This window comes from Ruegeria sp. BH8, assembly GCF_056538065.1.
In genome coordinates, this window is sequence record NZ_JBQFSP010000003.1 from 57,445 (window position 1) to 113,999 (window position 56,555).

At 59.1% G+C, this 56,555-nt stretch carries 55 protein-coding genes and 1 riboswitch (2 of these 56 only partly in view); of the genes, 33 read left to right on the forward strand and 22 right to left on the reverse strand.

Annotation, left to right across the window (positions count from 1 at the left end):
• Positions 1-347, forward strand: partial view of a ParB/RepB/Spo0J family partition protein gene (locus tag ACR0AD_RS08925; protein WP_480486918.1) — the end only. The gene continues 550 nt to the left of window position 1, outside the view; only the last 347 of its 897 coding nucleotides appear in the window; the start codon falls outside the window, past its left edge; the stop codon is at positions 345-347.
• On the opposite strand, the gene ACR0AD_RS08930 is transcribed toward ACR0AD_RS08925, so the two are convergent.
• From ACR0AD_RS08930 to rph, 4 genes are read right to left on the reverse strand one after another with little or no spacing between them, the layout of a single operon-like run.
• Positions 337-690 carry a YbaN family protein gene (locus ACR0AD_RS08930; protein ID WP_480482526.1) on the reverse strand — a complete coding sequence of 118 codons (354 nt, stop codon included), beginning with the start codon at positions 688-690 and terminating at the stop codon, positions 337-339. The genes ACR0AD_RS08925 and ACR0AD_RS08930 overlap by 11 nt on opposite strands.
• Positions 691-692: 2 nt before the next feature.
• The gene (hemW, locus tag ACR0AD_RS08935) at positions 693-1,847 is read right to left on the reverse strand and encodes a radical SAM family heme chaperone HemW (protein ID WP_480482524.1); all 1,155 of its coding nucleotides are present in this window, start codon (positions 1,845-1,847) and stop codon (positions 693-695) included.
• On the reverse strand, positions 1,837-2,451 hold the full coding sequence (rdgB, locus tag ACR0AD_RS08940; RefSeq protein ID WP_480482522.1) for an RdgB/HAM1 family non-canonical purine NTP pyrophosphatase: 615 nt from the start codon (positions 2,449-2,451) through the stop codon (positions 1,837-1,839). Before rdgB ends, hemW begins: the two co-directional genes overlap by 11 nt.
• On the reverse strand, positions 2,448-3,161 hold the full coding sequence (rph, locus tag ACR0AD_RS08945) for a ribonuclease PH (RefSeq protein WP_480486919.1): 714 nt from the start codon (positions 3,159-3,161) through the stop codon (positions 2,448-2,450). The genes rdgB and rph overlap by 4 nt, the downstream gene beginning before the upstream one ends.
• Positions 3,162-3,273: 112 nt before the next feature.
• On the opposite strand from rph, the gene hrcA reads away from it, so the two are divergent.
• Entirely contained in the window at positions 3,274-4,338 is a 1,065-nt protein-coding gene (gene hrcA, locus ACR0AD_RS08950; protein WP_480482520.1) for a heat-inducible transcriptional repressor HrcA, read from the forward strand.
• Positions 4,339-4,348: 10 nt separating this feature from the next.
• Entirely contained in the window at positions 4,349-4,912 is a 564-nt protein-coding gene (locus ACR0AD_RS08955) for a nucleotide exchange factor GrpE (protein WP_480482518.1), read from the forward strand.
• 56 nt (positions 4,913-4,968) lie between these two features.
• Here ACR0AD_RS08955 and mutS read toward each other — a convergent pair whose 3' ends face one another.
• Positions 4,969-7,584, reverse strand: a complete 2,616-nt coding sequence (gene mutS / locus ACR0AD_RS08960; protein WP_480487102.1) for a DNA mismatch repair protein MutS — start codon at positions 7,582-7,584, stop codon at positions 4,969-4,971.
• A 160-nt stretch (positions 7,585-7,744) separates the two neighbouring features.
• Here mutS and ACR0AD_RS08965 point away from each other — a divergent pair, with 160 nt between their 5' ends.
• Positions 7,745-10,000 carry an NADP-dependent malic enzyme gene (locus tag ACR0AD_RS08965; RefSeq protein WP_480486920.1) on the forward strand — a complete coding sequence of 752 codons (2,256 nt, stop codon included), beginning with the start codon at positions 7,745-7,747 and terminating at the stop codon, positions 9,998-10,000.
• Between the two features lie 3 nt (positions 10,001-10,003).
• A complete protein-coding gene (locus tag ACR0AD_RS08970) occupies positions 10,004-10,876 on the forward strand; it encodes a ribokinase (RefSeq protein WP_480486922.1) in 873 nt (290 codons plus the stop codon).
• Here ACR0AD_RS08970 and msrA read toward each other — a convergent pair.
• The 4 genes from msrA to ACR0AD_RS08990 all read right to left on the reverse strand — a co-directional run bounded on the left by msrA (position 10,873) and on the right by ACR0AD_RS08990 (position 13,824).
• Entirely contained in the window at positions 10,873-11,544 is a 672-nt protein-coding gene (gene msrA / locus ACR0AD_RS08975) for a peptide-methionine (S)-S-oxide reductase MsrA (RefSeq protein WP_480486924.1), read from the reverse strand. The two genes, ACR0AD_RS08970 and msrA, sit on opposite strands and share 4 nt — an antisense overlap.
• 255 nt (positions 11,545-11,799) lie before the next feature.
• Positions 11,800-12,081 (reverse strand): SCP2 sterol-binding domain-containing protein, encoded by a 282-nt coding sequence (locus tag ACR0AD_RS08980; protein ID WP_480482514.1) that lies wholly within the window; start codon positions 12,079-12,081, stop codon positions 11,800-11,802.
• Between the two features lie 79 nt (positions 12,082-12,160).
• The gene (locus ACR0AD_RS08985) at positions 12,161-12,565 is read right to left on the reverse strand and encodes a DUF1810 domain-containing protein (RefSeq protein WP_480487104.1); all 405 of its coding nucleotides are present in this window, start codon (positions 12,563-12,565) and stop codon (positions 12,161-12,163) included.
• 32 nt (positions 12,566-12,597) lie between these two features.
• Positions 12,598-13,824: an argininosuccinate synthase gene (locus ACR0AD_RS08990; RefSeq protein WP_480482512.1), complete on the reverse strand. Its 1,227-nt coding sequence runs from the start codon at positions 13,822-13,824 to the stop codon at positions 12,598-12,600.
• 139 nt (positions 13,825-13,963) lie between these two features.
• On the opposite strand from ACR0AD_RS08990, the gene ACR0AD_RS08995 reads away from it, so the two are divergent.
• Positions 13,964-14,731 carry a hypothetical protein gene (locus ACR0AD_RS08995; protein WP_480486926.1) on the forward strand — a complete coding sequence of 256 codons (768 nt, stop codon included), beginning with the start codon at positions 13,964-13,966 and terminating at the stop codon, positions 14,729-14,731.
• 58 nt (positions 14,732-14,789) lie between these two features.
• Positions 14,790-16,016, forward strand: a complete 1,227-nt coding sequence (gene ilvA, locus ACR0AD_RS09000) for a threonine ammonia-lyase IlvA (RefSeq protein ID WP_480486928.1) — start codon at positions 14,790-14,792, stop codon at positions 16,014-16,016.
• Here ilvA and ACR0AD_RS09005 read toward each other — a convergent pair.
• Complete coding sequence (locus ACR0AD_RS09005; protein ID WP_480486929.1) at positions 16,013-16,342, reverse strand: Hpt domain-containing protein; 330 nt, start codon at positions 16,340-16,342, stop codon at positions 16,013-16,015. The two genes, ilvA and ACR0AD_RS09005, sit on opposite strands and share 4 nt — an antisense overlap.
• A 162-nt stretch (positions 16,343-16,504) precedes the next feature.
• Between ACR0AD_RS09005 and ACR0AD_RS09010 the strand changes: the two genes are divergently transcribed.
• Complete coding sequence (locus ACR0AD_RS09010; RefSeq protein WP_480486931.1) at positions 16,505-17,779, forward strand: PP2C family protein-serine/threonine phosphatase; 1,275 nt, start codon at positions 16,505-16,507, stop codon at positions 17,777-17,779.
• Here the strand turns inward: ACR0AD_RS09010 and ACR0AD_RS09015 are convergent.
• Positions 17,776-18,219, reverse strand: coding sequence for an NUDIX hydrolase (locus ACR0AD_RS09015; protein WP_480486933.1), 444 nt, complete (start codon positions 18,217-18,219; stop codon positions 17,776-17,778). The genes ACR0AD_RS09010 and ACR0AD_RS09015 overlap by 4 nt on opposite strands.
• A 76-nt stretch (positions 18,220-18,295) precedes the next feature.
• On the opposite strand from ACR0AD_RS09015, the gene hslO reads away from it, so the two are divergent.
• The 8 genes from hslO to ACR0AD_RS09055 all read left to right on the forward strand — a co-directional run bounded on the left by hslO (position 18,296) and on the right by ACR0AD_RS09055 (position 27,536).
• Positions 18,296-19,282, forward strand: coding sequence for an Hsp33 family molecular chaperone HslO (hslO, locus tag ACR0AD_RS09020; protein WP_480486934.1), 987 nt, complete (start codon positions 18,296-18,298; stop codon positions 19,280-19,282).
• Positions 19,275-19,871 carry a CoA pyrophosphatase gene (locus tag ACR0AD_RS09025; protein ID WP_480486936.1) on the forward strand — a complete coding sequence of 199 codons (597 nt, stop codon included), beginning with the start codon at positions 19,275-19,277 and terminating at the stop codon, positions 19,869-19,871. Before hslO ends, ACR0AD_RS09025 begins: the two co-directional genes overlap by 8 nt.
• On the forward strand, positions 19,868-21,022 hold the full coding sequence (locus ACR0AD_RS09030; RefSeq protein ID WP_480486938.1) for a CCA tRNA nucleotidyltransferase: 1,155 nt from the start codon (positions 19,868-19,870) through the stop codon (positions 21,020-21,022). The genes ACR0AD_RS09025 and ACR0AD_RS09030 overlap by 4 nt, the downstream gene beginning before the upstream one ends.
• Positions 21,023-21,213: 191 nt before the next feature.
• Positions 21,214-23,052, forward strand: coding sequence for an ABC transporter ATP-binding protein (locus tag ACR0AD_RS09035; protein WP_480486940.1), 1,839 nt, complete (start codon positions 21,214-21,216; stop codon positions 23,050-23,052).
• Entirely contained in the window at positions 23,049-24,881 is a 1,833-nt protein-coding gene (locus ACR0AD_RS09040) for an ABC transporter ATP-binding protein (RefSeq protein ID WP_480486941.1), read from the forward strand. Before ACR0AD_RS09035 ends, ACR0AD_RS09040 begins: the two co-directional genes overlap by 4 nt.
• Positions 24,882-24,920: 39 nt before the next feature.
• Positions 24,921-26,150 (forward strand): class I SAM-dependent RNA methyltransferase, encoded by a 1,230-nt coding sequence (locus tag ACR0AD_RS09045; protein WP_480486943.1) that lies wholly within the window; start codon positions 24,921-24,923, stop codon positions 26,148-26,150.
• 21 nt (positions 26,151-26,171) lie between these two features.
• Complete coding sequence (locus ACR0AD_RS09050; protein ID WP_480486945.1) at positions 26,172-26,957, forward strand: ion transporter; 786 nt, start codon at positions 26,172-26,174, stop codon at positions 26,955-26,957.
• Positions 26,958-27,017: 60 nt separating this feature from the next.
• The gene (locus ACR0AD_RS09055) at positions 27,018-27,536 is read left to right on the forward strand and encodes a L,D-transpeptidase family protein (protein ID WP_480486947.1); all 519 of its coding nucleotides are present in this window, start codon (positions 27,018-27,020) and stop codon (positions 27,534-27,536) included.
• On the opposite strand, the gene ACR0AD_RS09060 is transcribed toward ACR0AD_RS09055, so the two are convergent.
• From ACR0AD_RS09060 to cysQ, 7 genes are all read right to left on the reverse strand, one after another.
• On the reverse strand, positions 27,520-28,971 hold the full coding sequence (locus ACR0AD_RS09060; protein WP_480486949.1) for a nodulation protein NodH: 1,452 nt from the start codon (positions 28,969-28,971) through the stop codon (positions 27,520-27,522). The genes ACR0AD_RS09055 and ACR0AD_RS09060 overlap by 17 nt on opposite strands.
• A 6-nt stretch (positions 28,972-28,977) precedes the next feature.
• Complete coding sequence (locus ACR0AD_RS09065) at positions 28,978-30,678, reverse strand: DUF5927 domain-containing protein (protein WP_480486951.1); 1,701 nt, start codon at positions 30,676-30,678, stop codon at positions 28,978-28,980.
• Positions 30,675-31,661, reverse strand: a complete 987-nt coding sequence (locus ACR0AD_RS09070) for a glycosyltransferase family 2 protein (RefSeq protein WP_480487106.1) — start codon at positions 31,659-31,661, stop codon at positions 30,675-30,677. The genes ACR0AD_RS09065 and ACR0AD_RS09070 overlap by 4 nt, the downstream gene beginning before the upstream one ends.
• Before the next feature lie 185 nt (positions 31,662-31,846).
• The gene (locus ACR0AD_RS09075) at positions 31,847-32,890 is read right to left on the reverse strand and encodes a glycosyltransferase family 2 protein (RefSeq protein WP_480486953.1); all 1,044 of its coding nucleotides are present in this window, start codon (positions 32,888-32,890) and stop codon (positions 31,847-31,849) included.
• Positions 32,891-32,897: 7 nt separating this feature from the next.
• Entirely contained in the window at positions 32,898-33,881 is a 984-nt protein-coding gene (gene galE, locus ACR0AD_RS09080; protein WP_480486955.1) for a UDP-glucose 4-epimerase GalE, read from the reverse strand.
• A gap of 72 nt (positions 33,882-33,953) precedes the next feature.
• Entirely contained in the window at positions 33,954-34,754 is an 801-nt protein-coding gene (locus ACR0AD_RS09085) for a 3-deoxy-manno-octulosonate cytidylyltransferase family protein (RefSeq protein WP_480486957.1), read from the reverse strand.
• The gene (gene cysQ, locus ACR0AD_RS09090; RefSeq protein ID WP_480486959.1) at positions 34,754-35,551 is read right to left on the reverse strand and encodes a 3'(2'),5'-bisphosphate nucleotidase CysQ; all 798 of its coding nucleotides are present in this window, start codon (positions 35,549-35,551) and stop codon (positions 34,754-34,756) included. Before cysQ ends, ACR0AD_RS09085 begins: the two co-directional genes overlap by 1 nt.
• Positions 35,552-35,673: 122 nt before the next feature.
• On the opposite strand from cysQ, the gene ACR0AD_RS09095 reads away from it, so the two are divergent.
• Positions 35,674-36,498 (forward strand): ABC transporter permease, encoded by an 825-nt coding sequence (locus ACR0AD_RS09095; protein WP_267364436.1) that lies wholly within the window; start codon positions 35,674-35,676, stop codon positions 36,496-36,498.
• On the opposite strand, the gene ACR0AD_RS09100 is transcribed toward ACR0AD_RS09095, so the two are convergent.
• Entirely contained in the window at positions 36,495-37,097 is a 603-nt protein-coding gene (locus ACR0AD_RS09100; RefSeq protein ID WP_480486961.1) for an alpha-ketoglutarate-dependent dioxygenase AlkB family protein, read from the reverse strand. The genes ACR0AD_RS09095 and ACR0AD_RS09100 overlap by 4 nt on opposite strands.
• Before the next feature lie 212 nt (positions 37,098-37,309).
• Here ACR0AD_RS09100 and dnaK point away from each other — a divergent pair, with 212 nt between their 5' ends.
• The 13 genes from dnaK to radC all read left to right on the forward strand — a co-directional run bounded on the left by dnaK (position 37,310) and on the right by radC (position 48,975).
• Complete coding sequence (gene dnaK, locus ACR0AD_RS09105) at positions 37,310-39,217, forward strand: molecular chaperone DnaK (protein WP_480482473.1); 1,908 nt, start codon at positions 37,310-37,312, stop codon at positions 39,215-39,217.
• 74 nt (positions 39,218-39,291) lie between these two features.
• On the forward strand, positions 39,292-40,437 hold the full coding sequence (gene dnaJ, locus ACR0AD_RS09110; RefSeq protein WP_480486963.1) for a molecular chaperone DnaJ: 1,146 nt from the start codon (positions 39,292-39,294) through the stop codon (positions 40,435-40,437).
• Positions 40,438-40,676: 239 nt separating this feature from the next.
• Positions 40,677-40,781: riboswitch (TPP riboswitch) on the forward strand.
• 44 nt (positions 40,782-40,825) lie between these two features.
• Positions 40,826-41,629, forward strand: coding sequence for a bifunctional hydroxymethylpyrimidine kinase/phosphomethylpyrimidine kinase (gene thiD, locus ACR0AD_RS09115; protein ID WP_480486965.1), 804 nt, complete (start codon positions 40,826-40,828; stop codon positions 41,627-41,629).
• The gene (gene thiO / locus ACR0AD_RS09120) at positions 41,626-42,603 is read left to right on the forward strand and encodes a glycine oxidase ThiO (protein WP_480486967.1); all 978 of its coding nucleotides are present in this window, start codon (positions 41,626-41,628) and stop codon (positions 42,601-42,603) included. The genes thiD and thiO overlap by 4 nt, the downstream gene beginning before the upstream one ends.
• Positions 42,587-42,781 (forward strand): sulfur carrier protein ThiS, encoded by a 195-nt coding sequence (gene thiS, locus ACR0AD_RS09125; RefSeq protein WP_209506920.1) that lies wholly within the window; start codon positions 42,587-42,589, stop codon positions 42,779-42,781. Before thiO ends, thiS begins: the two co-directional genes overlap by 17 nt.
• A gap of 2 nt (positions 42,782-42,783) precedes the next feature.
• A complete protein-coding gene (locus tag ACR0AD_RS09130) occupies positions 42,784-43,548 on the forward strand; it encodes a thiazole synthase (protein WP_480486968.1) in 765 nt (254 codons plus the stop codon).
• The gene (locus tag ACR0AD_RS09135; RefSeq protein WP_480486970.1) at positions 43,545-44,141 is read left to right on the forward strand and encodes a thiamine phosphate synthase; all 597 of its coding nucleotides are present in this window, start codon (positions 43,545-43,547) and stop codon (positions 44,139-44,141) included. Before ACR0AD_RS09130 ends, ACR0AD_RS09135 begins: the two co-directional genes overlap by 4 nt.
• Positions 44,138-45,103 (forward strand): HesA/MoeB/ThiF family protein, encoded by a 966-nt coding sequence (locus tag ACR0AD_RS09140; RefSeq protein WP_480486971.1) that lies wholly within the window; start codon positions 44,138-44,140, stop codon positions 45,101-45,103. The genes ACR0AD_RS09135 and ACR0AD_RS09140 overlap by 4 nt, the downstream gene beginning before the upstream one ends.
• An 18-nt stretch (positions 45,104-45,121) precedes the next feature.
• Entirely contained in the window at positions 45,122-46,057 is a 936-nt protein-coding gene (locus ACR0AD_RS09145) for an ABC transporter substrate-binding protein (RefSeq protein WP_480486973.1), read from the forward strand.
• Positions 46,054-46,728: a thiaminase II gene (gene tenA / locus ACR0AD_RS09150; protein ID WP_480486975.1), complete on the forward strand. Its 675-nt coding sequence runs from the start codon at positions 46,054-46,056 to the stop codon at positions 46,726-46,728. The genes ACR0AD_RS09145 and tenA overlap by 4 nt, the downstream gene beginning before the upstream one ends.
• Positions 46,725-47,453 (forward strand): ABC transporter ATP-binding protein, encoded by a 729-nt coding sequence (locus ACR0AD_RS09155; protein ID WP_480486977.1) that lies wholly within the window; start codon positions 46,725-46,727, stop codon positions 47,451-47,453. The genes tenA and ACR0AD_RS09155 overlap by 4 nt, the downstream gene beginning before the upstream one ends.
• Positions 47,450-48,184 (forward strand): ABC transporter permease, encoded by a 735-nt coding sequence (locus ACR0AD_RS09160; RefSeq protein ID WP_480486978.1) that lies wholly within the window; start codon positions 47,450-47,452, stop codon positions 48,182-48,184. The genes ACR0AD_RS09155 and ACR0AD_RS09160 overlap by 4 nt, the downstream gene beginning before the upstream one ends.
• A gap of 35 nt (positions 48,185-48,219) precedes the next feature.
• Positions 48,220-48,975: a RadC family protein gene (gene radC, locus ACR0AD_RS09165; protein ID WP_209506928.1), complete on the forward strand. Its 756-nt coding sequence runs from the start codon at positions 48,220-48,222 to the stop codon at positions 48,973-48,975.
• Positions 48,976-48,978: 3 nt separating this feature from the next.
• On the opposite strand, the gene ACR0AD_RS09170 is transcribed toward radC, so the two are convergent.
• The 3 genes from ACR0AD_RS09170 to secA all read right to left on the reverse strand — a co-directional run bounded on the left by ACR0AD_RS09170 (position 48,979) and on the right by secA (position 54,295).
• Positions 48,979-50,535: a phosphate ABC transporter substrate-binding/OmpA family protein gene (locus tag ACR0AD_RS09170; RefSeq protein WP_480486980.1), complete on the reverse strand. Its 1,557-nt coding sequence runs from the start codon at positions 50,533-50,535 to the stop codon at positions 48,979-48,981.
• A 24-nt stretch (positions 50,536-50,559) separates the two neighbouring features.
• The gene (locus ACR0AD_RS09175) at positions 50,560-51,477 is read right to left on the reverse strand and encodes a hypothetical protein (protein WP_480486982.1); all 918 of its coding nucleotides are present in this window, start codon (positions 51,475-51,477) and stop codon (positions 50,560-50,562) included.
• A 100-nt stretch (positions 51,478-51,577) separates the two neighbouring features.
• Positions 51,578-54,295, reverse strand: coding sequence for a preprotein translocase subunit SecA (gene secA, locus ACR0AD_RS09180; RefSeq protein WP_480486983.1), 2,718 nt, complete (start codon positions 54,293-54,295; stop codon positions 51,578-51,580).
• Positions 54,296-54,472: 177 nt separating this feature from the next.
• Here secA and ACR0AD_RS09185 point away from each other — a divergent pair, with 177 nt between their 5' ends.
• The 3 genes in view from ACR0AD_RS09185 to mutT are tightly spaced (at most 5 nt apart) and all read left to right on the forward strand, a layout consistent with a single transcriptional unit that may run on beyond the window.
• On the forward strand, positions 54,473-55,321 hold the full coding sequence (locus tag ACR0AD_RS09185) for a peptidylprolyl isomerase (RefSeq protein ID WP_480486985.1): 849 nt from the start codon (positions 54,473-54,475) through the stop codon (positions 55,319-55,321).
• 5 nt (positions 55,322-55,326) lie between these two features.
• Entirely contained in the window at positions 55,327-56,553 is a 1,227-nt protein-coding gene (gene argJ, locus ACR0AD_RS09190; protein WP_480486987.1) for a bifunctional glutamate N-acetyltransferase/amino-acid acetyltransferase ArgJ, read from the forward strand.
• Positions 56,550-56,555, forward strand: partial view of an 8-oxo-dGTP diphosphatase MutT gene (gene mutT / locus ACR0AD_RS09195; protein WP_267363933.1) — the 5' portion only. The gene runs 393 nt beyond the window's last position; only the first 6 of its 399 coding nucleotides appear in the window; the start codon lies at positions 56,550-56,552; its stop codon lies off the right edge, out of view. Before argJ ends, mutT begins: the two co-directional genes overlap by 4 nt.

Genomic DNA, 56,555 nt, shown 5'->3' on the forward strand with positions numbered 1-56,555 from the left:
TTGTAATTGAAGGGAAATTATCGGCTGGTCATGCGCGGGCGCTGATTACGGCGGAAAATCCCTCGGAATTGGCAAAACTGATCGTCAAGGATGGTTTGTCTGTGCGCGCGACCGAGGCGCTGGTCAAGAAACAGCAGCAGGGCGACACTGCACGACCTGCTCCCAGATCCAGGAATCTGGATGCCGGAAAAGATGCTGATACACGCGCGCTGGAAAAAGACCTGTCTGCGATTCTGGCAATGAAAGTATCAATCAACCACAAGGCGGGAACGGAATCCGGTCAGGTTGTTCTGACATATGAAAACCTGGATCAGCTTGACGATCTTTGTGCAAAGCTCAGCCGTTAGGGCGCGTCCAGATAAATATCAGGACGCCGCCCAGAACAATGACCTGAAGGATCAGCACGAAGGGCGGAACGGATAAGAGCAAAGACACTCCTAAAACAGCGGCGACCGACAGGGTTGCTGCCTTTTTTGCGGCCGGGCGTATTGCGCCCGAACTCTGCCAATCCAGTATCATTGGCCCGAAAATCCGGTGCGACAGAAGCCAGTTGTGCAACCGTGAAGAGGATCGCGCAAAGAAAAACGCTGCCAGCAACAAAAACGGGACCGTTGGAAGAAGAGGCAGAACAACCCCAATCGCGGCCATCGCAACGCAAAGCAATCCCAGCCCCGCCCAAAGATACTGCATATCTAGCCCATCAATTCGCGGATTACAGCATTCAGCACGGCGCGCCCCGCTGGTGTTGCTCTGAGTCTGTTGTTATCACGTTCAATCATATTAATGCCGACCAGATGGTCCACGGTTTCGTCTGGAAGTGGACGGCCCGACAGGGCCTCCCACCTATCTACATCTAGTCCTTCTGAAATCCTCATGCCCATCATAAGGTATTCGCTCGCCTGATCTTCAAGCGAAAGGACATAGCGTTTCTTTTCTCCGCAACCCTTCGTGGCGGCGTCAAGCCAACGTTGCGGGTTCAGATGGGTCTCGGTCGCGTGTTTTTGACCATCCACAGTAATCCGCCCATGAGCGCCGGGACCAATGCCGACATAATCCCCGTAACGCCAATAGACCAGATTGTGCTGCGACTCTGCACCGGGGCGGGCGTGGTTGGACACCTCATAGGCGGGCAGGCCGTGTTTCTCGCAAATCTCTTGTGTTGCAAGGTACATGTCGGCCGCACTGTCATCTTCGGGCAAGCCGCGCAGTTTTCCGACAGCATAACGATCGCCAAAAGCGGTGCCATCTTCGATTGTCAGTTGATACAGCGACAGGTGATCCACAGCCATGGACAGAGCTTCGTTCAACTCGGACCGCCAGGCATCCAGCGTTTGGTGCTGTCTGGCATAGATCAGGTCAAAGCTGACCCGTTCAAAACAATCACGGGCGATGTCAAAGGCAGCGCGGGCCTCGGCCACAGTGTGAATCCGCCCCAAGCGGCGCAGGTCTTCGTCGTTGAGCGCCTGCACGCCCATCGAGATCCGGTTGACGCCTGCGTCACGATAGGCCGCGAACCGACCGGCCTCGACCGATCCGGGATTAGCCTCCAGCGTGATTTCCATGGTGTTGGAAGGGCGCCAGAGCGCACGGGCCTCACCGATCACGGCGGCAACGGTTTCCGGGTCCATCAGCGACGGGGTTCCACCGCCGAAAAAGATCGTGTTCAGCACCCGATCCGGGGTTTCGACGGCCGAGCGCCGCAATTCGCTCAGATAGGAGTTAAGCCATTGTTTTTGATCGATAGTTTTGGAAACATGGCTGTTGAAGTCGCAATAGGGGCATTTGGCCTCGCAAAAGGGCCAATGCACGTACAGGCCAAAGCCCCCGTTGCGCCAATCATCCGCCAAAGCAGCCTTTCACGAACTTCTCAACCGCGCGTCCGCGATGGCTGATCTTGTTCTTTTCCCAGCGATCCATCTCGGCAAAGGTAATGTCGTATCCTTCGGGAACAAACATCGGGTCATAGCCGAATCCACCTTCGCCGCGGATGGGCCAGACCAAATGACCGGGGGCAATGCCTTCAAACACTTCATCATGCCCATCAGGCCAGGCCAGCACCAGCGTGCTGCGGAATTGCGCTGTGCGGGGATGGGGGGCGTTCTTTGCCTCTAGCTCAGTATGGGCGCGGGTCATCGCCATCAGGAAGTCGCGCCCATTGGCGGTTTCGGCCCAATCCGCGGTATAAACACCCGGCGCGCCGTCCAGCGCGTCGATGGTGATTCCGGAATCGTCTGACAGGGCAGGCAGTCCGGTGGCCTTTGCGGCGGCGTGGGCCTTGATCCGGGCGTTGCCGACAAAGGTGTCCTCGGTCTCTTCCGGTTCGGGCAGGTCCATGTCCGCCGCACCCACAACCGTCACGCCAAAAGGTTCGAGGAGATGCGCCATCTCCTCAAGCTTGCCTTTGTTGTGGGTCGCGACCAGAAGCCTGTCGCTGTCAAACTTACGGGTCATGCGGTGGCGGCTTTCTGGGCTGCGGCCAGCTCGGCAACGCCTTTTTCCGCCAGATCCACCAGCTGATCCATCTGGGCGCGGCTGAAAACAGAACCTTCGGCGCTCATCTGGACCTCGATCAGTTTGCCTGATCCGGTCATGATAAAGTTGCCGTCGACACCGGCCTCGCTGTCTTCCGGATAGTCAAGGTCCAGCACAGGCTGGCCCGCATAGATCCCGCAGGACACGGCGGTGACCGGATCAACCAGCGGATCTGAAATCACGTCACCTGCTTTCATCAGTTTGTTGACGGCCAGTCGCAGCGCAACCCAGCCGCCGGTGATCGAGGCACAGCGGGTGCCGCCATCGGCCTGGATCACATCGCAATCAACGGTGATCTGACGTTCGCCCAGTGCAACCCGGTCGACGCCGGCGCGCAGGGCGCGACCAATCAGGCGCTGGATTTCCACCGTACGCCCGCCTTGCTTGCCCGAGGCCGCTTCACGCCGCATCCGAGTATTGGTGGCGCGGGGCAGCATACCGTATTCGGCGGTGACCCAGCCTAGCCCCGAACCCTTGATGAAAGGGGGTACGCGATCTTCGATCGTAGCGGTACACAGAACATGTGTATCGCCCATTTTGATCAGGCAGGAACCTTCGGCATGTTTGGTGAACCCCGTTTCAATTGAAACGGCGCGCATTTCACTTAAGTCTCTTCCAGAGGGTCGCATGGGAAATCCTTTGTTTGCTGGGTTGGGGATACCGCCCCGCAGCGTTACGATGCAACCCCGATTGACCTTTCATTTGCCTGCTATTTAATGATGAACCAGCAGGGGAAAACGCATGAGTGAAGCGAGCAAAATTCTGGACGAGATGAACGACCGGTCGCGCGAGGTGTTCCGGCTGATCGTTGAAAGTTATCTGGAAAGCGGAGAGCCGGTTGGAAGCCGCACCCTGACGCGTACCCTGTCTGAAAAAGTCAGTGCCGCAACCGTGCGCAACGTGATGCAGGACCTTGAGTTTCTGGGTCTTCTGGACAGCCCGCATATCAGCGCGGGTCGGGTACCGACGCAGCAAGGACTGCGTATGTTCGTGGACGGTTTGCTTGAGGTTGGCGATCTGGGCGTCGACGACAAGCAAAAACTGGAAGAGACTTTAGGCTCTAACACGGGTGATGTTGGCGGAATGCTGGATCGGGTCGGGTCAGCTCTGTCACACGTAACACAAGGTGCGTCGCTGGTTCTGACGCCAAAGCATGAAGCCGAAATCAAACATATCGAGTTTGTCTCGTTAGGGCATGACAGGGCTTTGGTGGTGCTGGTTTTTTCTGACGGCCATGTTGAAAACCGCCTGTTCACACCGCCGCCCGGCCAGACGCCCAGTTCGATGCGCGAGGCTGCGAATTTTCTGAATGCGCTGATCGAGGGGCGCACGCTCAGTGAAGTGCGCCGTCAGATGCAGAAACAGATTCAGGCGCGCAAGCAGGAAATAGATGCGCTGGCGCGCGAGCTGGTGGAAAGTGGGCTGGCGGCCTGGGACGGAGACGGAGCCGACTCGGCCCGTTTGATCGTGCGGGGGCGGGCGAATCTGTTGAACGAACCCGGTCAGGCCGGAGAATTGGAGCGTATTCGCAGCCTGTTTGATGATTTGGAGCGCAAGCGCGACATCGCGGATTTCCTCGAATTGACGGAAGGCGGCGAGGGTGTGCGCATTTTTATTGGGTCTGAGAACAAACTTTTCTCACTTTCGGGTTCCTCTTTGGTGGTGTCTCCATATATGAACGCTGATCGAAAGATAATCGGTGCGGTCGGGGTCATCGGACCCACGCGTCTGAATTATGGACGGATCGTGCCGATCGTGGATTATACGGCGCAACTGGTCGGCAAGCTGATATCCGACCGGAGCTAGAGGGTAAGAGATGGCAGAGCCCAAGAACGAAGATTTTCTGGACGATATCATGGCGGCAGAAGCGGAAGAGCTGGCCGAGGAGTTTACTGAGATCAGTGACGAGGCGTTGGAGCTGGACGAGCTGCGCGCTGAGCGGGATGAGTATAAAGACAAATTCATGCGCGCGCTTGCCGACGCCGAGAACGCGCGCAAACGCGGTGACAAGGCGCGCCGCGATGCCGAGCAGTATGGCGGTTCCAAGCTGGCCCGCGATATGCTGCCTGTTTACGACAACATGAAGCGCGCGCTTGAGGCCGCGACCGACGAGCAGAAAGAGGTTGCCGCCGGACTGCTGGAAGGCGTCGAACTGACCATGCGTGCCCTGAAGGATGTGTTCCAGAAACACGGGATCGAAGTGATTACACCCCAGGTTGGTGACCGGTTTGATCCGAATGTGCACGAAGCAATGTTCGAGGCCCCGGTCCCGGGCACGCGGGCAGGGGACATCATCCAGGTGTCCGCCGAAGGTTTCATGCTGCACGACCGACTGTTGCGTCCGGCTCAGGTCGGGGTCTCTTCAACGCCAGCAAGCTGATTGGCTTTTCAAAGCCAAGCCTTCGGCGAGAGTATTTTTGAAAAGATGAAGGGCGGTCAGGATCTGGCCGCCTCTTTCAATTTGTAGATCAGATCCAGCGCCTCGCGCGGGGTCAGTTCGTCGGGCAGGACACCCTCCAGCATCTCGGTCACCGGCGAGGTTTTCGGTGCGGGCGGGGGTGGCGGCGCGGCTGCCGAGAACAGCGGCAGGTCGTCAATCAGCGCCTTTTGCTTGCCGCCTTCGCGTTCGGTTTTTTCAAGCTGGTCCAGAACCACCCGGGCACGTTCGACGACAGAAGCAGGTAAACCGGCCAGCTGCGCAACCTGCACCCCATAAGACCGATCAGCCGCGCCCTTGTGAACCTCGTGCAGGAAGATGACTTCGCCATCCCACTCTTTGACCGCTACGGTGGCGTTATCGACACCTTCGAGTTTACCGGCCAAAGCAGTAAGCTCATGATAATGCGTGGCAAACAATGCGCGACATTTGTTGGCCGCGTGCAGGTGTTCCAATGTGGCCCAAGCGATGGACAGGCCGTCATAGGTGGCGGTACCGCGACCGATTTCGTCCAGGATCACCAATGCACGGTCATCGGCCTGATTCAGAATGGCGGCGGTTTCGACCATCTCGACCATAAAGGTCGACCGCCCCCGCGCCAGATCGTCCGAGGCTCCGACGCGGCTGAACAGCTGACTGACGACGCCAATATGCGCCTCTTCGGCCGGAACATAGCTGCCCATTTGGGCAAGCAGTGCAATCAGGGCGTTCTGGCGCAGAAAGGTTGACTTACCGGCCATGTTCGGACCCGTCAGTAACCATATCGCCGCGCCGTTTTCGACGGTCAGATCGCAATCATTGGAAATGAATGCATCGCCGCTTTGCCGCCGGAGGGCGTGTTCCACAACCGGGTGTCGACCGCCCTGCACATTGAATGCGCGAGAGGCATCAACCCTTGGACGGCACCAGTTTTCACCCCGCGCAAGATCAGCCAAGGCGGTCGTCACGTCCAGTTCGGCAAGCCCGCGGGCGGCTTGATTCAATCGGGAAGCGAGGTCCAAGATAGCGCCAGAAAGCCTTTGATAGAGCCGCTTTTCAATCTCCAGCGCCAGATTTCCGGCGTTCAGGATACGCGTTTCGATCTCGGACAGTTCGACGGTTGTAAACCGCACCTGATTGGCTGTCGTCTGGCGATGGATATAGGTTTCGCTAAAGGGTGTGTTCAGCATCTTTTCGGCATGGGTGGCCGTGGTTTCGATGAAGTAGCCCAGCACGTTGTTGTGCTTGATTTTCAGCGAGGTGATGCCGGTGTGTTCGACGTAATTTCGTTGAAACCCGGCGATGACGGACCGGCCTTCGTCGCGCAAGGTGCGGGCCTCGTCCAGTTCAGCGTCAAAACCTGGCGCGATAAAGCCTCCGTCGCGGGTCAGAAGCGGGGGCTCGGCCACCAACGCCTCGTCCAGCAAGGTCAGCAAGTCATCGAAACCAACAAGGTTCTGAAGCGCGGTTGCCAGCAACACCGGTAAATCCTGACCGGTGCAGATTTCGGCAATCGTGACCGCCTGGGTCAGGCCATTGCGAATGGCTGTCAGGTCACGAGGCCCGCCACGTTCTAATGACAAACGCGACAGAGCGCGGTCCAGATCCGGGGTTTTGCGCAAGGCTTCGCGCAGATCAGACGCGATCAGGCTGTCACCAGCGGCGAAACTGACTGCGTCAAGCCGGGCATGGATCACATCCAGATTTCGAGAAGGGCTTGAAAGCCGCTGTTCCAGCAATCGCGCGCCACCGGGGGTAACGGTCCGGTCAACGACAGAAAGAAGCGATCCTGCGCGCCCGCCGGACAGCGAGCGGGTCAGTTCCAGATTGCGGCGCGTTGCAGCGTCGATCTGAACGACCCGATCCTCAGATTCTTTCAGCGGTGTTTGCAGCAGGGGCAGCTTGCCCTTTTGCGTAATCTCCAGATAGTCGATCAGCGCGCCCATCGCGGACACTTCGGCGCGGCCGAAATTGCCGAACGCGTCCAAGGCGCCCACGTGAAACAGCCCGCAGATGCGCTTTTCCGCCGCCGTGCTGTCGAAACTGGCGCGCCCGACCGGGGTCAGTGAAATCCCCAGATCAAGCAGCGTTTCGTTCAGCTTTTCCTGCGCCCCATCGGCCACGATCAGTTCAGAGGGCGCAAGCCGGGCAAGTTCGGGGCTGAGCCGGACCGAGGTCAGGGGCATCACGTGAAACGCGCCCGTTGAAATATCAGCCCAGGCAAGCGCGGCCTCGTCCCGGACCTCGGCATAGGCAGCCAGAAAGTTGTGCCGGCGCGCCTCAAGCAGCGCATCTTCGGTCAGTGTTCCGGGTGTGACCAGTCGCACGACATCACGTTTTACGACCGATTTAGAGCCTCTTTTCTTTGCTTCAGCCGGGCTTTCCATCTGTTCGCAGACCGCAACGCGAAAGCCCTTGCGGATCAGTGTCAGAAGGTATCCTTCGGCCGAATGCACCGGCACGCCACACATCGGGATGTCTTCGTCATTGTGCTTGCCACGCTTGGTCAACGCGATATCCAGCGCTTCGGCAGCGTTGACGGCATCCTCGAAAAACATCTCGTAGAAATCACCCATGCGATAAAACAGCAGGGCATCCGCGTGGGCTTGTTTGATTTCGAGGTATTGCGCCATCATTGGCGTGACTGTGGACAAATCGGCCCCCTTTTGGCGTATTCCGGGCGCGACCTTACAAATCCCGCATCTTCTGTAAAAGCCGAAAACTCATTCTCGTTGAGGCGGGCGTTCTCCTGCGCTATGAGGCGTCAGCCCTGAAGTCATGGAAACGACATTTAAGATGCCCAAAGCGAAGATCACCAAAGAAGAGGCATTGGCCTTTCACCTGGACCCCACCCCCGGCAAGTGGGAGGTGCAGGCCACCGTCCCCATGACAACGCAGCGTGACCTGTCGCTGGCCTACAGCCCGGGCGTGGCCGTTCCCTGCGAGGCCATCGCGGAAAACCCGGAAACGGCCTATGACTATACCAACAAGGGCAACCTGGTGGCCGTAATCTCGAACGGGACGGCGGTGCTGGGCCTTGGTAACCTTGGCGCGCTGGGCTCGAAACCGGTCATGGAAGGCAAATCGGTCCTGTTCAAACGGTTCGCCGACGTGAACTCGATCGATATCGAGCTGGACACCGAAGACCCGGATGAATTCTGCCGTGCGGTGCGCCTGATGGGGCCGACCTTTGGCGGCATCAATCTGGAAGACATCAAGGCGCCCGAGTGTTTCATCATCGAACAGCGCCTGAAAGAAGAGATGGACATCCCCGTCTTTCACGATGACCAGCACGGCACAGCCGTGATCTGTGCTGCGGGCCTGCTGAACGCGCTGCATATCTCGGGCAAGAAGATCGAGGACGTGAAAATCGTTCTGAATGGCGCAGGTGCGGCTGGGATTGCCTGTATCGAACTGCTCAAGGCAATGGGCGCGCGGCATGAAAACTGCATTGTCTGCGATACCAAGGGCGTGATCTATCAAGGCCGGACCGAGGGTATGAACCAGTGGAAATCGGCCCACGCGATCACAACCGACTTGCGCACATTGGAAGACGCGATGAAAGGGGCGGATGTGTTCCTGGGTGTGTCGGTGAAAGGCGCGGTCACGCAGGATATGGTCGCCAGCATGGCCGACAATCCTGTCATCTTTGCGATGGCCAACCCCGACCCCGAGATCACTCCGGAAGAAGCGCACGAGGTTCGCGTGGATGCGATCGTTGCCACCGGGCGCAGCGATTACCCAAACCAGGTGAATAACGTTCTGGGCTTCCCCTACCTGTTCCGCGGCGCGCTGGACATTCACGCACGCGCCATCAATGATGAGATGAAGATCGCCTGCGCCCACGCACTTGCAAATCTGGCGCGCGAGGATGTGCCGGATGAGGTCGCCATGGCCTATGGAAAGTCGCTGACCTTTGGGCGGGACTATATCATCCCCACCCCATTCGACCCGCGTTTGATCCATCGCATTCCACCGGCCGTTGCAAGGGCGGGGATGGACACCGGTGCCGCGCGCCGCCCGATCATCGATATGGACGCGTATGAGCTGAGCCTGAAATCCCGGATGGACCCGACCGCCAGTATCCTGCGCGGTCTGAACGCCCGTGCGCGTCAGGCGCAAAGCCGGATGATTTTCGCCGAAGGCGACGATCCCCGGGTATTGCGCGCTGCGGTCATGTATCAGCGGTCAGGTTTCGGTAAGGCGCTTGTGGTGGGTCGGCCAGACGATGTTAGGACCAAACTGGAAGCCACGGGCCTGGGCGACGCTGTGCGTGAAATCGAGGTCGTAAATGCGGCCAATACCACGCATCTCGAAACCTATTCGAGCTTCCTGTATCAGCGCCTGCAGCGTAAGGGGTTTGACCGCAAAGACATTCACCGTCTGGCTGCACGGGACCGCCATGTGTTTTCCTCGCTGATGCTGGCCCATGGGCATGGTGATGGTCTGGTCACTGGCGCCACCCGCAAGTCCGCGCATGTGCTCGACCGGATCAACCATGTGTTTGATGCCGATGCCGCCAACGGTGCCGCCGGTGTGACAGCTTTGCTGCATAAAGGCCGGATTGTCCTGATTGGCGACACTTTGGTACATGAATGGCCCGACGAAAACGATCTGGCGAATATTGCCGAGCGTTCGGCCGCAGTTGCCCGGCATATGGGGCTGGAGCCGCGCGTGGCTTTTGTCAGCTTCTCGACCTTTGGCTATCCAGTGTCAGAACGTGCTGAAAAGATGCACCGTGCCCCGGCTGTTCTGGATCGGCGCGGCGTCGACTTTGAATACGAGGGTGAAATGACGGTGGACGTCGCCCTGAACATCGAACAGCAAGCGGCCTATCCGTTCTCGCGCCTGACCGGTCCGGCGAATATCCTGATCGTTCCGGCCCGGCATTCGGCATCAATCTCGACCAAGCTGATGCAGGAAATGGGCGGAGCGACCGTGATCGGCCCGATCCTGTCAGGCATCGACAAGCCGATCCAGATCTGCTCGACCGTCTCGACTGCGAACGATATTCTGAACATGGCCATTCTGGCCTCTTGCGACATCGGATAAATCATGACGATCTGGAATCTCGGCTCGATCAACGCGGATATGGTCTATGACCTGCCGCATTTGCCTGCGCCGGGGGAAACTCTGGCCGCCCGCGGGCTGGATCGGTTCCTGGGCGGCAAGGGGGCCAACATGTCGGTGGCCGCTGCGCGTGCGGGATCACGCGTCAGCCACATTGGTGCCGTGGGGCCAGATGGGCGCTGGGCCAAGGATCGACTGACAGAATATGGTGTGGATACACGCCATATCTCTGAGGTGGATGTTCCCACAGGCCACGCCATCATTGCGGTGGATGCCGAGGGTGAGAACCTGATTATCCTGTATCCCGGGGCCAATCATGCATTGGAACCCGCCCATCTGGGGCAGGCGCTGGCCTCGGCAAACACCGGTGATCTGCTGATTTTGCAGAATGAAACCAATGCCCAGGTCGAAGCGGCGCAGCTGGGGCGCAAGCTTGGCCTGACCGTCTGTTATGCTGCAGCCCCGTTTCAGGCACAGGCTGTGCAGGGCGTTCTGCCCTATCTGGATTTCCTGATCCTGAATGAGGTGGAGGCCGAGCAACTGCGTCAGGAAACCGGTCTGAGCATCGCTGATCTGCCCGTTCGGCATGTCATCGTTACCCTCGGCTCAAAAGGCGCGAGGTACTTGCAGCAGGGCAACGATCCGGTCGAGTTTCCCGCGCATAAGGTGCGGGCGGTGGATACCACAGGGGCAGGCGACACCTTCACCGGCTACGTGCTGGCAGGCATGGATCGCGGAATGCCAATGGAGCAGACCATTTTGCAGGCAAACCGCGCCGCAGCCCTGATGGTGATGCGGCACGGAACGGCGGATGTCATTCCTGATCTGAAAGAAGTGCGTGACGCATCCTTTGACTAGGACCCTGCAAATGGCGCATCACCGCCCCAAAGCTGCTTGACGCGCGCGTCACGACCACAGGCTTTGCGATAGGCTTTGTAGGCGTTGTGCTGGCGCTTTGGTCCAAAGCGGGTAAGAACCAGTTTGTTGCCTTTGTAATAATCCTGATGATACGCCTCGGCGGGGTAAAAGGGTCCTGCGCTCAGAACCGGCGTGACAATGGTCTGGCCCAGCGCTTGCTGCGCGTCTGCTATGGCTTGTTCTGCCAGCGCCTTTTCGTCCTTGTTAGAGACGAATATCGCAGTTCGATAGCTGTCCCCCCGGTCGCAGAACTGGCCACCTGCGTCTGTCGGGTCAACCGAGCGGAAAAACATGTTCAGAAGTGACGCGCGAGAGACGCGCGCCGGATCGAACGTGATCTGAACCGCCTCGTAGTGTCCGGTTTCCCCTTTTGAAACCTGATCATATGTCGGGTCCGCAGTTGTACCGCCGGTGTACCCTGACACCGCCCCGATTACGCCGGGCACGGATTCGAAATCGGATTCCACGCACCAGAAACACCCGCCAGCCACCGTCAGCGTTTCGGTTCCCGCAGCCGGGGCGGGCAGTGCGCGCAACAGTGCGGCCAATGCAATCAGTGTAAACAGAAGGGCTGGTCTGACGGTTTCAAAATAAGCGGTCCGCATCATGTCAGGTCTCCTTTTAAGATGAGATTGACGCGGGTTCGACCCCCTTGCAATTGCCTGTCATGCAATGTCACGCGCTGGTGAGACTAGTTTATCGTCTGCGATCACGCGTAAACGGCCCACTTGAAAGGCGGACGAAACCACCGTTCATTTGCGACGGATCATGCGCGATAGGTATCCCGATGGGGAACGGCGGTACACCGCGGGCGGGACCGCCGGTCTGGCTGGCCTGGGACAAAGGCCAGCTTTGCAGTAAACTCAGCCCAGCAGTTGCCCCAGCTTCATCGCAACACCCATATTGCCCGAGATCTTGAGCTTGCCCAAAGCAACGCCGGTCATCGGGTTCAGCTTTCCGGTCAACAGCTTGGTCAGGTTCTCCTGCGAGATGCGGATTGTGCAATCCGTGTCCCGATCCTGCGTCGTTGCCTGATTGTCCGCCAGAACAATCACACCGTCCGCGCCGCAATCGAATTTGAGCGAACCGTCAAAGCTTTTGCCGTTCAGCCCTTTTTGAATTCCATCGGCGATGTCCTGAAGCATTCGGGGTCCTTTCACGGTTTCCGAATGCGTAATGCGTCAGGTGCCGAACAGGCAAGGCTGACCCAACTGGAACTTCTGATCACGATGCGCCGAGGATCTGAACCGTCCGGTCACAAGACTTACCGCCATAGAAGGCGTCCAGAACAGCACGAAACTCGGGCGGAGCATCTGCCACAGATGAAAACAATGTCATCGAAGATCGCAGCTTTTTCGCGTCAATTCCGCCCAGAATGTCGCGGGCATCGCGCCCCGTGTGCAGCAGCATCAGCGAGGCCGCCTGCCTAAGCCGGTCGCGCAGTTCCGGGTGGTTCAGATAGCGTGTCGCCTCGTCCAGATCTTCAATGCCGTAAAGCTGCGCCATATGGGACTGGCCCAGCTCGGCCAGTTGCGGAAACACGAACCACATCCAGTGGCTGGTTTTCTGCCCCTGTTCAAGTTCGCGCAGGACATCGGCCCAAACCGTGTCCTGCGCCTCGATGAACATGTCGAGTTCGTCGTCGGTATCGTCTTCGTCGATCACTTGGACAGGCGCTTGTTCCGAGCAGCCAGCAGTTTCAGACGCAGCGCATTCAGCTGGATAAAGCCTGCCGCATCTTTCTGATCGTACGCACCTGCATCCTCTTCGAAGGTCACATGTGCCTCAGAGTACAGCGAATGATCCGACCAGCGGCCCACGGTCGAGGCCAGACCTTTGTACAGCTTCACGCGGACGGTGCCGGTGACATGCTCTTGCGATCTGTCGATGGCGGCTTGCAGCATCTCACGCTCGGGGCTGTACCAGAAACCGTTGTAGATGAGTTCCGCATATTGCGGCATCAGCTGGTCTTTCAGATGCATCGCGCCACGGTCCATTGTGATGGATTCAATACCACGGTGCGCTTCCAGCAGGATGGTGCCGCCGGGTGTCTCGTAGATACCGCGCGACTTCATGCCCACGAACCGGCCTTCGACCAGGTCCAGACGGCCAATACCGTGCTTGCCGCCATATTCGTTCAGCTTGGTCAGGATCGTGGCCGGGCTCATCGCCTCACCGTTGATGCTGACGGCGTCGCCTTTTTCAAAGCCGATTTCGATGAACTCAGGCTCATTCGGGGCGTCTTCGGGGTGGACGGTGCGCTGGTAGACATAGTCGGGCGCCATATCGGCGGGGTCTTCCAGAACCTTGCCCTCGGAGGAGGTGTGCAGCAGGTTGGCATCGACCGAGAAGGGCGCCTCGCCGCGCTTGTCCTTGGCAATCGGGATCTGGTTCTGTTCGGCAAACTCCAGCAGCTTGGTGCGGCTGGTCAGATCCCATTCACGCCACGGCGCAATGACCTTGATGTCGGGGTTCAGCGCGTATGCCGCCAGTTCAAAGCGAACCTGATCGTTGCCCTTGCCGGTCGCGCCATGGGCCACGGCGTCAGCACCGGTCGCCTCGGCAATCTCGACCAGACGTTTTGAGATCAGCGGACGTGCAATAGACGTGCCCAGCAGATACAGCCCCTCATACTGCGCATTCGCGCGGAACATCGGGAAGACGAAATCGCGGACGAATTCCTCACGGATATCCTCGATATAGATGTTCTCGGGCTTGATCCCCAGCAGCTCGGCCTTCTGGCGCGCCGGCTCAAGCTCTTCACCCTGACCCAGATCGGCGGTGAAGGTCACGACCTCACAGCCATACTCGGTCTGCAGCCATTTCAGGATGATCGAGGTATCAAGGCCACCGGAATAGGCCAGAACAACTTTCTTGGGCGCGGACATCTGATTTCCCTTTGTACGTAGAACGACTGGCCCCTAGCGGGTTTTGGACGCGGGGGCAAGCGGCGTGCATTGACGCAGGGCGGGAATTGCGGTGAAACGGGCGGATAGAGAACAAGGATTGGTTGAGAGGGCAGTATTCATGCTGGGGCTGGAGATTTTCGTACATTCGGTGAAGATGGTTCTGAGGAACCTGAAGCAGGCGCTGCAGATTTCAGTTGTGCCAGCGATGATTGGTGGCGTTCTGGTCATTGGACTGTTCTTTCTTTTTGGTATCCCGTTTGAAGATTTCGACAGTGAAACCACCGGATTACCCGCTGGTGTAACGTCCGGTGCTTTCCTTGGATTTTTGCTGAGCCTCATGGCAGTTGTTTTTGGCGTCATGCTCTGGATTGTCGTGTCCTGGCATCGGTTTGTGTTGCTGGAAGAATACCCAACCGGTCTGGTACCGCCTTTCAGATTCGATAGGGTTCTTGCCTATTTCGGGCGTCTTGTGATGTTGGGCCTTCTGGCCCTTGTCATAATGATCCCTGCATCGGTGATCATGGGGATGCTGGCGCAAGGTTCTGCGGCAATGGGAACACTGTTCTGGATCGCACTCGTCATTCTTCTGACCATCGGTTTCTATCGGGCGTCACCCATTCTTCCCAGCGCTGCAATTGGAAGGCCGATCAAGTTGACTGATGCCTGGCAGGCGACCTCGGGCGCGAGTGGAGCAATTGTCCTTTTGGTTATCCTGTCGATGTTGTTCCAGCTCATGCTTCAGTTTCTGGCGTCGTTGCTGCTCTTCATTCCGATCATCGGTGTTTTGATCGTCGTGTTTGCGTCCATGTTGATCCTTCCGCTGATAAACGTCAGCATCCTGACAACGATTTATGGCGTCTTCATCGAAAAGCGCGAACTCGCCTGACGCCCGTACACATATGTATTCCTTGCCCTTTCGTTGGTGATAGGGCAGGGAAACTGGCATGAGTGATTTCATGACCCGCGCCCGCGCTGCCGAACAGGCGATGCGCTCTGTGTTTCCGGCAACGCCACTGCAGCGGAACGCCCATCTGTCCGACCGTTATGGCGCCGATATCTGGCTGAAACGCGAAGACCTGAGCCCGGTGCGATCCTACAAGATCCGGGGCGCGTTCAACGCAATGCGCAAGCAACAGGGACAGGACCTGTTCGTCTGTGCCAGCGCGGGCAATCACGCGCAGGGCGTGGCCTATATGTGCCAGCATATGGGGGTCCGGGGCGTGATCTTCATGCCGGTCACGACGCCTCAGCAGAAGATCCAGAAAACGCGTATCTTTGGCGGGGACAACGTCGAGATTCATCTGATCGGTGACTATTTCGATGACACACTTGCTGCCGCTCAGGCATGGTGCACGCAGCAGGGCGGATATTTCCTGTCACCTTTTGACGATGCCGATGTGATCGAAGGGCAAGCCTCGCTGGCGGTTGAAATCGAAAGGCAGATGGGCGGTGCGCCCGATCACGTTGTGCTTCCCGTGGGTGGAGGCGGCATGTCCGCCGGTGTCGCTACATGGTTCGGGGACCGCACCCATTGCCTGTTCGTCGAACCGGCCGGAGGGGCCTGTCTGCGCGCAGCCCTGGCGGCGGGGCATCCTGTTTCGCTGGATTATGTGGATACCTTTGTCGATGGCGCGGCGGTCGGGCGGATCGGTGAAAAGCCGTTCGAGTTGTTGAAATCACGTCACCTGTCGGACGTTCTGGTCCTGTCCGAGGACCGTATCTGCACCACCATGATCGAGATGCTGAATGTCGAAGGCATCGTGCTGGAACCTGCGGGGGCGCTGGCGATCGAGGCAGTAGGTGATATCCAAAGCTTTGTGCGCGGAAAGACCGTGGTCTGCCTGACATCCGGCGGTAATTTCGATTTCGAACGCCTTCCCGAGGTCAAGGAACGTGCGCAGCGGTACTCCGGTGTGAAAAAGTACTTCATCCTGCGCCTGCCGCAGCGACCCGGCGCTCTTAAAGAGTTCCTGAATATTCTCGGCCCCGAGGATGATATCGCCCGGTTCGAATACATGAAGAAATCGGCGCGCAATTTCGGTTCGGTTCTGATCGGGATCGAAACCCGCAAGCCGGAAAATTTCATGCGCCTGTTTGCCCATCTGGACGATGCAGGGTTTACCTATACCGACATCACCGAGGACGAGACGCTGGCACAGTTCGTGATCTAGCTCAGTTTTTCATTCAGCTCAGCTTCAAACACGGTTTTCGAGCTGTCGAAAACGGCCAAAAGCGCTGGCAGATCAACCTCGGCCCCTTGCCCTGCCGCGGCCTGCCGTTCCCCATCCTGGCAGAGTTTCGAGAATTGATCGAACCCCAGGCTCAACGCGCTGCCTTTCAGGAAATGCAGGTTCTGTTCCAGCTCGGCCCGGTTGGTGTCGCGGCGCAGGCGGATGATCACGTCCTGCACTTCTTCCAGAAATATCTCGACCACCTCGTCGAATTCCTCGGGGCCGACTTCATCCCGCAACTGCCTGACTCTGGCCCAGTGGATCATGATATTCACCAGCTAATGAATGGTCATGGTTCTGAATAGACGCGCCCGGTAAAAAGCAGGTTAACGGGGCCACGCTTCGGCAATCGTCACTCTTCACCGGATGTTAAATCAGTCGGCGATAGGGTCGCCATCAGTGACGAAACTCATCAGAGCAGAGGGTAAATGGTGCCGGGTGCGAGTTTTGAGGAAACCAGAGCTGATCTGGATTTCGGCGCGATCCGCACGGTGCTGGTGGTGGATGACAGCCGCCTGCAACGGCGCATTCTGGTGGCCTCTCTCAGGAAGTGGGGGTTCGAGGTGATCGAGGCCGATACAGGCCATGCCGCTTTGGCACTTTGTGTCGATAATCCGCCCGATCTTGTGCTAAGCGACTGGGTCATGCCGGGGATGAGCGGCCTTGAATTCTGCTGTGCGTTTCGGGCATTGGAAACGGATCAATACAGCTATTTCATCCTTCTGACATCCAAAAGCGAAAAGCAGGAGGTCGCGCGCGGTCTGGATGCCGGGGCAGACGATTTTCTGATCAAGCCGCTTGAGGCGGACGAACTGCGCGCCCGAATTTCAGCCGGTGCGCGCATTCTGGACATGCAGCGCGAGCTCTCACAGAAAAACCGCCTGATTGAATCCGCGCTCGAGGAACTCAGGCTGGCGCATGACGCGATCGACAAGGACCTGATGCAGGCGCGAAAAATTCAGGAATCGCTGGTTCCCGAACTGACCCGGACATTCGGGAAGTCACAAGTCAGTCTGTTGCTGAAACCCTGTGGTCATATCGGCGGTGATCTGGTGGGGATGTTCTCGCCCGGGGTGAACCGGCTTGGGTTCTACAGCATCGACGTATCCGGCCATGGTATCACCTCGGCCATGATGACGGCGCGATTGGGGGGGTATCTGTCCAGCAAGCATTTTGACCAGAACGTCGCGATGGAGCGGAGGTTCGACAAGTTTTATGCACTTCTTCCGCCGAAATACGTGGCTGAAACGCTCAATTCCCGCCTGATGGCCGATGAAGGCATCGAAGAGTATTTTACGATGGTTTACGCCATCGTCGACCTGCGCAATGGGCATCTGAAAATGGTACAGGCCGGGCATCCGCACCCCCTGCTGCTGCGGCAGGGTGGCCGCGCCGAGTTTCTTGGTGACGGAGGCTTGCCCATAGGATTGATCGAAGATGCGCGCTTTCAACAAATCGAGACGCAGATGCAGCCCGGCGACAAGCTGCTGTTGTACTCGGACGGGTTTACCGAATGCCAACTGGCTGGTGGTGGCTTGCTGGAAGAAGACGGTTTGCGTCAGATGGCCCAACAGAGCATGTCGGAAAGGGGCGGGTCAGAGTTTCTGGACGACATGTTCTGGCGTTTGACGCAAGTGATGTCACCCAAAGACGGCATCGGCGATGATGTCTCGGCCGTCTTTTTTGAATATAACGGACCTTAAAGCGACCCGAGATGCAATTCGGCAAAGTGCCGGTCACCGTCATTTCCCAGTAAACCCACGGCGTCAACAGTTTCCATCCACAGCGCTTCGTGAAACGCCTCGGTCGGCGGGCCTATGCGTCGCACGGGGCGGGCGCGATAGATCAGGCAGACCTTCTCGGCCCACAGGTCGTATTCCGGCATATAGGTGAAGCGCCGAAAGGCACCAATCCGCCGGGGCGCCGCAATAAGCCACCCGGTTTCTTCAAAGACTTCGCGATGCAGGGCGGTAACGGGTGATTCGCCCGGATCAATACCCCCGCCGGGCAATTGCAGGTCGGGTCCGGGTTCTGTCTGGCAGGTCAGCAAAAGGTGACTTCTGCGGGGCAAAAGTGCGTAAACACCGACCCGTCGCGTGTATTTCCGCCCCGGCTCTGGGGTTTCACCGAACCGCCTGATCATGTATGGCCCCTTACAACCTAATCTGTTCGACCTATATGGTGCCGGTATGCCAACCTGTGGCGCGTAAGGAAACCCCATGTCTCTTGGAACGAAAATCGCGTGGGACGATACCGTCCTGCCCTTTCAACTCGATGTATCGGATATGCGTGGCCGTGTGGCTCGTCTGGATGGTGTGCTGGATGGCATCCTGAAGCAGCATGACTACCCCGAACAGGTCGAGGCGCTGGTGGCCGAGATGGCCCTGCTGACCGCATTGATCGGGCAGACGGTTGCGCTGCGTTGGAAACTGTCGTTGCAGGTGCAATCCAAGGGGCCGGTGCGCATGATTGCGACCGACTATTACGCACCCAAGGCCGAAGGCCAGCCGGCGCAGATCCGGGCCTATGCCAGCTTTGACCGTGACCGGCTCACCGATACGGCCCCCTTCGATCAGGTGGGCGAAGGGTATTTTGCCATCATGATAGACCAGGGCGAAGGCACGCAACCCTATCAGGGTATCACGCCGCTGACCGGGGCCTCTCTCAGCGCCTGCGCCGAGGCCTATTTTGCACAGTCTGAGCAGCTGCCAACCCGGTTCTCGCTGAGCTTTGGCAAATCGACCGAGCCCGGCGTGGATGAACACTGGCGTGCCGGGGGCATCATGTTGCAGCATATGCCCAAAGCCTCGCCATTTGCCGCCTCGGGGGAAGGCAATGGTGAGATCCTGACCGCCAGCGATCTGGTCGACGGTGAAGAGGGCGAGAATTGGGGGCGGGTCAATATCCTGCTGGACACGGTCGAGGATCTTGAGCTGATTGGTCCCTCGATTGCGCCGACTGATTTGTTGATCCGGCTGTTCCACGAAGAACAGCCACGGGTCTATGATGCGCAGTCCGTGCAGTTTGGTTGCACCTGCTCCGAAGACCGGGTTCGGCAGAGCTTGTCGATCTATTCGGCAAAGGACCTCGAAAAGATGACGACGCCCGAAGGTCAGGTCACCGCAGATTGCCAATTCTGCGGCGCACATTATGTGCTTGATCCATCAACAGTTGGCTTTGAAGCCGAAGACCGCAAGGGTGCTTGACCCGATTGAACAGATCCGGGCGGCGCTGCGCCGTCCCGGTCACGGGTCCAGCGATTTTGACCTGAACCCGGATACTGTCCTGCCACCCGGGCGCCGCCTGCGCCCGGCGGGGGTTCTGGTTGCAATCTCGCTTGCGGATGACACCCCTCGGGTGATCCTGACGAAACGGTCCTCGGCCCTCAAACACCATCCGGGTCAGATCGCGTTTCCAGGCGGCAAACAGGATCAAGGGGATGCGGATGTCACGGCAACGGCCCTGCGCGAAGCACAGGAAGAGATCGGCCTGCCCGCGGACCTTCCCGAAATCCTGGGTTACCTGCCGACGCATGAAACAGTCACCTCTTTCACGGTCACACCCGTGGTGGCCGTTCTTCGAAAGGGATTTCAACCTGTTCCGGAACCCGGCGAAGTCGACGAAGTCTTTTCGACCCCCCTTGCGCATCTTTTGAATCCCAAGAATTATCTGGTTGAATCGCGCCTCTGGCGCGGCCAGAAACGCAGATATTACACAGTTCCGTACGGCCCTTATTACATATGGGGCGCGACGGCCCGCATATTGCGCGGGCTTGCAGCACGGGTGAATGAATGATGCAGATTGAGGAGCTTTGGGTCAGCGAACCGGCGACCCAAAAGGTATGCGCCGCCCTGACCTCATCCGGGGCGCAGGCGCTTTTTGTGGGTGGGTGCGTGCGCAATGCGCTGCTGGGCGCGCCGGTGTCGGATATCGACATTGCCACTGATGCCCGGCCTGAACGGGTTGTCGAGATGGCGCAGGCTGCCGGCCTCAAGGCCATCCCCACCGGTATCGACCATGGCACGATTACAGTGGTCAGCGCCGGTATCCCGCACGAGATCACCACTTTCCGGCGTGACGTCGAAACCGATGGTCGCCGCGCCGTCATCGCCTTTTCCGATCACGTCGAAGAAGATGCTGCGCGGCGCGATTTTACCATGAATGCACTTTATGCAAGGCCCGATGGCACTGTGTTAGACCCGCTTGGCGGGCTTCCCGACCTTCGGGCCCGGCGGGTGCGGTTCATCGGTGAAGCAGAGGACCGCATTCGCGAAGACTATCTGCGGTCACTGCGCTATTTCCGGTTTCACGCATGGTATGGCGACCCGGATGCCGGTTTCGACCCGGACGCGCTGGCTGCCATTGGTGCCAATCTTGACGGGCTGACCTCGTTGTCGCGGGAACGCGTCGGGGCGGAACTGCTGAAACTGCTGGGCGCGCCTGATCCGGCCCCGGCCATTGCGACGATGCGCAGCACAGGCGTATTGGCGCAATTGCTGCCAGGCGCGGATGACCGGTCACTGGCACCTCTGGTCGCTTTGGAACATGCGGCAGGTGCCGAGTCGAACCCCCTGCGCCGTCTGGCGGCCATCGCGACGCCCGATGACGCCGCAACCCTGCGCTTGAGCCGTTCGCAACTGCAACGCCTGACCGGAATGCGGACCGAAGCGCAGTCAACCACCAGCGTGGCTGAACTGGGCTATCGGTATGGTGACGAAGGCGGGTTGAACAAAACCCTTTTGCGGTGCGCGTTTTTCGAACAGCCCTGGTCCGAAAGCTTCAGACAGGACCTGCACGCAGGCGCAGCCGCGCGTTTCCCGATACAAGCCAAAGACCTGATCCCCGGGTTTACCGGCCCGGCGCTGGGCCAAAAGCTGGCCGAGCTTGAAAGCCGGTGGATCGCGTCGGGTTTTGCGCTGTCGCGCGAGGACTTGCTTGCAAGTTAATGTTTAGTCTCAAAAGGGGATGACAACTTTGGTCCATTGTGGTTAGGTGCGCCCGTCACATGGATGGAGGAATGCGAATGTATTACGGGATCTGGTTCGGCTAAAGCCGGGACACTTGCCCCGTAAAGGGTGGTGTTCAGGCGCCATCTGTCTTCGCACGTCTTTATCTCTGCTCAATCGGAGCACACTCCATGTTTCGCTATTTCGAAAACCTTGTTGACCCTTTTGTCGCCTATCATGAGGCTGACGCGCCGCCGACCCGGCTGTGGCCGTTTCTGCTGGACTATTCGCGCCCGTTCTATCGGGTGTTTGTCTGGGCTGCGCTGATTTCCATTATCGTCGCCGGTGTCGAGATTGGGTTGATCTATTATATGGGTCGTGTCGTTGACCTGTTGGGCGGCACACCAACCGAGGTGTGGCAGAACCACGGGACCGAGCTGCTGTTGATCGCGGCCTTTGTCCTGTTTCTGCGCCCTTTGTTGCATCTGGTCGACGTACTGATCCTGAACAACACGATTCTGCCGAACTTTGGCACTCTGATCCGCTGGCGCGCCCATAAGCACGTTCTGCGTCAGTCGGTTGGCTGGTTCGAGAATGATTTTGCCGGGCGGATTGCCAACCGGATCATGCAGACACCGCCCGCAGCGGGTGAGGTGATCTTTCAGGTCTTTGACGCGATTTCCTTTTCACTGGCTTACCTGATCGGGGCGGCAATCCTGCTTTATGCGGCGGATGCGCGTCTGCTGATCCCGCTGCTGATCTGGTTTGCGTTCTACGCGATGCTGGTGCGCTGGACGGTTCACCGTGTCGGGCCGGCGTCCAAGGCGGCATCCGATGCGCGGTCAACCGTTACGGGCCGCGTCGTGGACAGCTATACAAACATTCATTCCGTCAAGATGTTCGCGCACGGCCCGCAAGAGCTGGACTATGCCCGCGAAGCGATCGAGGAAACCCGCCGGACATTCCAGATCGAGATGCGGATTTTCACCATCATGGATGCGGTTCTGGTCACCCTGAACGGGGTGCTGATCGTGGGTGTCGTGGGCTGGGCAATTGCCTTGTGGATGCAGGGTTCCGCTTCGGTTGGTGTCGTCGCGGCAGCAACCGCACTGACCCTGCGCCTGAACGCCATGACCGGATGGATCATGTGGGCGCTGACCAGCTTCTTCCGCCAACTTGGTATCGTGGCCGAGGGGATGGAGACCATCGCGCAACCCATCGACCTGCTTGACGCGCGCGAAGCCAAACCCCTGCGGTTGACCAGAGGAGAAATTCAGATCCGGGATCTCTCGCACCATTACGGGCGCGAGGCTGGTGGGCTTGACCACATCAACCTGACCATTCAGCCCGGTGAAAAGGTCGGTCTCATTGGGCGGTCGGGTGCCGGGAAATCGACTCTGGTAAAGCTGCTTTTGCGGTTTTACGACGTCGAACGCGGTGCCATTCTGATCGATGATCAGAACATTGCGGGCGTCACGCAGGACAGCCTGCGCAGCCATATCGGCATGGTCCAGCAAGACAGTTCGCTGCTGCACCGGTCTGTGCGTGACAACATCCTTTACGGCCGCCCGGACGCGACCGAGGCGCAGATGATTGCCGCAGCCAAACAGGCCGAAGCGCATGCGTTCATCCTTGACCTGCAAGATCCGCAGGGGCGCACCGGGTATGACGCGCATGTGGGTGAGCGGGGCGTAAAGTTGTCTGGTGGTCAGCGGCAGCGGGTAACGCTGGCCCGGGTGATCCTGAAAGACGCACCAATCCTCTTGCTGGATGAGGCGACATCGGCGTTGGATTCCGAGGTCGAAGCGTCAATTCAGGAAACGCTCTACGGCATGATGCAGGGCAAAACCGTGATCGCCATCGCCCACCGGCTCAGCACCATTGCGCAGATGGATCGCATTCTGGTGATGGACGGGGGCCGCATCGTCGAAGAGGGCGCGCATTCTGATCTGTTGGCGCAGGGCGGCCTTTACGCGCAGTTCTGGGCGCGGCAATCTGGCGGCTTCATGAACCCGGAGGCCGCTGAATGAAGATTGCCGATCTCATCTATCCGTTCAGGACCACTGAAACGCCCCCGCCGCAGACATTGGGGGCGTTCATTCGCTGGAGCCTTTCGGGCGCCTGGCCCATGCTGTTTGTCGCCGCGTTCTTTTCGGCGCTGGCTGGCGCGATGGAGGCTGGAACAGCATGGATTCTGGGGCGTGTGATCGATGTGGCAACATCCAGCGGGCCCGAGCATTTCATGACCGCCGGGAATATGTGGATGATCTTTGGGGCGGTGGTGTTCTTCATGCTGCTGCGCCCGATCCTGTTTGGGCTGTCTTCAATTTCGAACAACTATATCGTGATGCCCAACATCACGCCTTTGGTGCTGGCCAAGCTGAACCGCTGGACGCTGGGCCAGTCTGTCACCTATTTCGACGATGATTTCGCCGGGCGCATCGCCCAGAAACAGATGCAAACGTCGAACGCCATGGCCTCGGTCGTGTCCGAAACGATCAGTGCGATAGTGTTTGCATTGGCGTCGCTGGTGGGCTCTTTGCTTTTGTTAGGGTCTATTCATCCTTTGGTGATGCTGCCTTTTGCGGCCTGGTTGGTGGTCTATTTCCTGCTTGTGCGTTGGTACCTGCCGCGTATTCGCATGCGCTCGGCCGCACGCGCCGGCGCGCGGGCGATGGTTTCGGGGCAGGTGGTCGACACGATCACCAACATCAAAACCGTCAAGCTTTTTGCGCACTCGGATTTCGAAGATCAGGCCGCGCGGCATTCAATGGTCGAGCTGCGGAAAAAATCGCTGGCGTTCGGCAAGCTGTCGGCCAGTTTCCGGTTCGTCCTGATGGCGCTTGCCGGCATTCTGCCTGTTCTCCTGCTGGGGGCGACGCTGTGGTTATGGCAGTTCGGAATGGCAACCGCAGGTGACATCGTTGCTGCGGGCGCGGTGTCGGTTCGCATTTCGCAGATGACCGGATGGGTCAGCTTCACGTTGATGGGCCTCTATGCCAATGTGGGCGAGATTGAAAACGGGATGAAGACGCTGGCCAGAAGGGACAGGGTCGAAGATGCGCGCAGCGCGAAGGATCTTGATGTGACCGAAGGATCCATCTCGTTTGAAGATGTCAGTTTTGCATACGGCCGGGATGTGGGCGGTGTTACGGACCTGACGCTGACTGTGAAACCGGGCGAGAAGCTGGGAATTGTCGGGGCCTCAGGGGCGGGTAAATCAACGCTCGTTTCGCTGCTTCTTCGGCTCTATGACAGGGAAAACGGCGCTATTTGCATCGACGGGCAGGACGTGTCGCAGGTCACGCAGGACAGTTTGCGCCGCCAGATCGGCATGGTCACGCAGGAAACGGCGATGTTCAACCGGTCTGCCCGCGAAAACATCCTCTATGGTCGTCCGGACGCGTCCGAGGCCGAGTTGATCGAAGCGGCAATCAAGGCCGAAGCGCATGACTTTATCCTGAGCCTCAAGGACGGCCAGGGCCGTACCGGCTATGACGCTCATCTGGGCGAGCGTGGCGTAAAGCTCAGCGGTGGCCAAAGGCAACGGATCGCCCTTGCACGCGCCATTCTCAAAGATGCGCCCATTCTGGTTCTGGACGAAGCAACCTCGGCCCTTGATTCCGAGGTCGAGGCGTCGATTCAATCGGCGCTTCATCGGGTGATGCAGGGCAAAACCGTTCTGGCCATCGCCCACAGATTGTCGACACTCAGCGAGATGGACCGGATTATCGTTCTGGATCAGGGGCAAATCGTGGAAACCGGAAGTCACGAGGATCTTTTGGATCAGGGCGGGCTTTATGCCCGGTTCTGGCATCGGCAATCTGGTGGTTTCATTCAGGCGGAAGCTGCCGAATAAGGGTTTTGTTGAACCCAAAGCCCGGCTATCAGGCCCCTCATGACGCAGAAATACACAATCACCCGGCTCGGCCATCAGGGCGACGGCATCGCTGATGGGCCCGTTTACGCTCCACGCACCCTTCCGGGTGAGGTTGTCAGCGGCACCCTTTTTGATCAGGTGCTGACCGATATCCGCGTCGAAGTACCGTCTGATGTCCGGGTGAAAGCCCCGTGCCGCCATTACAAAGCCTGCGGTGGCTGTCAGCTGCAACACGCCTCCGACGTGTTTGTCGCCGACTGGAAGCTGAGCATTGTCCGCAACGCCCTGTCCGCGCAGGGGGTTGAGGCGCTGATGCGTCCGATACACACATCTCCCGAACACTCACGCCGACGCGCCACGATTGCCGTCAGGCGGACCAAGAAAGGCACATTGGCCGGGTTCCATGGACGTGCATCGGATACGATCACCGAAATCCCGGATTGCCTATTGCTTGACCCGGCCCTGATCGCCGCCATTCCCGCAGCCGAGGCGCTGGCGGTTCTGGGCGGCAGCCGCAAGGGCGTCTTGGCCGTCACGCTCACCCTGTCCGAAGGCGGGCTGGATGTGGCCGTCAAGGGCGGCAAGCCCCTGGATGGGCCGCTGGAACTGGCACTCGCGCAGGAAACCGAAAAACATGGTCTGGCGCGGCTCAGCTGGGATGGTGAAGTGATCGCCATGCGCCACGCTCCGGTTCAGCGCTTTGGGGCCGCCGCCGTCACGCCACCACCCGGTGCCTTCCTTCAGGCGACCAAGGACGGAGAACAGGCTCTATTACAGGCCGTTTCCGAGGCAACACGGGGTGCGAAACGAATTGTTGACCTGTTTGCGGGCAGCGGCACATTCTCATTGCCTCTGGCAGAAAAAGCCGAGGTTCACGCGGTCGAAGGTGCCACGGACATGGTGCAGGCGCTGGATCAGGGCTGGCGCAGGGCGCAAGGTCTGAAACGCGTGACGACCGAGGCCCGCGACCTGTTCCGTCGTCCATTGATGCCGGATGAACTGAAATCGTTTGACGCAGTCGTTCTGGACCCGCCCCGCGCTGGTGCCGAGGCACAGGTGGCCGAGCTGGTACAGGCCAGACGCCCGGTGATTGCCTATGTCTCGTGCAACCCCGTCACCTTCGCGCGCGATGCAAAAATATTGGTTAACGCTGGCTATACCCTTGAATGGGTGCAGGTCGTTGACCAGTTTCGATGGTCGTCACATACGGAACTTGCTGCGCGGTTTACCCTGAACGCCGCATCTTGATCAGACAGGAGAAAGCGATCCATGGGTTTCAGACAGCGTCTGCTGAACATCATCGAAGCGCCTGCATTCGGGCAATTCATAACGGCTGTCATCATCTTTAACGCAGTGCTTTTGGGGATGGAGACGTCGCCGACCCTGATGGAAGCCGCCGGGCCGCTGATCGTGATGCTGGACAAGCTGTGCCTTGCGATCTTTGTGGCGGAAATCGCCATGAAGCTGACCGCGACCGGACGCAGGTTTTTCACAAACGGCTGGAACAATTTCGATTTCCTGATCGTCGGCATTGCGCTTGTTCCCAGCGCCGGAGGTCTTTCCGTTCTGCGAGCCCTGCGAATCCTGCGGGTATTGCGCGTGATTTCCGTTGCGCCAAGACTGCGCCGGGTGGTTGAAGGGTTCATCTCGGCCCTACCGGGAATGGCCAGTGTTTTCCTGCTGATGGCAATTCTGTTCTATATCGGTGCCGTGATCTCGACCAAGCTGTTCTCGGCAACCTTCCCGGATTGGTTCGGCGATCTTGGCCTGTCGGCCTATACACTGTTTCAGATCATGACGCTTGAAAGCTGGTCGATGGGGATCGTCCGCCCGGTGATGGAGGTTTATCCCTATGCCTGGCTGTTCTTCGTCCCCTTCATTATGGTCACAACCTTTGCGGTGGTGAACCTATTGGTGGGTCTGATCGTAAATTCCATGCAGGACGCGCACCATGCAGAGGATGAGGTCAAAACTGATGCGTATCGTGATGAGGTTCTGGAACGCTTGGAGAGCATCGAGCGGCATCTGACCGAAAACTTGAACATCAAAAAGTGATTTCAGTTTTCGCGTTTTTTGGCATAATAAGCCCCAAAAAAACAAAGCAGGCAGTGAAACATGGATCGTCGAGCATTCGGATTGGGGGCGGTAGCAACGCTGGGCCTATCGGCTTGTGCATCAGCCCGACCAAATTTTCTGACTTATGATGGGCCCGAGGTCACCTCGCTGGTGGTCAACAAGGGCGCGCGCAAACTTTATTTGTTGCACCACGAAAAAGTCCTCAAGGAATATGATGTGGATCTGGGATTTGCGCCGCAGGGCACAAAAACCAAACGCGGAGACGGCCGCACGCCCGAAGGAAGTTACCTGATCGATCGGCACAACCCCAACAGCCGGTATCACCTGTCTATCGGGATATCGTATCCCAACTCTCAGGACATCGCCAAGGCTAAGGCTGCGGGAGTTGATCCCGGTGGGGACATCTTCATTCACGGGCAGCCAAATCTACGATCCGAGTTCAAACGCGCCAAGAAAACTCCGGATTGGACCGCGGGATGCATCGCGGTCAAGAATGACGAGATCGAAGAAATCTATGCGATGGTCAACCGAGGGACGCTGATCACCCTGCGCCCTTAGGGGGCACAGGCGCCCACGCTGCAATCCCGAATGTTTCATAGTCGTGCTGGTAGACCTCGGATGCCAGCGCTTCAAGCTGTTCGTCATAGATCTGATCCAGCGTAAACGGAACATCTTGCGCGCACGGGCCGGGAACCGGCGGATTGGGGTGGCCTGTTGAGCGGGCCAGATCCGGCAGAGCCGTGGTCAGCTCTTCTTCCCGCAGAATCAGGTCCGGCATCAAAAAGCTGGCAATACCATCCAGCGTGCGGGACTGGCTGCACCACGTCCCGTCAACGCGGATCGGCGTCTGACCGTTGAGGTTCATGCGCAGGAACCCGAGGAACGCCAGAAACGCATCCCGATGCTGTTCGACCGAGTAATTGGTGTCGCGCACCTGCCCGGGGATCGGCAGGTCAAGGCGGTTGCGCAGGTAATTGCGAACCATCTTGTAACTGCCCGGCCCGGTATCCAGAATGTACTGGCAAAACGCCGAATGCGCCCGTGCCAGCGGGTGGCGCAACACGGTGAACTTCCGGTGTCCGGGGTGGTCTTGCATCCAGGCGCGGATTTCCTTGCGGTTCCGGTTTGTGACCAGATCGTCCGTAGAACAGCCATCCATGTCGGCCATCCATTGCGCAATAACAGGCTCTACTCCGCCGCGAATGGGCAAATACATCAATGCTGATCCGGCTGCGGCGATGTATTGCGGTACTGCCGCCCCCCGGTTTGGTTCGAAACGGGAAGGCTGGTGCAATCCGAACCTGTCCAGTTTGGACAGGGCGTCTTGCATCTCATCGGGGTTGGTGACCTTCGATACGGCAGGTGCCGGGTTTTGCGGTTTCAGAGTATCGTCCAGCTTGCTCAGCCGCGCCTCGACCCCCAGCCATGCGGCCAGACCGTTCACAACGTCCAACTCGGCCAGGTCGTCATAGGTGATGAAAAAAGCGGTTTGCCCGGTCTTCTGTAAATGCCGCTGCAACATGTGTTGGTGGCCGTGGACCTGATCGAGATACTCAGAAAACTCAACCCCGTCGAAAGCGACCTGTGCATCGACGCGACGCTTCACGTTCTTCAGCAGCCATTGCTGCGTGGTGCGCGCGATTTTCAGGGACAGAAAACTGTCCAGCGGATTGCGTGTTAGAATGATCTTGGCGCAGCGCGGATCATTCAGCACAGGCTTCAGAATGCGCGGATCGTGGTCCTGGAAATACCGAAAACCGTTCAAGCCACCCGGTGCCGACCGGATTGCCTTCAACAGTCGCATCGGATCTGCATCGCGGTCTTCCAGCGACAGACCCAGAAGGGTATCGGACTTCAGGTTGCCGGCAAAATGCGGGTTAAAGGCTTCGCCATGACAGGAAACCCCGTCCAGCGCGTTCAGATTGGCCTCAAGAAGGTTCGACCCTGTGCGCATGGCAGCCAGAACAACGAAGTAATCAAAATTGGCTGGCATGGGTAATTACTGCACCAGATAGGGTTTGCGATAGGGTTTCGTCTGATGGCCGAACACATCGTCCGAAGGGAAATCGCCCATCAGGTAAGGGTGCATACCCTGATTCTTGAGGTTTTGCAGGAACTTCCCGAAGCCGGACAGATCGACCATTGTGGGCGCTTCTGTCAGGTGACTGGCTTGATGCGCGCCAATCTCGTCCAGGATCGCCTGCAAGGGCTCCATCGGCGCTTCAATGAAATCGGCCAGAGACCAGCTGCGCATCCGCGCCTTGGTCCAGACCGAGGTCAAAACCTCAAGCTGTTTGGTTTCGATCTGTTGCAGACGCGCGGCCTCGCTCCGGATGTCCGAGAAGTTCAGGTTTGACCGGAACAGCGGAATTGCCCAGGCCCCTGTGATGACCGAGATTTGCGCATTCTTGTCCCGCGCCAGAAACCAGTTGATGTCCTGCGTGTCGCGGGGGCTGAACTGGAAACACTGGCGCTCGCCGCGTGTGTTCCAGATCAGGTTCGACAGAAAGGCCGTTGGATTGTAGTCCCGCAGCAAAGCACAATCGCTGAGCGCACCGTTTGTGATGGTTTCACCCTTTGCAAATTCCGCACGCTCGGGTCCGAACAGGTGCCCGTGCACGCGTGTGCCAGTGGCCGAGGCCAGCCAATCTTCGAAGTCTTCAAACAGTTCGGAAAAGCCCTGAAATACGGAATAGGGTGACGAGGTAAGGCCGTTTTCACTGCCGTGCCGGGGAAACCGGCTTTGCATGTACAGCCCGTCACGCCCCCGCGTCCGCCGCTCGACCGCCTTGGAAAACACCCGGTCAATCTTGCCGGGATTGGGTTCGGCCGGTTTCATCGCACTTGCTTGATCGGTCAGAAACGCCTGATACAGCCGTTCCGCACGGGGCCAGATCTTGCGGGCAACAAAACAGTCTGACCGCCGCAGCAATTGCAGATGGTCGTCGTAGAAGATGTGCGGGCGGCCCTGATAGTCGAACTTGGACAGGGTCAGGGATCGGCTCTCGATATGTGTAGAATACAGCCGCGCCAATGTCTGGAAATAGCTTTCATCCGGAATCCAAACATGGCGGAAGTAACTGTCATATTGTTTGCGCTTGGGGTCCTGCAAAATGGCAGACAGTGTTTGACGGGTCAGGCACCACCACTGGCTGCCCATATGCGGGACCAAACCGTCGGGGATTTTCCGGCGAAACCCGACCGCGCGCTGAAGCTTTACATATGCGTCGAACAATCCGCGCTGTTTTCGCCAGGAAAACGGGAACCGCAGCGTAAACCGTTCATGATCCAACCCGCCGATTGTCCAGCTGACATCAGATGTTGTCGCGCTTTCGATGAAATCGACACGGGGCCGGTCGGCCAGGTAGTCAATCAACTCCTGAACCGGGCGCAGCGGCAGGCAGGCCCCCGACGACAGGAAGACGTGGCGCGTTTCCGGAAATTGCTCCAGCATCAGTTCGGACGCGCTTTGTGAGGCGGCAACGATGCCCCACCCGCCCCAGTCGCATTGATGCCGGTCGGAAAATGCGATCCGGGGATTGTCCGAACAGGATGCAACACATCGCGCGTATTCTTCGCTCGGTACTTTGCGATCCACATGGATCACAACAGGGCATCCCGCAGCGGTCCAATGGCGCGCGACCTGTTCGGCCCGGTCCAGCGAGGTATGAACCAGCATGACGACGCCCAGACCGCTCATGCCCAGTTTCCCTTTGACATCAGGCCCAGAATCTCAAGCTGCCGCCAGTTGATATAGGCCTCGGACCACTCGCACCAGAATACGGGCTTGTCTTCAAGCTGTGCGGCATAGGCCTTGTATTCGCCCGAACCGCTATAATGCTGGCGGCGTTGCAATTCTTCACGCGCCTTGTCGCCAAGGGTGTCAATCAGCTTGGCATGAAGCAACGAGCCGCTGGCCTTTTCCCCACCCCATTCGTCGTACACCTGATTCAGCCCGCGCGGCAAAAGCGAGTGGGTCGAGCTGACATAGACATACCGCCGATCCCATTTGACCAGCGGGATCTTGTTCAGTGCCGGGGCTTTGGATGGCTTGTCGCGAAAGAACACACGCGCCCGCGCACCCCCCTGAATCCACAGGTTCTTGTAATCCGGGTTCTTGGTGATCGTGTAATTCCCCGGATCGAACCACCGTGCGATTTCAAAAGGATCCTGCCCCTCGCGATAGGTTTCGGCATCCACAGACCCTTCGGGGTACATGTCGATCAGCATGGTGCCAAAGCTGCGCACGGCACTTCCGTCCAGCCAGTCTGTCAGGGCGCGGATCGGGCGGGTGTCGCAGAAGGGGTAGATGAAAAACTCATCCGGGTCGACGCTCAGAACCCAATGTCCATGCGCGTATTTGCGCAGAATGTAATTCGACCAGTCCAGACCATAGCTTGCACGTTTGTAGCTGGTAGTCGTCCGCCAGACCGATACATCGGACTGCTGTTTCAGGAATTCAAAACTGCCGTCATCGCTGTCATTATCGATGAACAGAAAATGGTCGATACCCAGTTTGCGGTAATATTCCAGAAAATAGGGCAGGCGAATTTTCTCGTTTCGCACAACGCTCATCAACAGGATATCGTCGCGGCGGATGGCAGACGTGTTGTTGCTGGCGGGCTTAAGTTCGTGCCGACGTCTGAGGCAGCGCAGAATACGGCGCTTGCGCCGCAATCTCATCTTGTATGAATCAAACAGGCTCACGCGACTGCCCAACCTTTATTATGACGCGAGCTTTCCCCGAACCCGCCGCGACCGCTGGTGCGACAGGACATTGTCGGTTTATGCCACTTCTACCTCTTCTGAGGCAACTTTTTTAAACCCCGGAAATGGTAAAGGTGCCGTTGACCCCCCCCGATTTGTTTTCAAGACCAGCCGCCGTCACGCATCAGCCCCATCTCCAGCAACTGCGACCAGCCGGTATAGCGCACCGAGTGCGGGGTCCACATGTCTGGTTGACTGAGTATCTGATCGTAATACGTGCCGAACTGGTTCGGGTCATGAAAATGCTGGCGGCGCAGCTTTTCAGTTTTGGATTTTTCAATAATGTCCGGCAGAAATTTCGTATGCAGCAGCACGCCGGACGGGGTGTCGCCGCTTGGCCCGTCATACACTGCGTTCAGACGACGGGGCAGGGCGGAATGGCACGAGTTTACGTAGGTATAGCGCCGCGACCAGCGCATCAGCGGGATCTTGTTCAGCGTCGGGGATCGCTGCTGCGTCTGGGCAAAAAACACCCGCTCGCGTGCGCCGCCCTGAACCCAAAGGTTTCCCATCGGGCTTTGCCGCTGCGCGCGATACGGGCCTGCGTCAAACCAGTTCAGCACCTCGATCGGGGCCGTGTCCGGGTCATAGGTTTGGCCGCCCAATGGCCCCTTTGGATACAGATCCAGCATCAAAGCGCCAAACCCGACCCGCCCCTGCCGGTCCAGCCATTCTGTGAGCTCATGCAGGGAATGGCGGTCGTGCCGGGCATAAACCAGCAACTCATCCGCGTCGACCATCAGGCACCAGTGGCCATGGCCGTAACGCATCTGTAGCCAGCTGAGCCAGTCCAGCCCAAAGCGTGATCCGCGATAGCTGGACCGGGTCTGCCAAAGGGACACATCCGGTTGATCCTGCAGGTAGTCAGCCGAGCCGTCATCGCTGCCGTTGTCGACGATCAGAAAATGGTTCACGCCCAGCTGGCGGTAGTGACGGAAGAACCAGGGCAGGCGGGTAATCTCATTGCGCAAGGTGGTAAAGGCCAGCACGTCGCCGCCCCGTATCCTGCTTGTCTGATCTTTCAGGCAGGTCAGTTGATGGCGGCTGCGCATCGAGCGCCAAAGAAGGCGTCGCCGTTTCCAGCGCAACCGGTATTCCTGTCGCCAACCGATATCAGGAAGTGTCTGAACCGTATTGGACGTCACAGGGGCCTCATTTCTCGTAGTGGCCGTTCTGATGCCAGCGCCAGGCATCCGCAATCATCGTCTCTAACGTTGACCTTTTCGGCTTCCATCCCAGTTCGGTTTGGGCGCGGACGGAACCGGACACCAGCTTGGTGCAATCGCCCGCCCGTCGGGCGCCGACCGAATATGGCACAGGGCGGTTGGTGACGGATTTGGAATGCTCGATCACTTCAAGCACGGAAAACCCCGAGCCGGTGCCCAGATTGAAAACACGGCTTTCTTTACCCTGTTCCAACCAGCCCAGCCCCAGAACATGTGCGTCGACCAGATCACAGACATGGACATAATCGCGAATACATGTGCCGTCCGGCGTATCGTAATCGGTGCCAAAAACGGTCAAACCCTCGCGCTTGCCATCAATCGCGTCCAGCATCAGGGGGATCAGATGGGTTTCAGGCCGGTGAAACTCGCCCACTTCGCCTTCGGGATCGGCACCAGCAACGTTGAAATACCGGAAAATGACATGGCGCAGCCCATGGGCCGCTTCGAAATCCCTCAGGATGTCCTCGATCGCGCGCTTTGATGCACCATAGGCATTCAGCGGGTGTTGGGCGGTGGCCTCGTCCAGCACCACATTGTCATGCTCGCCATAGGTGGCGCATGTGGACGAGAACACGAAATCCAGACAGCCCGCCGCAACCGCAGCCTCGATCAGCGTCAGCGATCCGGTGACATTGTTCGACCAGTACAGCCCGGGTTGCCGCATCGCGTCGCCCACCTGACTGAGGGCCGCAAAATGCATCACCGCAACCGGCTTGTGTTTGGCAAATACCTCGTCCAGGCGTGCCCGGTCCAACAGGTCGCCCTGTTCAAACGGCCCGTATTTCACCGCATCCTGCCAGCCGGTGACCAGATTGTCGTAGGTCACGGGAACATAACCCGCCTGCGCAAGCGCCTTGCAGGCATGCGACCCGATATATCCGGCACCACCGGTCACGAGGATTGGTTTCATGAAACGTCCTTTGGAACCAGATTGCCTGTCATCGAGATATGGGAACCGCGGGGCGTCATGGGCAAAAACCGGCTATTCCAGCCCCATCGCGGCCATCATCTCTTCGATCTTGGGCACGTCCTGCGGGTTGTTCAGCTCCCAGAATTGACGGCCCTTGGCGTCAACCTCGACGCACAGAACCTTGCGGCCATTTTCCATGAACCTGAGCTGTTCAAGACCCTCCAGTTTTTCCAGAGGGCCCGTTGGCCAGCCCGGATAGGCCGCCAACGCATCAGGCCGATAGGCATAGACGCCGACGTGGTGAAACACCGGCGTGGGTTCATCCCCGCCATAGGTTTCTGAGGTGAAGGGCACAACCTCTTTCGAGAAATACATCGCGCTGTTGTCGCGCCCGAACACGGCGGTTGTTCCGCCAACGCGGCCATGTTTGCGGTCGTTCAGAAGGCTGTTCAAGGCGTCCCCGTCGCAGCGCAAGACCGGTGTGGCCACGCCAGCGTCGGGTGCCGCGCGCAGCCCTGCGATCAGATCCTCGACAAACCAATGCGGTGTCAGGGGTGCATCGCCCTGAAGGTTGACCACGATGTCATAGCCGCTGCCCAGAACCTTGTACGCCTCGGCGCAGCGTTCGGTGCCGTTCTGGCAATTTTCCGAGGTCATCACCACCTCGGCGCCAAAGCCTTCGGACAGCTCGCGGATGCGGTCGTCATCGGTTGCGACCACAACCCGGTCCACGCCCGCGACAGAAGTGGCTGCTCGCCAGGACCGTTCGATCAGTGTCATCGAAACGCCGGTCGCGCCGGTCAGCGGCACCAATGGCTTGCCCGGATAGCGGGTCGAGGCATAGCGGGCGGGGATGGCGATCAGAACTGACATCAGGCCTCCTTCAGCTTAACACCCGGAGCGTACGCGATAAAAAACGGGTTCGCATAGCCCTCTTTGCCATAGAGAAGCGGCGAGTGATCGTCAAACCGCACAACCCGGCCTCCGGCCCCGGCCAGTACCGCGTGCCCTGCCGCCGTGTCCCATTCCATCGTGCGCCCGACCCGCGGATAAAGATCCGCCTCGCCTGTCGCAACCAGACAGAACTTGAGCGACGATCCCGCGCTTTTGCTGTCCTTGACCTGATACTTGTTGATGTAATCCTCGGTGGCCTGATCCCGGTGCGACTTTGAAGCCACGACCAAAAGCGCGGAATTGTCCGGGTTAGAGACTGATATTGGCGTCAGGGTGCCGGGCGCATCCTTGTCAAACGCGCCTGTTTCCTCGACCGCCTGACCATCGGCCTGCGTGTAGAACATGCGGCCCCGCGCCGGGGCATAGACCACGCCCCGTGTCGGCGTTCCGTTCTCGACAAGTGCGATGTTGACGGTGAAATCGCCACGGCGGTTGATGAATTCCTTGGTGCCATCCAGCGGATCGACAATCAAAAAGGTGTCCCCCTTTTCGGAATGCGAGGCGGCCTGTTCTTCGGTGATCAGCAGGATGTCGGGGAAGGCCTGACGCAACCCGGCTGAAATCAGCGCATCGGCTGCCTCATCCGCTTCGGTCACAGGGCTGGAGTCTGATTTGACTTTGACGTCGAAATCGTCTGCCTCATAGATTTCCATGATCCTGTCGCCTGCCTCAAGGGCCAGACGCCGGATGACGGGAATAAGCGCGTCGTAGGTCACAAAAATGCTCCGTTCCTGTGGTTTGTTGATCCAAACTCGTGACCGACTTATGATGCGACGGTTACCGAACGGCAAGATATTCATGCCAGGTTAGGGACGACGAGGCAGGAAAGACCCTTTAAGTGTTCTATTACAAGCGCAATCAAACGCTGCTGGGCGGTGCACTGACGACTGCGGAACTGGTGTTCCACGCGGTGGTGCGGAACGTGCGCGCGCAGCATCCGAATGCGGTGATCGCGATCCTGCTTAACGTTGTGCAATTGCTGGTGATGATGGTCACCTTCTATCTGCTCATGTCGCTGATGGGCCGGGGCGGGGTCGCCAGGATCAGGGGCGAATTTCTGCTGTATGTCCTGTCGGGTGTGTTCCCGTTCATGTTGCACATACAATCGATTGGCGCGATTTCCGGGGTTGGATCCTCCAATAACCCAATGATGCTGCATTCGCCGATGAACGTGATGGTCACGATTCTCGCGGCGGCCTTCAGCACTTTCTATAAGTTCCTGTTGGCCATGTTCATCATCCTGTTCGTCTACAGTGTCGCGGTTGCTCCGCTTGAGGTGCAGAACCCCGGCGGCGCCTTCGCAATGCTGGTGCTGGCCTGGTTTACCGGCTGCGCGGTGGGGCTTGTGTTCATGGCTTTGAAACCGTGGGCCCCGACGACCGTTTCGATGCTAACCAATATATATCGCCGTCTGAACATGGTGTTTTCCGGCAAGATGTTCATTGCGAACGCATTGGGTGGCGGGCTGTTGATGATGTTTGCCTGGAACCCGCTGTTTCACATCATCGACCAGACCCGCGGGTTCGTGTTCCGCAACTATTATCCAAGAAACACCAGCTGGGAATACGCGGCCTGGGTTGGAATCGCCCTGTTGATGATCGGTCTTATGGGTGAATTCTTTACCCGTCAGCACGTCTCGAAAAGCTGGAATGCGCGCCGCTAGCGCGCGACCCGCAGCGTAAGGTTTATGCGCCCGCCTTTGGGCAACAGGCGCGAGGATCCGAACCTGATCCGATCCACACCGTGATAGGCAAGCCGCGCCGGACCACCCATGACAACCACATCCCCCGAGCTCAGCCAGATCGACTCGGTCTTGCCGCCGCGCGTCGTGCTGCCAATCCGAAACAAGGCATCGTCGCCCAGCGAAACCGACAGGACGGGCCATGAAAAATCTGCCTCGTCCTTGTCCTGGTGCAGGCCCATTTTTGCGCCTTCCCCGTAGTAGTTGATCAAACAGCAATCGGGCGCTCGCTCGGTGCTGACCAGATCGCGCCAGATATCCAGAATGGCGGCGGGGATTTCCGGCCAGTCACTACCTTTGGGGTGCTGATCCTGATAACGGTACCCCGCCTTGTCGGTCACCCAACCCAGATCGCCTGCCGAGGTCATCCGAACCGACATCTCCTTGCCCGAGGTGGTAACAGGCCGGAACAGGGGCGCGGCTTTCAGAATCGGGCGCAAATCCGCGATCACCCGCGACTGGGCCGCAGGATCAAGATAACCTTTCCTGATATCGAACCCCCGCAAAACCAATCGCGCCATTCCGGAAACCCCAATCCTTTCCAATTCCTTGCCAAAAAAGGCATCAGAATCCCTAAAACCTGCGTTCTACGGTGCTTGCAGGCCTCAGGTCTCGCCCTTATATACGCCGGGACGCGCGATGGTAGTGCTGTCGCGCACATCAGATCGGGGGCGGGATGCCGTAACGGGTCCTGTCGTCGAGACATCGCCTTGAAGAGAAAGGGATTGCAAAAATGGGAAAAGTAATCGGGATTGACCTCGGGACCACAAACTCGTGCGTGGCCATCATGGACGGTTCGCAGCCGAAGGTTATCGAAAACGCCGAAGGGGCGCGGACCACGCCCTCGATCGTCGCCTTCACTGAAGATGAGCGACTGGTCGGTCAGCCTGCAAAGCGTCAGGCGGTCACCAACCCCGACAACACGATCTTTGGCGTCAAGCGCCTGATCGGCCGTCGTGTGGATGATGCCGAAGTCGAAAAAGACAAGAAAATGGTGCCTTATACCATCGTTGATGGTGGCAATGGCGACGCATGGGTTCAGGCCCGCGGTGAAAAATACTCCCCAAGCCAGATCTCGGCCTTCACTCTGGGTAAGATGAAGGAAACCGCGGAAAGCTATCTGGGTGAGGAAGTCACGCAGGCGGTCATCACCGTTCCGGCATACTTCAACGACGCACAGCGTCAGGCCACCAAAGACGCCGGTAAAATCGCCGGTCTGGAAGTGCTGCGGATCATCAACGAACCGACAGCTGCCGCTCTGGCCTATGGTCTGGACAAGCAGGAAACCCAAACCATCGCAGTCTATGACCTTGGTGGCGGTACCTTCGACGTGACCATTCTGGAAATTGACGACGGCCTGTTCGAGGTCAAATCGACCAACGGCGACACCTTCCTGGGTGGTGAAGACTTTGACATGCGCATCGTCAACTACCTGGCGGATGAGTTCAAAAAGGAACACGGTGTCGATCTGTCTGCTGACAAGATGGCCCTGCAGCGTCTGAAAGAAGCCGCGGAAAAAGCCAAGATCGAACTCAGCTCGACCTCGCAGACCGAGATCAACCAGCCGTTCATCTCGATGGGTTCGAACGGTCAGCCGCTGCACATGGTCATGAAACTGACCCGTGCCAAGCTGGAATCCCTGGTCGGTGACCTGATCAAGAAGTCGATGAAGCCGTGCCAGGCTGCTCTGAAAGATGCCGGTCTGTCGGCCGCTGACGTGGACGAAGTTGTTCTGGTCGGTGGTATGACCCGGATGCCGAAAGTGATCGAAGAGGTCACGAAGTTCTTCGGCAAAGAGCCGCACAAAGGCGTGAACCCGGACGAAGTGGTTGCCATGGGTGCCGCCATTCAGGCCGGTGTTCTTCAGGGCGACGTCAAGGACGTGGTTCTGCTGGACGTAACCCCGCTGTCGCTGGGCATCGAGACGCTGGGTGGCGTGTTCACCCGCCTGATCGACCGCAACACCACGATCCCGACGAAAAAGTCTCAGGTCTTCTCGACCGCCGAGGACAACCAGAACGCCGTGACCATCCGCGTGTTCCAGGGCGAGCGTGAAATGGCTGCGGACAACAAAATCCTCGGTCAGTTCAACCTCGAAGACATCCCGCCCGCACCGCGTGGCATGCCCCAGATCGAGGTGACCTTCGACATCGACGCCAACGGCATTGTCTCGGTTTCGGCCAAAGACAAAGGCACCGGCAAGGAACAGAAGATCACTATCCAGGCATCGGGCGGTCTGTCCGACGAAGACATCGAAAAGATGGTCAAGGACGCCGAAGAGAACGCGGAAGCCGACAAGGAACGCCGCGAGCTGGTCGACGCCAAGAACCAGGCGGAAAGCCTCATCCACTCGACCGAAAAGTCGATGGAAGAGCATGCCGACAAGGTCGACCCGACCACGATCGAAGCTATCGAACTGGCGATCGCCGCACTCAAGGACGAGCTGGAAACCGACAATGCCGACAAGATCAAGTCTGGCATCCAGAACGTCACCGAAGCAGCGATGAAGCTGGGTGAGGCCATCTACAAGGCGCAGTCCGAAGAGGCCGAGGACGAGCCTGCCGCGGCAGATGCCGCACATGGTGATGACGATATCGTCGATGCCGAGTTCGAAGATCTGGACGACGACAAGCGTAACTAACGGGTAACCGGGCCAATGTAGGCCGGTCCGGATGCCGGGCCGGCCTATTTACGTTGAGGCAGAAGGAAATACTGATGTCAAAACGCGACTATTACGAAGTGCTCGGCGTGTCCAAGGGCGCTTCGGCGGATGAGATCAAGAAAGGCTTTCGCACGAAAGCCAAAGAGCTGCATCCGGACCGCAACAAGGACAACCCGGATGCCGAGGCGCAGTTCAAGGAAGCCAACGAGGCTTATGACGTGCTGCGCGATGCCGACAAAAAGGCGGCCTATGACCGCTTTGGCCATGCGGCGTTCGAAAACGGCATGGGCGGTGGTGGCCGACCTGGCGGCGGCTTTGGGCAGGGCGATTTCTCCAGCGCGTTCTCGGATGTGTTCGACGACCTGTTCGGCGATTTCATGGGTGGGCAACGTGGCGGTGGCGGTCGACGCGCCGCGCGCGGCTCGGACCTGCGCTATAACCTGCGCGTATCGCTGGAAGAGGCGTATTCGGGTCAGCAGAAAACCATCAATGTACCGACAGCCGTGGCCTGTTCCTCCTGCGAAGGAACCGGTGCAGAAGGCGGGGTCGAGCCGACAACCTGCCCCACCTGTTCCGGCATGGGCAAGGTACGGGCGCAACAGGGTTTCTTTACGGTCGAACGAACCTGCCCCACCTGCTCGGGTCTGGGTCAGATCATCAAGAACCCCTGCAAATCCTGTAAAGGTGCAGGCCGCGTCGAAAAAGATCGCGCCTTGTCGGTCAACATCCCCGCTGGTGTCGAAACCGGTACCCGTATTCGTCTGGCAGGTGAAGGCGAGGCCGGAATGCGCGGTGGCCCCCCGGGCGACCTCTACATCTTTGTGGAAGTGTCTGATCACAAACTGTTCGAACGCGACAGCGTGAACCTCTATTGCCGTGTACCGGTCAGCATGGCCAAGGCCGCGCTGGGCGGATCGATCGAGGTTCCGACAATCGATGGCGGCCGTGGGCGGGTGCAGATCCCGGCAGGCAGCCAGTCGGGCCGGCAAATGCGCCTGCGCGGCAAAGGTATGCCCGCGCTGCGCGGCGGCGGTGTTGGCGACATGTTCATCGAACTGGCCGTCGAAACCCCGGTCAACCTGACCAGCCGCCAAAAAGAACTGCTGCGCGAGCTTGATGACCTGGGCGAAGATAACCACCCGGAATCAAAAAGCTTCTTCTCATCCGTCAAATCCTTCTGGGACGGTATGAAAAGCTGACAAACAGAGTTACGGGGGCTCTGCCCCCGCCGCCCGTTCCGGGCGCCTCCCCCGGGATATTTCCGGCCAGATGAAGCAGGGATCCTTTATTCATCTGGCTCTAAATATCCCGGAGCGCGAGGCAGAGCCTCGCAAAATACTCCCTAAAGACATTCAATTGGCCTTATCAGATGACCAAAAGTGGCAATGCATTTGCCAAATTGGGTCTTGATTCCAACCGCTGACCCTGAAATTGTCCGCGACAACCGTTGGGGTGCCCGTATCAGGGCTGAGAGGCGCGACCGCGTTAACCCATCGAACCTGATCCGGGCAATTCCGGCGTAGGGAACGGTCTTATGAACACAGACGTTTTCCCTACCTCGTTGCCCAAAGAAGATGGAGCAACGACATGGCGGCAATTGCCCTGACCATCGCAGGGTCTGACAGCGGCGGAGGCGCCGGGATTCAGGCCGATCTGAAAGCGATGTCGGCGTTGGGTGTATTCGGCGCAAGCGTCATTACCGCCATTACGGCGCAGAACACGCAAGCCGTCACTGCGGTGCATGGGGTTCCGCTGGATGTCATTGCCGCTCAAATCGACGCGGTGCTGAGCGATCTGGACGTGAAGGCCATTAAGATCGGTATGCTTGCGACGCCAGAGATCATTCACACAGTGGCCCGAGGCCTGGAAACGTTCAAAGGGCCCGTTGTTCTTGATCCCGTCATGATCGCAAAATCCGGGGATGCGTTGTTGGCGCAGGAAGCGGTCCGGACTCTGCGCGAAGTGATGGTGCCAGCAGCGACTGTGCTGACACCCAATCTGCCCGAAGCGGCATGTTTGCTGGATGCGAAACCGGCGCAATCACCGGACGAGATGGCCGCACAAGGCAAGGCCCTGTGCGCTCTGGGCGCAGGTGCGGTTTTGATGAAGGGCGGGCATGGGTCGGGCGATGTCTGCCACGATCTGTTGGTCGACCCCTCAGGCGTCGTGGCCGCATTTCAGGCCCCGCGTCAGAACACGAGAAACACCCACGGAACCGGATGCACCCTGTCGTCTTCGATCGCCGCCGGTTTGGCCAGGGGCCTGCCGCTGAGGGATGCGATCGCGCAGGCGCATAATTATCTGCAAGGGGCCATTGCGCGGGCGGATGAGCTGAAGATTGGTGCCGGGCACGGTCCAGTGCACCACTTCCACCGGATCTGGCCCGCATGACACTTTGGTCGGTTATAGGTGCGGGCGTTGCGGGTCTGGCCGTGGCCAGCGAGCTTATGTCACGCGGCGCAAAGGTGCAGGTTTTCGATCCGGGCGGCCCGTCCGGCCCGCATGGGTGTTCCTGGTGGGCCGGTGGGATGCTGGCCCCCTGGTGTGAATTTGAAAACGCGGAAGAACCGGTGCTGCGGCTGGGGCAGGAAGCAATCGAATGGTGGACGCAGCGAACGCAGGTAAACAGACGTGGAACCCTTGTTGTTGCCAACGCGCGTGACCTGCCTGACCTGCGCCGGTTTGCGCGCCGAACCGAAGGGTACAGCGAGGTTGATCGGGCGAAAATATGCGAATTAGAGCCTGATCTAAGCAAGTTCGGTAAAGCTCTGTATTTTGAAAACGAAGCTCACCTTGATCCTCGTCAGGCGTTGCGCGATCTGCATCGCCACCTGCAAGGCGCAGGCGTTGAATTCCACCGAAAGCTGGCGCCGGTGCAACTGGACAACGCCATAGACTGCCGGGGCTTGCACGCGCGCGAATATCTGCACGACCTGCGCGGCGTGAAAGGTGAGATGCTGGTTCTTCGTTGCCCCGATGTGACCCTTTCGCGTCCGGTGCGGTTGTTGCACCCGCGGATGCCGCTTTACATCGTACCGCGCGGGGATGGCGTCTACATGCTGGGCGCAACCATGATCGAGTCCGAGGACAGCAGCCGCATCACCGCGCGTTCGATGCTGGAACTGCTCAGCGCGGCCTATGCCGTGAACCCGGCCTTTGGCGAGGCCGAGGTGCTGGAGATCGGCGTCGACCTGCGCCCTGCATTCCCGGACAACCTGCCGCGTATCCGGCGCTTGGGCCGGACAATCTATGCCAATGGGCTGTATCGCCACGGTTATCTGCTGGCCCCTGCATTGGCGCGGGGTGTCGCTGATCTGGCATTGGACAACACACATTCGGAGATGGTTGATGAAGATCGTGCTTAACGGCGAGACACGGGACGTGCGTGCCGAAACCCTGTCGGATCTGTTGCTGGAATGCGGCTTCTCGGGCCGTGTGGCCACCGCCGTGAACGAAGATTTCGTGCCGTCAAGCCTGCGTATTGCGCACAAACTGACCGACGGCGACCGGGTCGAAGTGGTCGCACCAATGCAGGGGGGCTGAGGATGCGAATGTTCTACGGCATCGAACTGCCGAACCCCTTGATGCTGGGCACCGCCCAATATCCCAGCCCTGCCATTCTGGAACAGGCCTTTCGCGAAAGCGGTGCGGCGGTTGCCACGGTATCGCTGCGGCGGGAATCCGGCGCGGGTCAGACATTCTGGCAGATGATCCGCGAGCTGGGTGTTCTGATCCTGCCAAATACGGCTGGCTGTCATACGGTGAAAGAGGCGGTGACAACAGCCCATATGGCGCGCGAAGTGTTTGATACCAAATGGATCAAGCTGGAACTGATCGGCCACACCGACAGTTTGCAGCCGGATGTGTTCCAGCTGGTCGAGGCCGCGCGCATCCTGACCGAAGACGGGTTTGAGGTGTTTCCCTACACCACCGATGATCTGATCGTGGGCGAACGCCTGCTGGAAGCGGGGTGCGAAGTGCTGATGCCGTGGGGCGCGCCTATCGGGTCCGGGCGAGGGCTGAACAACGAATACGCCCTGCGGTCAATGCGGGCCGAGTTTCCTGACACGCCGCTGGTGGTGGATGCCGGGATCGGCCTGCCCAGCCACGCGGCCCATGCGATGGAACTGGGCTATGACGCCGTTCTGCTGAACACCGCTGTGGCCCGTGCCGGTGATCCCGTTTTGATGGCCAAGGCGATGGCGCAGGCAATCCATGCCGGACAACTCGCCCATCAGGCAGACCCGATCGAGGCGCGTGATATGGCCGAACCTTCGACCCCTGTTGTTGGAAAGGCATTCCTGTCATGACGCTGGACCGTTTCTATCCGATCTTCGATCACGCGGACTGGTTGCGGCGGATGCTGCCCCTGGGTGTCAAGCTGGTGCAGCTACGTATCAAGGATCAGCCGGATGAGGTGGTGCGCGATCAGATTGCCGCCTCGCGCGATCTGTGCCGCGACTACGGGGCGGTTCTGGTGATCAACGATTACTGGCAGCAGGCCATCGATCTGGGTTGTGACTGGGTTCATCTGGGGCAAGAGGATCTGGATGATGCTGACCTGAAAGCCATCAGAAAAGCGGGTCTAAAGCTGGGTGTTTCCACTCATGACGATGATGAGCTTGAGCGGGTTCTGGCCATGGATACTGATTACGTGGCGCTGGGTCCCATCTATCCGACCATCCTGAAAAAGATGAAATGGCATCAGCAGGGCCTGCCCCGCGTGACCGAATGGAAGGCGCGGGTTGGCGACATTCCTCTGGTCGGTATTGGCGGCATGAGCGTCGAGCGCGCAGCAGGGGTGCTGGCAGCGGGGGCCGACATTGTCTCGGCCGTCACGGACATCACGCTGAACACCGACCCCGAAGCGCGGGTGCGTGCTTGGATAGAGGTCACGAGATGAGCCGCTATGTCCGCCAAACGCTGCTGCCCGAGGTTGGGGCCGAAGGACAGGCCCGCCTGACTGCGGCCCGTGTTCTGGTGGTCGGCGCAGGTGGTCTGGCCGCGCCGCTTCTGCCGCTATTGGCCGGAGCCGGAGTGGGGCATATCACGATTGTAGATGGTGATATCATTGATCTGTCGAATCTGCATCGCCAAACGTTGTTTTCAGAAGAAGATTGCGGGCAGTCAAAGGCTGAACGCGCCGCTGACCGATGCCGTGCGTTGAATGCCGAAATCGATGTGATTTCCAGGAAACAGGCTCTAACTGGGGAAAATGCGCCCGATCTGGTGTCGCAGGCAGATATCATTCTGGATTGTGCCGACAGCTATGCGGTCAGTTATTTGCTGTCGGATACCTGTCTGGCACAAGGCAAGCCACTGATCAGCGCCTCGGTACTGGGGCTTTCGGGTTATGTGGGCGGCTTCTGCGGCAGCGCGCCTTCTCTGCGAGCCGTTTTCCCCGATGCGCCGGATAGCGGCGCAAGCTGCGCCACGGCGGGTGTTCTAGGCCCCGTTGTCGGTGTGATCGGGTCCATACAGGCGCAGATGGCGCTGAACCTGATCTTGCGGCTTGACCCGTCCCCGCTTGGGCAGATGGTGCAATATGATGCGCGAACCCTGCGCTGCACCGGGTTTCGTTTTGATGACGCGCCGGAACCGAACAGCTGTTTCCGCTTTCTCTCTGCCAGTCAGTTGAAGGAGACAGACCAGATTGTCGAACTGCGTGACCCGGACGAAGCGCCGGTTCCAGCTCACCCGAATGCGACGCGCATTTCACCCGAAGAAATTCAAATAATAGATTCTAAAAAAGGGCAACGCCTTGCCCTTTGCTGTGCCACCGGGCTGCGCGCATGGCGCGCTGCCGAGAAAATTCAACCGATTTGGCCGGGCGAGATTGTCCTCGTCGCGGCCTCAGCCTCCTGAGAAAAGGAAACGTGAGATATGAAAAAGCTGATGACAGCCCTTGCCCTTCTGGCCGCCGCGCCGGCCTGGGCCGAAGACAAGATGACCGTCCTGCTGGACTGGTTCATCAACCCCGACCACGGGCCCATCATCGTGGCGCAGGAAAACGGCTATTTCGCCGAGCAGGGATTGCAGGTCGAAGTCGTTGCCCCCGCCGACCCGTCCGCGCCGCCGCGTCTGGTTGCTGCCGGTCAGGCGGATCTGGCGGTATCCTATCAGCCGCAGCTGCATTTGCAGATCCACGAAGGGCTGCCGCTGAAACGGGTCGGCACGCTGGTCGCGACGCCCCTGAACTGCCTGCTGGTTCTGAAAGACGGCCCGATCAAATCGCCCGCTGACCTCAAGGGCAAGAAAATCGGCTTTTCCGTCGCCGGTGTGGAAGAGGCCATCCTCAGCACCGTGCTTGGCAAATACGAAGTCGCGCTGGATGATGTTGAAATGATCAACGTGAATTTCTCACTCTCGCCCTCGCTGATGACCGGTCAGGTGGACGCGGTGATTGGCGCCTATCGCAACTTCGAACTGAACCAGATGGATATCGAAGGCCGCCCCGGCACCTGTTTCTATATCGAGGAAGAAGGCGTGCCGTCTTATGACGAACTGATCTATGTCGCCAACCCCGATACGATGGACAAAGACAAGATCGCCCGTTTCCTGGCCGCGACCGAAAAAGCGACTCAGTACATCGTCAACAACCCGGAAAAAAGCTGGGAGGTCTTCTCGGCCACCTCGCCCGAGCTGCAGGACGAGTTGAACGCGCGCGCATGGGTCGACACGCTGCCGCGCTTTGCTCTGCGTCCCGCCGGGTTTGACGCTGGCCGTTATGCCCGGTTCGAAGCATTCCTGAACGACAGCGGCATGATCGACACTGTCCTGCCCGTCAGCGACATTGCCATCGACGTCACCGCGCAATGAGCGATTATGGCAAAGCCTTTGCGCTGATGCGCGATGCGGCGCAGGGGCCGTGGCGGGACTACACCCGCCACGCTTTTGTCGAAGCCCTGAAAGACGGCACCCTGCCACGTCCGGCGTTCCTGCACTATTTGCGTCAGGATTACGTGTTCCTGATCCACTTCTCGCGCGCCTGGGCGCTGGCCGTGGTGAAATCGGAAACACATGCTGAAATGCTGGCGGCGTCGCGTACCGTGAACGGCCTGATCAGCGAAGAGATGAAGCTGCATATCGGTATTTGCGAAGCAGAAGGCATTTCGCAGTCCGATCTGTTTGCAACGCCTGAACGGCCTGAGAATCTGGCCTATACCCGCTTTGTTCTCGAGGCGGGCTATAGCGGCGATCTGCTGGATCTTCTGGCAGCACTTGCACCCTGCGTCATGGGATATGGTGAGATTGGTGCCCGCCTGTCTGTGGAGGCAACATCAACATCCTATCGCGGCTGGATCGATACCTATGCGGACGAGGGCTATCAGAACGCCTGCGCCGCCGTGGGCGAGTTGCTGGATTCGGCTCTAACAAGGCGGATTGGGGCGGATTTCCAATCTTCACCCCGTTGGGATCGTCTGTGCCGGACGTTCCGCACGGCCACGGAATTGGAGGTCAATTTCTGGCAGATGGGTCTGACCCCATGACCCCGGCGCCCGATCTGACCATCAGCGGCACTGCTACGATCGACGGCGCGATTCTGTTCGCACCGCTGACCCTGACGCTTGACGCTGGGGCTTGGACCTGTCTGCTGGGCGGATCGGGTGTTGGCAAAACCACGGTCTTGCGGCTGATTGCCGGGCTGGAAACCGGGGCTGAATTCTCGGGCCGGATCACTGCCAGCGATGGCCAGCCGGTTTCAGACCGGGTCGCTTATATGGCGCAGGACGACCTGTTGCTGCCTTGGGCGAGTGTTGCGCAAAACGTCTCGTTGGGCGCGCGACTGCGGGGCGAGAAAGTTGACCTTGACCGGCGCGACCGCCTGATCGAGCGGATGCGGTTGCAGGACCATATGACCAAGAAACCGCCCGAGCTTTCGGGTGGGCAGCGTCAGCGCGTGGCACTGGCCCGCACCCTGATGGAAGACCGGCCGATTGTGTTGCTAGATGAACCCTTTTCCGCCCTTGATGCCCGAACCCGTGCCGATATGCAGGATCTGGCCGCCGAGGCGCTGAAAGGCCGCACTGTCCTTCTGGTAACCCACGATCCGGGCGAGGCCGCGCGTCTGGGGCAATCCATCGTCGTCATGACACAGCACGGGTTGACACCGTGCGACCCGCCGGTTGCTCCAGCCCCGCGCAGCGTGGATGATCTGCAGACGCTGGAAACACAAGGCGCGCTTTTGCGGCTGCTGCGAGGGGGCGGTGTATGAAGTCCCTCTCTGTTCTGGCAGCAACCCTGTTTGCCCTTGCCATCTGGCAGGGGATCGTGACCCTGACCGGATTGCCAAAATTCATCCTGCCCGGTCCCGCAGTGGTTGCCGAGACCTGGTGGCAGAACCGCTGGCTGATTGCAGAACACACCTGGATCACAGCCATCGAGGTCATTATCGGCCTTGCCTGCGGCACGCTGCTTGGCGTTGTCACCGCATTGCAGCTGGCCAATTCCCGTGTCGCACGGGTTCTGGTGCAGCCAATGCTGGTGTTCACTCAGGCCCTGCCGGTCTTTGCGCTGGCCCCGTTGCTGACCCTGTGGCTGGGCTATGGCCTGTTGTCCAAGGTCGCGATGGCGGTGCTGATCATCTATTTCCCGATCACGTCGTCCTTTTTTGACGGTTTGATGCGGACACCGCAGGGGTATCTGGACCTTGCGCGCACGATGCAGGCGGGCAAGCGCGCTGTGTTGTGGCACATCCGTATCCCTGCGGCGTTGCCGTCTTTGGCCTCGGGGATGCGGCTTGCGGCGGTGTATGCGCCGATCGGTGCCGTGATCGGCGAATGGGTCGGTTCATCGCAAGGTCTGGGATATCTGATGCTGCTGGCCAATGGCCGCGCCAAGACGGACCTGATGTTTGCGGCGATGCTGACGCTGGGCGTGTTTTCGATCCTTCTGCACATGATTGTCCGCCGCGCCACCGCGCGTATGGCAGGAGAGGCGCGTTAACCTTTCGGAAAGTGATTCTGCGACAGGGTAAACGCATGACACAGGACGCCTTTGCCGAAGCCCCCATGCTGTTTGATACGGACGAAGCGCCAGCGCAGCCGCTGCCGAATGGTCGGTTACCCTCCTACATCAAAGACCATCGCAAGCGGCTGCGCGAACGGTTCATGGCGGGCGGGTCAGCAGCGATCCCGGATTATGAGTTGCTGGAGCTGGTTTTGTTCCGGTCCATCCCGCGGCAGGATGTGAAACCATTGGCACGCGCATTGATGAATGCCTTTGGCGATTTCAACCGCGTGTTGACAGCGCCCGAAGAACGGCTGCGCCAGATCAAGGGCGTTGGTGATACGGTCATCACCGATCTGAAAATCCTCGAAGCCTGCGCGCATCGGATGGCACGGGCGCGGGTGATGCAACGGCACGTGATATCCAGCTGGGACGCGCTGCTGGATTACTGCCATACAACAATGGCGCATCGCGAGACCGAGCAATTTCGCGTATTCTATCTGGATCGCAAGAACGTCCTGATCGCGGATGAGGAACAGGCCAAAGGCACCGTGGATCACGTGCCCGTCTATCCGCGCGAAGTGGCCAAAAGGGCGCTGGAGCTGAATGCCTCGGCCTTGATCCTGGTGCACAACCATCCTTCGGGCGACCCAACGCCGTCACAGTCAGATATCGACATGACCAACCGCATTCAGGATGCCTGCTCCGCCCTGGGGCTGACCCTGCATGACCACCTGATCATCGGCAAATCGACCGAGCTCAGCTTTCGTTCCGAAGGGTATCTCTAGCGGCTACTGCACCCAAATCTCGACCCGCCGGTTGACCTTGCGGCCCCATTCGGTGTCATCGCAGGCCATGGGCATCGCTTCACCAAATCCTTCGGCGGTGACCGTGATACTATCAGGGATCGGGGCTTCAAGCGCGGCGATAACCGCGTTTCGCACGGTTTGCGCGCGCCGTAGGGCGATGCGGGCATTTGAAACGGCACCCCCGTCCCCATCGCTGAAGCCTGCAAACACCACCTTGCGCGCCTGCAACGTACCCGCGTCCAGCATTTGCGCCAGTTGCTGAATATTGGCGCGCGACTGCGCGTCCGGGCGGGACGATCCGGGTTCGAACCGGACCGACAGGGACAGGCGCGACAGGGGGCGCAGGGTCTTGATCATGCGTTGCAATTCCTCAAGCCCAACCTCAGTTCCACCAGTGACGACCGCATTGGCAAGCCGGTCCCCCTGCACGCCAACCGGCAGGGTTTCAGCCGATTGATCCACATATCCTGCGTCACGTATGGCCATCTGCGCCTCGGGGCTTTGGCTATAGGCCAGAAACTGCCGCGCAATCCGGGGCAGGCGTCGTTCCGGCAGATACAGGAACATGGGCATATTCAGCGGGTAATCTTCAGTCTTGATCGACTGGCGGGTCGCGGCCAGCGGATGCCCGCACCCGCCGGTCAACGGCAAAGCGCGAGTGCCATGGGCCGATGCCTTGCTGGCGACCCCGATGGAAAACGGATCCTTTGCCACGGCCGCGGTCAGGTCATGTATGCGATTGTGGCGGATCGCCGTATCGGTCAGGTCCACACCGGCGGTTTTCAGAATCTGATCCTCGACCGCCTGCGCCAGACCCGACCCGGCCTCTGGCACATGCAGTGCAATAGGGGCATCCGGCCCACCCAGCTGTGCCCAGTTGCTGATCTCTCCGGACAGAATACGAGCCATATCTGCCAGAGAAACCTGCCGCATCACGCTGTCGGGGGCCACGACCGGGACCATGGCATCCAGTGCAATGACCCGCGACCGACGGGCGCGCTTCAGATCGCCCAACCCCGCAGCCTCGGCAGCCTCCCGCTCAGCCTCGCGCATCTCGCGCAGGGCCATCACGATATCCGCCCGGTCTGCGATCAGATCACTGAACCCGCGATCCGTGGTGCCCACGTCAAAGAAAAACCGTGCCAGCGGCGCCGCCCGACCTGCCTGATGCAGCTCGTAAACAAAGGTGTCCTCATCCACGCGGGCGGGAGTCGCGGTCAGGTCTTCCTGACGGGCAAAGCCGATGATCAGGGCGGGCAGCACCGTTTCCGCCATCACCGATGATCCGGAAAACTGCACTTCGGCGACGAAATCGATCAGGTTGGGGCAGGCGGGCCCCTCACAAGTGACGCCCGAGCCATCCACGGTCAACGTCCCGAATTGCGTATCGACGCGATAGAACTCACCGTCAAAGCTCAGCAGATTGCCGGTCACTTCGACCTTGCCATCATGCGAGGTCAGTGTGATGTCCTGCCCAAAAGCACCGGTCGCCACCGTCACGGAAAACAGCGCAGCCACCGCCACACGGAAAAATGTCATAAGAGGTTCAAGCCTGCCTGCGGATTACTTTGCCGCGATTGTCAGGTCTGAGAGCAGATTATTCAACACCAGAAACTCGCCCGCGCGCGAACAATCCGGCAGGGTCACTGACATGTCGCGCGACCGCAGGCGGCGGTCCGACAACAACTCCAGCGACTGCACGTTCAGCGTGTGGCCGCAATTTGCATCGGTCACTTCGGCCTCGACAGTCAGGTCAATCGTGCCCGACTGTTCCGATGTACTGGCCGGGAAAGAATACACTTCGATATTCTGAGTGATCCCGGAACCGGACTGGCCCAGACGCACAACCTCTCCGGCGCCTTCGGCAGATGCGTCATCCCAGACATGGCCATCCGCGCCATAGCTGGCACCAAATTCCAGCGCATGAATCTGCAACTCGGTATCACCCTGCCATTGCAGGACAACACGATCAAAACCGGCGATTTCGGGAACGTGAGTGGTGGCGACGGTGCCTGTTTCATCTTCGAAAGAAAACAGGAAGATCGCGTATTCCGAAAGGGCCGGGATCGCCATGTCCAGCGCGCCGCTGGCATCCGTCATCTGGCTAACAGTCAGGCCGCTATGGTGAATTTCAATCCGCTCGTTCTTGTGGCAGGGCGCTTTCAGCGACAGGTGCGCCATGGCACCGGGTGCTGCGTTTGCGTGCGCGCTGATCCGGCAGTTCGATGTCTTGGGGGCTACAGGTACAGCGCGGGGTGCCGGTGTAACAGTGACCGGATCAGCATCTGATGCGGTGGCCGAAGTCAGAACGATACTGTCCAGTCCCGACAGGATCGAAGACTGATCGGCCACAGAGGCCACATCAATACCGTCCTGCGCGCGGTTCTGCTGCGCAGCTGGTCCGTTCTGCATCAGATAGCCTATGCCCAAGGCACAAGCGACCGTTCCGCACATGGTTACGTAGTTGCGAACTACAAACAAGACACCCTCCCCAGTTGAAGGAGCAGCTTGCACTCTCGCCACCAATCGCGGCCAATTTGTGGCCGCGAGACGGACTCATTGTGATTAAAGGGTGTTAACGTCAGGTCAATCTGCCGTGGCAGTGTTTGAACTTCTTGCCGGATCCGCAGGGGCACAGGTCGTTTCGCGACGGGTTACCCCAGGTCGACGGATCACTCTCATCAAACCCCGGCAGGGCATCGCCTGACGCCGCAGCTTCGGCCTTGGCCTCGGCCTGGCTTGCGGCCTTGTCCACGGCCTGCTGTGCCTGCGCCTGTTGCGCCGCCATCTGCGCCAGCATTTCCTTTTGCTCTTCTTCGGTCAATGGACGCACGCGCGACAATTGCTGTGTCACGGTTTCCCGCAAACCGTCCAGCATGGATTCGAACAGTTGGAAGCTTTCGTTCTTGTATTCGTTCAGCGGATCGCGCTGGGCATAGCCGCGGAAACCCACGACCGAGCGCAGGTGCTCCAACGTCAGCAGATGCTCGCGCCATTTGCTGTCGATGGTCTGCAACAGAACCTGCTTTTCGATGTTGCGCATGTTTTCGGGACCAAAGGCAACCGCCTTCTGGGCCATCATCTCATCTGCGGCCTTGACCAGGCGCTCGCGCACCTGCTCGTCATCCACACCTTCTTCGGCAGCCCAGTCCTGAACCGGGGCATCGATGGTCAGCTTGTCCTTGATCGCCGCATGCAGACCATCGGTATCCCACTGTTCCGCATAGGATTTCGGTGGCATGTATTCGTCAATCAGATCGTCGATCACCTGCTCGCGCATATCCGAGACGATCTCGGACAGGTCATTGGCCGACATGATCTCGCGACGCTGGCTAAAGATCACCTTGCGCTGATCGTTCATAACGTCGTCGAATTTCAGAACGTTCTTGCGCATGTCAAAGTTGCGGCCCTCGACCTTGGACTGCGCGCGTTCCAGCGACTTGTTCACCCACGGGTGAATGATCGCCTCGCCTTCTTTCATGCCCAGCGTGGTCAGCACCTTGTCCAACCTTTCCGAGCCAAAGATGCGCATCAGGTCGTCTTCAAGGCTCAGGTAGAACACGGTACGACCCGGATCGCCCTGACGGCCCGAACGGCCGCGCAGCTGGTTGTCGATGCGGCGGCTTTCGTGGCGTTCGGACGCCATCACGTAAAGGCCACCTGCGGCCAGAACCTTTTCTTTTTCTTCCGCGTGGCGCGCCTCTTCAGCTGCGCGCAGCTCCGACGGATCGGCCTCGGGCTTGTCCGCCATCGCTTGCAGCACCTTCATCTCGACATTGCCACCCAGCTGAATGTCGGTGCCGCGACCGGCCATGTTGGTGGCGATGGTCACCGCGCCCAGACGGCCCGCATCGGCGACGATCTGCGCCTCCTGCTCGTGCTGGCGGGCGTTCAGAACGTTATGGGCGATGCCTTCCTTGGTCAGCATCTGGCTCAGCAGTTCCGATTTCTCGATCGACGTGGTCCCCAGCAGAACCGGCTGGCCCTTTTCCTGGGCTTTCTTGGTCTCTTCGATCATCGCGCCATATTTTTCCATGGCGGTGCGATAGACCTGATCATCCTCGTCCACACGGGCAATCGGTTTGTTGGTCGGAACCTCGACCACGCCCAGGCCGTAAATCTCGGCAAATTCCTCTGCTTCGGTCAGGGCGGTCCCGGTCATGCCGCCCAGCTTGTCGTAAAGGCGGAAATAGTTCTGGAAGGTCACACTGGCCAGCGTCACGTTCTCAGGCTGAATCTGCACGTTTTCCTTGGCTTCGATGGCCTGATGCAGGCCCTCGGACAAGCGGCGGCCCGGCATCATGCGGCCCGTGAATTCGTCGATCAGAACAACATTGCCGTCGCGCACGATGTAATCCTTGTCGCGCTGGAACAGCTTGTGCGCGCGCAGACCCTGATTCACGTGATGCACAACGGTCGTGCTTTCCGGGTCATACAGCGAATGGCCTTCGGGAATCAGGCCGGCAGCCAACAGTTGCTGCTCCAGAAACTCGTTACCCTCATCCGTGAAGGTCACGTTGCGGGCCTTTTCGTCCAGCGTGTAGTGTTCGTCGGTCAGGCTCGGGATCAGCGCATCGATGGCGGTATACAGGTCCGAGCGGTCCTGCGCCGGGCCCGAGATGATCAGCGGCGTCCGCGCCTCGTCGATCAGGATCGAATCGACCTCGTCCACAATCGCGAAATTGTGGTGCTTCTGGTAAACCTGTTCCAGATCGGCCTTCATATTGTCGCGCAGATAGTCAAAACCCAGCTCGTTGTTGGTGGCATAGGTGATGTCGCAGGAATAGGCGGCCAGTTTTTCCGCGTCAGGCTGGCCCGACCAGATCACGCCGGTGGTCATGCCCACGGCAGCAAACACCTTGCCCATCCATTCCGCGTCGCGCTTGGCCAGGTATTCGTTCACCGTGACCACATGCACGCCCTTGCCGGTCAGCGCGTTCAGATACGCCGGTAGGGTCGCGACCAGTGTCTTGCCCTCACCCGTCTTCATTTCCGAGATGTTGCCCTGATGCAGGAAAACACCGCCCATCAGCTGCACGTCAAAGGCGCGCAGCCCCAGCGCGCGGCGGGCACCTTCGCGCACGTTGGCAAAGGCTTCGGGCAGCAGATCGTCAAGACTTTCGCCATCCAGCGCGCGTTTGCGCAGGTCTTCTGTCTTGTCGATCAGGCCCTGATCGGACATTTTCTCGAACTCGGGTTCCAGCGCGTTGATCTTCTCGATCAGGGGGCGGGTCGCCTTGATCTTGCGGTCGTTCGGTGTTCCGAACACCTTTTTGGCGAGCGTTCCGAGTCCCAGCATGTTCACTCCAGCGGATCTGTTCTTGTCTTGGTTTTTGACAGGCTTGCCCACCTTGCGCGCAACCCATAGATACGGGGGGTGAAAGGCGGCCCTGTCCAAGGCTTCAAAGCGATGTAAGCGGCAGGTTCCAGAGTGTCAACGCTGCGCCCTGCCGCGGCAAGGAAATAGGATGATTCAATGCCCAAAGGCCTCACTTTTCTGCCATCGCTGGCTCTGACCGCCATGATGGCCCTGCCGCTGGCCGCCGAAACACAGCCGGATGCTTCCACCGTGGTGGCGCGTGTGAACGGGGATGAGATCACTTTGGGTCACGTGATCGCAACCGTTGCCGCCCTGCCGCCGCAATACCAGCAAGCCGAAGATGATGTATTGTACGACTTCGTGCTGGAACAGCTGATCCAGCAGCAATTGCTGGGGCAACAGCAGGACGGGCTGAACAAACTGAACACGCTGCGGCTGAAAAATGAAGAACGCTCTCTTCTGGCGGTTCAGACCGTCACAGCCCTGACCGATACCGTTGTCACGGACGAGGCCATTCAGGCAGCCTACGACGCGCAGTACAACGATTTCGCGGGTGAAGACGAATTCGATGCCAGCCACATTCTGGTCGAGACCGAAGAACAGGCCAACGACCTCAAGGCGCAGCTTGATGACGGCGCCGATTTCGCCGAGCTCGCGCGCGAGCATTCCACCGGCCCGTCCGGCCCCAATGGCGGTGCTCTGGGCTGGTTCGGCAAGGGCCAGATGGTACCGGAATTCGAAACAGCCGTGGTCGCGCTCGAAAAAGGGCAGGTGTCCGATCCGGTTCAGACGCAGTTCGGCTGGCATGTGGTCAAGCTGAACGACAAGCGCAAAACCGAAGCGCCCGCGCTGGACGCCGTGCGCGAAGAGCTTGCGCAAACTGTTCAGCAGGACGCCATTCAGGCGCGCATCGATGAACTGACACAGCAGGCCCAGATCGACCGCCCCGCTTTGGAAGGTGCCGGACCCGAAGTCCTGCGCCAGCTGGACCTGATTCAGGAGTAATCCCCGTGGCCAAGATCACCAAGGTGTCGCCGCTGGCGCCAGCGTCCTTCCCTGATTTGCCTGCAATTGACGGTGTGCGGTTCGCCACCGTCGCGGCGGGCGTGCGATATCAGGGCCGCACCGATGTCATGCTGGCCGTGCTGGACCCGGGCACATCTGTGGCCGGGGTCTTTACCCGTTCAGCCACGCGCGCCGCCCCGGTTCTGGATTGTCAGGACAAAATCGGCGGGCCCAATGATGGCCCGGCGGCGATCCTGGTGAACTCGGGCAATGCCAATGCCTTTACCGGGCATTTTGGTCAGACGTCGGTGGCCGAGGTGACGCAGGCCGTCTCAAAGGCGACAGGTGTTCCGGTCGAGCGGGTCTTTACCTCCTCAACCGGCGTGATTGGTGAACCGCTGGCTCATGACCGCATCATTGCCAAGCTTGAAACGCTGAAGGCGGGTCTCAGCCGTCACGCGATCGAAGACGCCGCACGCGCGATCATGACCACGGACACCTTCCCGAAAGGAGCCGTGGCGCAGGTCGAAATTGATGGCAAAACAGTCTCTATTGCGGGGATTTCTAAGGGTTCCGGCATGATTGCGCCCGATATGGCGACCATGCTGGTCTATATCTTTACCGACGCCCGGGTCGAACAATCGGTGTTGCAGGCGATGCTGGGCGCGCAGACAGACCGGACGTTCAACTGCATCACCGTGGACAGCGATACATCCACCTCGGACAGCCTGCTGCTGTGCGCCACCGGCGCTTCGGGTGTGGACGCCACCGGCAATGCGGCCTTCGCCGAGGCGCTGGAGGCTGTGATGCTGGATCTGGCCCAACAAGTGGTGCGCGATGGCGAAGGTGCCACGAAATTCGTCGAGATCCGCGTGACAGGGGCCGCAACAGACGCTGACGCCAAGATCCATGGCCTTGCCATCGCCAACTCTCCGCTGGTCAAAACCGCCATCGCGGGCGAAGACCCGAACTGGGGCCGTATCGTCATGGCCATCGGTAAATCCGGTGCCGCGGCGGATCGCGACTTGCTGAGCATTTCGTTCGGCGACATTCTTGTGGCAGAAAAAGGCTGGGTCAGCCCCGATTACAGCGAAGACGCAGCCGCCGCTTATATGAAAGGTCAGGATCTGGTCATCGCCGTTGATCTGGGTCTGGGCGCGGGCAAATCCACCGTCTGGACCTGTGATCTGACCCACGGATATATCGAGATCAACGCGGATTACCGCTCGTGAAA

What these genes read in the sequence shown, in the direction of transcription:
- ACR0AD_RS09040 (WP_480486941.1), top strand. Translation starts at nt 23,049, where the DNA reads ATGAAGATTGCCGATCTCATCTATCCGTTCAGGACCACTGAAACGCCC.
- tenA (WP_480486975.1), top strand. Translation starts at nt 46,054, where the DNA reads ATGAGCGATTATGGCAAAGCCTTTGCGCTGATGCGCGATGCGGCGCAG.
- rph (WP_480486919.1), bottom strand. Translation starts at nt 3,161, where the DNA reads ATGCGACCCTCTGGAAGAGACTTAAGTGAAATGCGCGCCGTTTCAATT.
- ACR0AD_RS08995 (WP_480486926.1), top strand. Translation starts at nt 13,964, where the DNA reads ATGCTGGGGCTGGAGATTTTCGTACATTCGGTGAAGATGGTTCTGAGG.
- radC (WP_209506928.1), top strand. Translation starts at nt 48,220, where the DNA reads ATGACACAGGACGCCTTTGCCGAAGCCCCCATGCTGTTTGATACGGAC.
- ACR0AD_RS09035 (WP_480486940.1), top strand. Translation starts at nt 21,214, where the DNA reads ATGTTTCGCTATTTCGAAAACCTTGTTGACCCTTTTGTCGCCTATCAT.
- dnaK (WP_480482473.1), top strand. Translation starts at nt 37,310, where the DNA reads ATGGGAAAAGTAATCGGGATTGACCTCGGGACCACAAACTCGTGCGTG.
- ACR0AD_RS08930 (WP_480482526.1), bottom strand. Translation starts at nt 690, where the DNA reads ATGCAGTATCTTTGGGCGGGGCTGGGATTGCTTTGCGTTGCGATGGCC.
- ACR0AD_RS08965 (WP_480486920.1), top strand. Translation starts at nt 7,745, where the DNA reads ATGCCCAAAGCGAAGATCACCAAAGAAGAGGCATTGGCCTTTCACCTG.
- hrcA (WP_480482520.1), top strand. Translation starts at nt 3,274, where the DNA reads ATGAGTGAAGCGAGCAAAATTCTGGACGAGATGAACGACCGGTCGCGC.
- ACR0AD_RS09030 (WP_480486938.1), top strand. Translation starts at nt 19,868, where the DNA reads ATGATGCAGATTGAGGAGCTTTGGGTCAGCGAACCGGCGACCCAAAAG.
- hslO (WP_480486934.1), top strand. Translation starts at nt 18,296, where the DNA reads ATGTCTCTTGGAACGAAAATCGCGTGGGACGATACCGTCCTGCCCTTT.
- ACR0AD_RS09145 (WP_480486973.1), top strand. Translation starts at nt 45,122, where the DNA reads ATGAAAAAGCTGATGACAGCCCTTGCCCTTCTGGCCGCCGCGCCGGCC.
- dnaJ (WP_480486963.1), top strand. Translation starts at nt 39,292, where the DNA reads ATGTCAAAACGCGACTATTACGAAGTGCTCGGCGTGTCCAAGGGCGCT.
- ACR0AD_RS09155 (WP_480486977.1), top strand. Translation starts at nt 46,725, where the DNA reads ATGACCCCGGCGCCCGATCTGACCATCAGCGGCACTGCTACGATCGAC.
- ACR0AD_RS08955 (WP_480482518.1), top strand. Translation starts at nt 4,349, where the DNA reads ATGGCAGAGCCCAAGAACGAAGATTTTCTGGACGATATCATGGCGGCA.
- galE (WP_480486955.1), bottom strand. Translation starts at nt 33,881, where the DNA reads ATGAAACCAATCCTCGTGACCGGTGGTGCCGGATATATCGGGTCGCAT.
- ACR0AD_RS08980 (WP_480482514.1), bottom strand. Translation starts at nt 12,081, where the DNA reads ATGCTTCAGGACATCGCCGATGGAATTCAAAAAGGGCTGAACGGCAAA.
- ACR0AD_RS09100 (WP_480486961.1), bottom strand. Translation starts at nt 37,097, where the DNA reads ATGGCGCGATTGGTTTTGCGGGGGTTCGATATCAGGAAAGGTTATCTT.
- ACR0AD_RS09060 (WP_480486949.1), bottom strand. Translation starts at nt 28,971, where the DNA reads ATGCCAGCCAATTTTGATTACTTCGTTGTTCTGGCTGCCATGCGCACA.
- ACR0AD_RS09135 (WP_480486970.1), top strand. Translation starts at nt 43,545, where the DNA reads ATGACGCTGGACCGTTTCTATCCGATCTTCGATCACGCGGACTGGTTG.
- ilvA (WP_480486928.1), top strand. Translation starts at nt 14,790, where the DNA reads ATGAGTGATTTCATGACCCGCGCCCGCGCTGCCGAACAGGCGATGCGC.
- thiD (WP_480486965.1), top strand. Translation starts at nt 40,826, where the DNA reads ATGGCGGCAATTGCCCTGACCATCGCAGGGTCTGACAGCGGCGGAGGC.
- msrA (WP_480486924.1), bottom strand. Translation starts at nt 11,544, where the DNA reads ATGATGCGGACCGCTTATTTTGAAACCGTCAGACCAGCCCTTCTGTTT.
- thiS (WP_209506920.1), top strand. Translation starts at nt 42,587, where the DNA reads ATGAAGATCGTGCTTAACGGCGAGACACGGGACGTGCGTGCCGAAACC.
- ACR0AD_RS09050 (WP_480486945.1), top strand. Translation starts at nt 26,172, where the DNA reads ATGGGTTTCAGACAGCGTCTGCTGAACATCATCGAAGCGCCTGCATTC.
- ACR0AD_RS09015 (WP_480486933.1), bottom strand. Translation starts at nt 18,219, where the DNA reads ATGATCAGGCGGTTCGGTGAAACCCCAGAGCCGGGGCGGAAATACACG.
- thiO (WP_480486967.1), top strand. Translation starts at nt 41,626, where the DNA reads ATGACACTTTGGTCGGTTATAGGTGCGGGCGTTGCGGGTCTGGCCGTG.
- ACR0AD_RS09070 (WP_480487106.1), bottom strand. Translation starts at nt 31,661, where the DNA reads ATGAGATTGCGGCGCAAGCGCCGTATTCTGCGCTGCCTCAGACGTCGG.
- ACR0AD_RS09170 (WP_480486980.1), bottom strand. Translation starts at nt 50,535, where the DNA reads ATGACATTTTTCCGTGTGGCGGTGGCTGCGCTGTTTTCCGTGACGGTG.
- ACR0AD_RS09160 (WP_480486978.1), top strand. Translation starts at nt 47,450, where the DNA reads ATGAAGTCCCTCTCTGTTCTGGCAGCAACCCTGTTTGCCCTTGCCATC.
- ACR0AD_RS09010 (WP_480486931.1), top strand. Translation starts at nt 16,505, where the DNA reads ATGGTGCCGGGTGCGAGTTTTGAGGAAACCAGAGCTGATCTGGATTTC.
- ACR0AD_RS08990 (WP_480482512.1), bottom strand. Translation starts at nt 13,824, where the DNA reads ATGTCCGCGCCCAAGAAAGTTGTTCTGGCCTATTCCGGTGGCCTTGAT.
- ACR0AD_RS09130 (WP_480486968.1), top strand. Translation starts at nt 42,784, where the DNA reads ATGCGAATGTTCTACGGCATCGAACTGCCGAACCCCTTGATGCTGGGC.
- ACR0AD_RS09055 (WP_480486947.1), top strand. Translation starts at nt 27,018, where the DNA reads ATGGATCGTCGAGCATTCGGATTGGGGGCGGTAGCAACGCTGGGCCTA.
- secA (WP_480486983.1), bottom strand. Translation starts at nt 54,295, where the DNA reads ATGCTGGGACTCGGAACGCTCGCCAAAAAGGTGTTCGGAACACCGAAC.
- ACR0AD_RS09065 (WP_480486951.1), bottom strand. Translation starts at nt 30,678, where the DNA reads ATGAGCGGTCTGGGCGTCGTCATGCTGGTTCATACCTCGCTGGACCGG.
- ACR0AD_RS09085 (WP_480486957.1), bottom strand. Translation starts at nt 34,754, where the DNA reads ATGTCAGTTCTGATCGCCATCCCCGCCCGCTATGCCTCGACCCGCTAT.
- ACR0AD_RS09045 (WP_480486943.1), top strand. Translation starts at nt 24,921, where the DNA reads ATGACGCAGAAATACACAATCACCCGGCTCGGCCATCAGGGCGACGGC.
- mutS (WP_480487102.1), bottom strand. Translation starts at nt 7,584, where the DNA reads ATGATGGCGCAATACCTCGAAATCAAACAAGCCCACGCGGATGCCCTG.
- ACR0AD_RS09140 (WP_480486971.1), top strand. Translation starts at nt 44,138, where the DNA reads ATGAGCCGCTATGTCCGCCAAACGCTGCTGCCCGAGGTTGGGGCCGAA.
- ACR0AD_RS08970 (WP_480486922.1), top strand. Translation starts at nt 10,004, where the DNA reads ATGACGATCTGGAATCTCGGCTCGATCAACGCGGATATGGTCTATGAC.
- ACR0AD_RS09185 (WP_480486985.1), top strand. Translation starts at nt 54,473, where the DNA reads ATGCCCAAAGGCCTCACTTTTCTGCCATCGCTGGCTCTGACCGCCATG.
- ACR0AD_RS09005 (WP_480486929.1), bottom strand. Translation starts at nt 16,342, where the DNA reads ATGATCCACTGGGCCAGAGTCAGGCAGTTGCGGGATGAAGTCGGCCCC.
- ACR0AD_RS08985 (WP_480487104.1), bottom strand. Translation starts at nt 12,565, where the DNA reads ATGTTCATCGAGGCGCAGGACACGGTTTGGGCCGATGTCCTGCGCGAA.
- rdgB (WP_480482522.1), bottom strand. Translation starts at nt 2,451, where the DNA reads ATGACCCGTAAGTTTGACAGCGACAGGCTTCTGGTCGCGACCCACAAC.